51 protein-coding genes, 1 tRNA gene and 5 pseudogenes are annotated in these 51722 nt (G+C 69.8%); 36 read left to right on the forward strand and 21 right to left on the reverse strand.

The window, feature by feature from the left end; translation table 11 throughout:
- Positions 1-589 precede the first annotated feature (589 nt).
- Together AB0I73_RS16265 and AB0I73_RS16270 are read left to right on the forward strand one after the other, a co-directional pair.
- The gene (locus AB0I73_RS16265) at positions 590-976 is read left to right on the forward strand and encodes a type II toxin-antitoxin system RelE/ParE family toxin (protein ID WP_363037796.1); all 387 of its coding nucleotides are present in this window, start codon (positions 590-592) and stop codon (positions 974-976) included.
- Positions 973-1311, forward strand: a complete 339-nt coding sequence (locus AB0I73_RS16270; protein ID WP_363037797.1) for an XRE family transcriptional regulator — start codon at positions 973-975, stop codon at positions 1309-1311. The genes AB0I73_RS16265 and AB0I73_RS16270 overlap by 4 nt, the downstream gene beginning before the upstream one ends.
- A 681-nt stretch (positions 1312-1992) precedes the next feature.
- Here the strand turns inward: AB0I73_RS16270 and AB0I73_RS16275 are convergent.
- The 5 genes and pseudogenes from AB0I73_RS16275 to AB0I73_RS16295 form a co-directional block, all read right to left on the reverse strand.
- A complete protein-coding gene (locus tag AB0I73_RS16275; protein ID WP_363037799.1) occupies positions 1993-2826 on the reverse strand; it encodes a PIG-L family deacetylase in 834 nt (277 codons plus the stop codon).
- Positions 2827-3080: 254 nt separating this feature from the next.
- Entirely contained in the window at positions 3081-3527 is a 447-nt protein-coding gene (locus AB0I73_RS16280; RefSeq protein WP_363037801.1) for a DDE-type integrase/transposase/recombinase, read from the reverse strand.
- A complete protein-coding gene (locus AB0I73_RS16285) occupies positions 3491-3730 on the reverse strand; it encodes a hypothetical protein (protein ID WP_363037894.1) in 240 nt (79 codons plus the stop codon). The genes AB0I73_RS16280 and AB0I73_RS16285 overlap by 37 nt, the downstream gene beginning before the upstream one ends.
- Positions 3720-4013, reverse strand: coding sequence for a hypothetical protein (locus AB0I73_RS16290; RefSeq protein ID WP_363037896.1), 294 nt, complete (start codon positions 4011-4013; stop codon positions 3720-3722). The genes AB0I73_RS16285 and AB0I73_RS16290 overlap by 11 nt, the downstream gene beginning before the upstream one ends.
- 77 nt (positions 4014-4090) lie before the next feature.
- A pseudogene (locus AB0I73_RS16295) lies at positions 4091-4315 on the reverse strand (transposase); the annotation flags it as partial.
- Positions 4316-4665: 350 nt separating this feature from the next.
- Between AB0I73_RS16295 and AB0I73_RS16300 the strand changes: the two are divergent.
- The 3 genes and pseudogenes from AB0I73_RS16300 to AB0I73_RS16310 all read left to right on the forward strand — a co-directional run.
- Positions 4666-5028, forward strand: coding sequence for a type II toxin-antitoxin system RelE/ParE family toxin (locus tag AB0I73_RS16300; RefSeq protein WP_363037803.1), 363 nt, complete (start codon positions 4666-4668; stop codon positions 5026-5028).
- Between the two features lie 11 nt (positions 5029-5039).
- Entirely contained in the window at positions 5040-5390 is a 351-nt protein-coding gene (locus AB0I73_RS16305; RefSeq protein WP_363037805.1) for a helix-turn-helix transcriptional regulator, read from the forward strand.
- Between the two features lie 172 nt (positions 5391-5562).
- Positions 5563-6015: pseudogene (locus tag AB0I73_RS16310) on the forward strand (site-specific integrase); the annotation flags it as partial.
- 49 nt (positions 6016-6064) lie between these two features.
- Here the strand turns inward: AB0I73_RS16310 and AB0I73_RS16315 are convergent.
- Positions 6065-6138, reverse strand: a tRNA-Gly gene (locus AB0I73_RS16315).
- Between the two features lie 527 nt (positions 6139-6665).
- Between AB0I73_RS16315 and dcd the strand changes: the two genes are divergently transcribed.
- Both dcd and AB0I73_RS16325 read left to right on the forward strand, forming a co-directional pair.
- Positions 6666-7241, forward strand: a complete 576-nt coding sequence (gene dcd / locus AB0I73_RS16320) for a dCTP deaminase (protein ID WP_109377139.1) — start codon at positions 6666-6668, stop codon at positions 7239-7241.
- A 2-nt stretch (positions 7242-7243) separates the two neighbouring features.
- Positions 7244-7768: a phosphoribosyltransferase gene (locus AB0I73_RS16325; RefSeq protein WP_363037807.1), complete on the forward strand. Its 525-nt coding sequence runs from the start codon at positions 7244-7246 to the stop codon at positions 7766-7768.
- Positions 7769-7822: 54 nt separating this feature from the next.
- On the opposite strand, the gene AB0I73_RS16330 is transcribed toward AB0I73_RS16325, so the two are convergent.
- From AB0I73_RS16330 to AB0I73_RS16345, 4 genes are all read right to left on the reverse strand, one after another.
- A complete protein-coding gene (locus AB0I73_RS16330; RefSeq protein ID WP_363037809.1) occupies positions 7823-8446 on the reverse strand; it encodes a LysE family translocator in 624 nt (207 codons plus the stop codon).
- Positions 8447-8576: 130 nt separating this feature from the next.
- Positions 8577-9593: a Yip1 family protein gene (locus AB0I73_RS16335; RefSeq protein ID WP_363037811.1), complete on the reverse strand. Its 1017-nt coding sequence runs from the start codon at positions 9591-9593 to the stop codon at positions 8577-8579.
- A 154-nt stretch (positions 9594-9747) separates the two neighbouring features.
- A complete protein-coding gene (locus tag AB0I73_RS16340) occupies positions 9748-11091 on the reverse strand; it encodes an FG-GAP and VCBS repeat-containing protein (protein ID WP_363037812.1) in 1344 nt (447 codons plus the stop codon).
- Between the two features lie 175 nt (positions 11092-11266).
- Entirely contained in the window at positions 11267-13549 is a 2283-nt protein-coding gene (locus AB0I73_RS16345; RefSeq protein ID WP_363037814.1) for a (Fe-S)-binding protein, read from the reverse strand.
- Between the two features lie 476 nt (positions 13550-14025).
- On the opposite strand from AB0I73_RS16345, the gene dnaK reads away from it, so the two are divergent.
- The 6 genes from dnaK (at position 14026) to AB0I73_RS16375 (ending at position 21077) form a co-directional block, all read left to right on the forward strand.
- Positions 14026-15879 (forward strand): molecular chaperone DnaK, encoded by a 1854-nt coding sequence (dnaK, locus tag AB0I73_RS16350; RefSeq protein WP_363037816.1) that lies wholly within the window; start codon positions 14026-14028, stop codon positions 15877-15879.
- Positions 15876-16547 (forward strand): nucleotide exchange factor GrpE, encoded by a 672-nt coding sequence (grpE, locus tag AB0I73_RS16355; RefSeq protein WP_363037818.1) that lies wholly within the window; start codon positions 15876-15878, stop codon positions 16545-16547. Before dnaK ends, grpE begins: the two co-directional genes overlap by 4 nt.
- Before the next feature lie 90 nt (positions 16548-16637).
- Positions 16638-17828, forward strand: coding sequence for a molecular chaperone DnaJ (gene dnaJ, locus AB0I73_RS16360; protein WP_363037820.1), 1191 nt, complete (start codon positions 16638-16640; stop codon positions 17826-17828).
- Positions 17829-17833: 5 nt separating this feature from the next.
- Positions 17834-18286, forward strand: coding sequence for a helix-turn-helix domain-containing protein (locus AB0I73_RS16365; RefSeq protein WP_109377148.1), 453 nt, complete (start codon positions 17834-17836; stop codon positions 18284-18286).
- A gap of 355 nt (positions 18287-18641) precedes the next feature.
- Positions 18642-19748, forward strand: coding sequence for a substrate-binding domain-containing protein (locus tag AB0I73_RS16370; protein WP_363037823.1), 1107 nt, complete (start codon positions 18642-18644; stop codon positions 19746-19748).
- A 297-nt stretch (positions 19749-20045) separates the two neighbouring features.
- Positions 20046-21077, forward strand: coding sequence for a helix-turn-helix transcriptional regulator (locus tag AB0I73_RS16375; protein WP_363037890.1), 1032 nt, complete (start codon positions 20046-20048; stop codon positions 21075-21077).
- Here the strand turns inward: AB0I73_RS16375 and AB0I73_RS16380 are convergent.
- Together AB0I73_RS16380 and AB0I73_RS16385 are read right to left on the reverse strand one after the other, a co-directional pair.
- A complete protein-coding gene (locus AB0I73_RS16380) occupies positions 21040-22017 on the reverse strand; it encodes a helix-turn-helix transcriptional regulator (RefSeq protein ID WP_363037825.1) in 978 nt (325 codons plus the stop codon). The two genes, AB0I73_RS16375 and AB0I73_RS16380, sit on opposite strands and share 38 nt — an antisense overlap.
- The gene (locus AB0I73_RS16385) at positions 22014-23051 is read right to left on the reverse strand and encodes a helix-turn-helix transcriptional regulator (protein WP_363037827.1); all 1038 of its coding nucleotides are present in this window, start codon (positions 23049-23051) and stop codon (positions 22014-22016) included. Before AB0I73_RS16385 ends, AB0I73_RS16380 begins: the two co-directional genes overlap by 4 nt.
- A 253-nt stretch (positions 23052-23304) precedes the next feature.
- On the opposite strand from AB0I73_RS16385, the gene AB0I73_RS16390 reads away from it, so the two are divergent.
- From AB0I73_RS16390 to AB0I73_RS16400, 3 genes are all read left to right on the forward strand, one after another.
- Entirely contained in the window at positions 23305-23640 is a 336-nt protein-coding gene (locus tag AB0I73_RS16390) for a hypothetical protein (RefSeq protein WP_363037829.1), read from the forward strand.
- A 704-nt stretch (positions 23641-24344) separates the two neighbouring features.
- Positions 24345-26942, forward strand: a complete 2598-nt coding sequence (gene clpB, locus AB0I73_RS16395; RefSeq protein WP_363037831.1) for an ATP-dependent chaperone ClpB — start codon at positions 24345-24347, stop codon at positions 26940-26942.
- 174 nt (positions 26943-27116) lie between these two features.
- Entirely contained in the window at positions 27117-27641 is a 525-nt protein-coding gene (locus AB0I73_RS16400) for a YbjN domain-containing protein (protein WP_363037833.1), read from the forward strand.
- Between the two features lie 120 nt (positions 27642-27761).
- Here the strand turns inward: AB0I73_RS16400 and AB0I73_RS16405 are convergent, their stop codons facing one another.
- Positions 27762-28838 (reverse strand): serine hydrolase domain-containing protein, encoded by a 1077-nt coding sequence (locus tag AB0I73_RS16405; RefSeq protein ID WP_363037835.1) that lies wholly within the window; start codon positions 28836-28838, stop codon positions 27762-27764.
- A gap of 615 nt (positions 28839-29453) precedes the next feature.
- Between AB0I73_RS16405 and AB0I73_RS16410 the strand changes: the two genes are divergently transcribed.
- A complete protein-coding gene (locus tag AB0I73_RS16410; RefSeq protein WP_363037837.1) occupies positions 29454-29939 on the forward strand; it encodes a prevent-host-death family protein in 486 nt (161 codons plus the stop codon).
- Entirely contained in the window at positions 29936-30286 is a 351-nt protein-coding gene (locus tag AB0I73_RS16415; protein ID WP_109377158.1) for a hypothetical protein, read from the forward strand. The genes AB0I73_RS16410 and AB0I73_RS16415 overlap by 4 nt, the downstream gene beginning before the upstream one ends.
- Before the next feature lie 99 nt (positions 30287-30385).
- On the opposite strand, the gene AB0I73_RS16420 is transcribed toward AB0I73_RS16415, so the two are convergent.
- Positions 30386-30658, reverse strand: a complete 273-nt coding sequence (locus AB0I73_RS16420) for a hypothetical protein (RefSeq protein WP_363037839.1) — start codon at positions 30656-30658, stop codon at positions 30386-30388.
- A 47-nt stretch (positions 30659-30705) separates the two neighbouring features.
- Positions 30706-30861: pseudogene (locus tag AB0I73_RS16425) on the reverse strand (aminotransferase); the annotation flags it as partial.
- Between the two features lie 100 nt (positions 30862-30961).
- Between AB0I73_RS16425 and AB0I73_RS16430 the strand changes: the two are divergent.
- Both AB0I73_RS16430 and AB0I73_RS16435 read left to right on the forward strand, forming a co-directional pair.
- Positions 30962-31393 (forward strand): GNAT family N-acetyltransferase, encoded by a 432-nt coding sequence (locus tag AB0I73_RS16430; protein ID WP_363037841.1) that lies wholly within the window; start codon positions 30962-30964, stop codon positions 31391-31393.
- 83 nt (positions 31394-31476) lie between these two features.
- A complete protein-coding gene (locus tag AB0I73_RS16435; protein ID WP_363037843.1) occupies positions 31477-32370 on the forward strand; it encodes an IS982 family transposase in 894 nt (297 codons plus the stop codon).
- 86 nt (positions 32371-32456) lie between these two features.
- Here the strand turns inward: AB0I73_RS16435 and AB0I73_RS16440 are convergent, their stop codons facing one another.
- Together AB0I73_RS16440 and AB0I73_RS16445 are read right to left on the reverse strand one after the other, a co-directional pair.
- Positions 32457-33365 (reverse strand): hypothetical protein, encoded by a 909-nt coding sequence (locus AB0I73_RS16440; protein WP_363037845.1) that lies wholly within the window; start codon positions 33363-33365, stop codon positions 32457-32459.
- A complete protein-coding gene (locus AB0I73_RS16445) occupies positions 33362-33505 on the reverse strand; it encodes a hypothetical protein (RefSeq protein ID WP_363037847.1) in 144 nt (47 codons plus the stop codon). Before AB0I73_RS16445 ends, AB0I73_RS16440 begins: the two co-directional genes overlap by 4 nt.
- A gap of 114 nt (positions 33506-33619) precedes the next feature.
- On the opposite strand from AB0I73_RS16445, the pseudogene AB0I73_RS16450 reads away from it, so the two are divergent.
- From AB0I73_RS16450 to AB0I73_RS16470, 5 genes and pseudogenes are all read left to right on the forward strand, one after another.
- Positions 33620-33889, forward strand: a pseudogene (locus AB0I73_RS16450) (transposase); the annotation flags it as partial.
- Between the two features lie 107 nt (positions 33890-33996).
- Positions 33997-34143 (forward strand): annotated as a pseudogene (locus AB0I73_RS16455) (IS3 family transposase); the annotation flags it as partial.
- Between the two features lie 95 nt (positions 34144-34238).
- Positions 34239-34493, forward strand: coding sequence for a DDE-type integrase/transposase/recombinase (locus AB0I73_RS16460; RefSeq protein WP_363037849.1), 255 nt, complete (start codon positions 34239-34241; stop codon positions 34491-34493).
- A 26-nt stretch (positions 34494-34519) separates the two neighbouring features.
- Positions 34520-34765 carry an integrase core domain-containing protein gene (locus AB0I73_RS16465; protein ID WP_363037892.1) on the forward strand — a complete coding sequence of 82 codons (246 nt, stop codon included), beginning with the start codon at positions 34520-34522 and terminating at the stop codon, positions 34763-34765.
- 151 nt (positions 34766-34916) lie between these two features.
- Positions 34917-36767, forward strand: a complete 1851-nt coding sequence (locus AB0I73_RS16470; protein ID WP_363037851.1) for a DUF262 domain-containing protein — start codon at positions 34917-34919, stop codon at positions 36765-36767.
- Positions 36768-36998: 231 nt separating this feature from the next.
- On the opposite strand, the gene AB0I73_RS16475 is transcribed toward AB0I73_RS16470, so the two are convergent.
- Positions 36999-38189 (reverse strand): pyridoxal phosphate-dependent aminotransferase, encoded by a 1191-nt coding sequence (locus AB0I73_RS16475; RefSeq protein WP_363037853.1) that lies wholly within the window; start codon positions 38187-38189, stop codon positions 36999-37001.
- 139 nt (positions 38190-38328) lie between these two features.
- Between AB0I73_RS16475 and AB0I73_RS16480 the strand changes: the two genes are divergently transcribed.
- The 8 genes from AB0I73_RS16480 to AB0I73_RS16515 all read left to right on the forward strand — a co-directional run bounded on the left by AB0I73_RS16480 (position 38329) and on the right by AB0I73_RS16515 (position 46507).
- Complete coding sequence (locus AB0I73_RS16480; protein ID WP_363037855.1) at positions 38329-38583, forward strand: hypothetical protein; 255 nt, start codon at positions 38329-38331, stop codon at positions 38581-38583.
- Positions 38584-38961: 378 nt separating this feature from the next.
- Positions 38962-39480 (forward strand): DUF2617 family protein, encoded by a 519-nt coding sequence (locus AB0I73_RS16485; RefSeq protein ID WP_363037857.1) that lies wholly within the window; start codon positions 38962-38964, stop codon positions 39478-39480.
- Positions 39481-39569: 89 nt separating this feature from the next.
- The gene (locus tag AB0I73_RS16490) at positions 39570-41180 is read left to right on the forward strand and encodes a polyamine aminopropyltransferase (RefSeq protein ID WP_363037859.1); all 1611 of its coding nucleotides are present in this window, start codon (positions 39570-39572) and stop codon (positions 41178-41180) included.
- Positions 41181-41285: 105 nt separating this feature from the next.
- On the forward strand, positions 41286-42188 hold the full coding sequence (locus AB0I73_RS16495) for an SRPBCC domain-containing protein (protein WP_363037861.1): 903 nt from the start codon (positions 41286-41288) through the stop codon (positions 42186-42188).
- Positions 42189-42259: 71 nt separating this feature from the next.
- The gene (locus AB0I73_RS16500; RefSeq protein ID WP_363037863.1) at positions 42260-43075 is read left to right on the forward strand and encodes an aldose 1-epimerase; all 816 of its coding nucleotides are present in this window, start codon (positions 42260-42262) and stop codon (positions 43073-43075) included.
- A gap of 20 nt (positions 43076-43095) precedes the next feature.
- Positions 43096-43644: an orotate phosphoribosyltransferase gene (gene pyrE / locus AB0I73_RS16505; RefSeq protein ID WP_109377166.1), complete on the forward strand. Its 549-nt coding sequence runs from the start codon at positions 43096-43098 to the stop codon at positions 43642-43644.
- A 179-nt stretch (positions 43645-43823) separates the two neighbouring features.
- Entirely contained in the window at positions 43824-44855 is a 1032-nt protein-coding gene (gene fbaA / locus AB0I73_RS16510) for a class II fructose-bisphosphate aldolase (protein WP_363037865.1), read from the forward strand.
- A 113-nt stretch (positions 44856-44968) separates the two neighbouring features.
- A complete protein-coding gene (locus AB0I73_RS16515) occupies positions 44969-46507 on the forward strand; it encodes an MFS transporter (RefSeq protein ID WP_363037867.1) in 1539 nt (512 codons plus the stop codon).
- On the opposite strand, the gene AB0I73_RS16520 is transcribed toward AB0I73_RS16515, so the two are convergent.
- The 3 genes from AB0I73_RS16520 to AB0I73_RS16530 all read right to left on the reverse strand — a co-directional run bounded on the left by AB0I73_RS16520 (position 46504) and on the right by AB0I73_RS16530 (position 48419).
- Positions 46504-46926: a DUF3151 domain-containing protein gene (locus AB0I73_RS16520; RefSeq protein ID WP_109377169.1), complete on the reverse strand. Its 423-nt coding sequence runs from the start codon at positions 46924-46926 to the stop codon at positions 46504-46506. The two genes, AB0I73_RS16515 and AB0I73_RS16520, sit on opposite strands and share 4 nt — an antisense overlap.
- A gap of 16 nt (positions 46927-46942) precedes the next feature.
- Positions 46943-47068 carry a hypothetical protein gene (locus tag AB0I73_RS16525; protein ID WP_363037870.1) on the reverse strand — a complete coding sequence of 42 codons (126 nt, stop codon included), beginning with the start codon at positions 47066-47068 and terminating at the stop codon, positions 46943-46945.
- 103 nt (positions 47069-47171) lie between these two features.
- Entirely contained in the window at positions 47172-48419 is a 1248-nt protein-coding gene (locus tag AB0I73_RS16530) for an FUSC family protein (protein WP_363037872.1), read from the reverse strand.
- A gap of 98 nt (positions 48420-48517) precedes the next feature.
- Between AB0I73_RS16530 and AB0I73_RS16535 the strand changes: the two genes are divergently transcribed.
- From AB0I73_RS16535 to AB0I73_RS16545, 3 genes are all read left to right on the forward strand, one after another.
- Entirely contained in the window at positions 48518-49378 is an 861-nt protein-coding gene (locus tag AB0I73_RS16535) for an SMP-30/gluconolactonase/LRE family protein (protein WP_363037874.1), read from the forward strand.
- A complete protein-coding gene (locus AB0I73_RS16540) occupies positions 49375-50853 on the forward strand; it encodes a glucose-6-phosphate dehydrogenase (protein ID WP_363037876.1) in 1479 nt (492 codons plus the stop codon). The genes AB0I73_RS16535 and AB0I73_RS16540 overlap by 4 nt, the downstream gene beginning before the upstream one ends.
- The coding region (locus tag AB0I73_RS16545; RefSeq protein WP_363037878.1) for an MFS transporter at positions 50850-51722 on the forward strand (873 nt) is incomplete at its 3' end. The genes AB0I73_RS16540 and AB0I73_RS16545, both read left to right, overlap by 4 nt.

Consider the following 51722-nt stretch of genomic DNA (forward strand, 5'->3'; position numbering starts at 1 on the left):
GTGACGTAGCGGACGGTCTCCGGGGCGAGTGCCGGTGGACGTTGTAGGGCGGCCGGGTCTCGGGATCGGCGTACTGGCCGGGGAAGCACAGCGGCGTTTAGGCGTCGGCGTCCCGGTTCCAGGCCGTCAAGAAGGCAACCGAGAAGTCTTCTGGCACGGATCTGGCACGTGGTGAGTGATCGCCGCGGACAGCAGAAAGGCCCGGGTCTCTGACCTGGGCCTTCTTCGTGGAGCGGGTGACGGGAATCGAACTCGCGCTCTCAGCTTGGAAAGCGACGGCACTTGTCAAGCCATGTGGTCTCTGACCTGGTCATACGCGGCTGATGCTGGGCCGTTGGCGTGCTGGATCACACTGGTGTTTACCGTGACTGTCCGCTCTTACGGGCACGCTATGGGCATGTGTCAGGGGCACCGAGCCGCAAGCGGCGCTCGGCGGATCGCGGCGAATTCGGTGCCCTGTCGCGGGGAGCGACCCGGGGATGGTCATTGCAACCGCACCGGGTGGGTACTTTCACTCGCCGTACGGGTCGAGACGAGGTTTGCAGCCGTCGGCCGCTTCAGCACGGCTCGTGTTAACGCTTGCATTAACATGGGGCTCGTGGCTCAATGGGAAGTGGTCCTCGTCGCGGAGGTTGCGGCGTGGTTCGAGGCGCTGGCCGAGGAGGACTGGGGCAGCGCCGAACAGGTGGAAGACGCCATCGACATGCTGGCGGCCACGGGCCCGACGCTCGGTCGTCCGCTGGTCGACCGGCTCAAGGGTGCCGATAACCATCACTTGAAGGAGCTGAGACCGGGTTCGTCCGGGAGCAGCGAGATCCGGATTCTCTTCGCTTTCGATCCGGTGCGCCGGGCGGTGCTGCTGGTGGCCGGCGACAAGGCCGGAAACTGGCAGCGTTGGTACGACGTCAACGTCCCGATCGCCGGGGAGCGCTACCGGGCGCATGTGTCTGATCTTGAGACCAGGGAGTACGAATGAGCACGGTCGGCTGGGAGGAGACCAGGCGCAAGGCGCGCGAGCGGCGCGAGGCCGCCGGGCTGCCGGTGCGTTCGGCTCAGGAGAAGCAGGCAGCCATGGACAGGCTGACCGCGGAGGTGCGCGCTCACAAGCTTGCGGAGGTCCGACGTGAGCAGGCGTTGACCCAGCGCCAGGTCGCCGCGTCCATGGGGGTCTCGGCACCGCGCGTCTCCGCGATCGAGCACGGCGAGCTGGACCGGGCCGAGGTGGCCACGCTCAGGGCCTATGTGGAAGCGCTGGGTGGTCGGCTGCGCGTGGTCGCGGACTTCGGAGACGCGGAGTACACCGTCGCCTGAGCCGGCTGCCACTCTTGCTGCCTGGCACGGGCAGCTCTTCGGCGCGCTCCAGAATCCGTGGAAGCATCCGCGCGGGTAGGGGAAGCCCTTGGCAACGAACAAGACCCAGGTCGATGACCTGGGCCTTCTTCGTGGAGCGGGTGACGGGAATCGAACTCGCGCTCTCAGCTTGGGAAGCGACGGCGCCTGGGCGGGCTCCATGGCTCTGGCCAGCGCATATACCAGGTCCTTGGAGCGGTCCTGTGGGTCGGATTGCACCCCTGTCGACCGTGGCTTTCCGTCCTCACGGGCACGCGGAGGGCACGGAACCTCGGCAGGGGAGAGGCCGGCGTCGCTGACGGTGCAACCGCGCAGGGGCTGCCTCGTACGGAGAGCAGCTGCTGGTGTGACGTTGCGGCTGCATACGAGTGGTCCAGCTGGGGTATCGCGGAGGCACCGTCGGAGAAGCGCGTCCACGTCTCACGACGCTCGAAGCGGCCGCGCAGAGTCACGACGACCGCGTAGTTCGGCGAGGAGCCGTACGGGGCGCTGCTCGTCGCCGAGGTCGTGTGTGACAGCTCGGTCGCCGAGACTGACCGCGCTGGAAAGCTCGCGACGGACGGCGACTCTGTGTCCCGCTCGACTGCGCCGTGCGGTGTCGGCGGCCGATGAGTCTTCCCGGCCGTCGGTCGGACGGGTGGATCAGCGCAGTCCGGCGAAAAGATCGTTCTCGGGTACGGCGGCGCCGGTGGTGTCCTGGACACGTACGAAGGTCTCCGTGCCCATCAACTCGCCGAACTTCTCCTTGCCCATCTTGAGGAAGAAGATGTTCTCGCCCTGACTGGCGTGCGCGGCCAGCGCATCGAACTTCTGGCCGCTGAACGCGGTGGTGTCCACCCAGGTGGTGATCTCCTCGTCAGGGAGGCCGATCTCGGCCATCGCGGCGGCCTCGGCAGGATCCGGCTCCGGCATGTCCTCATGGAACTCGCGCATGATCTCGCCGAACCGCTGCATCCCCGAGCGGGGCACCGTGGTCCAGTACACCTTCGGTGTCAGCGCGGTCATCTCCAGCGCCGCCATCGTGATGCGGTGGGCCTGGATGTGGTCGGGGTGGCCGTAGAAGCCGTTCTCGTCGTAGGTGACGACCACATCGGGTCGGTAGCGCCGCATGAGTTCCGCGAGTCGGGCGGCGCCTTCCTCGACGGGGGTCTGCCAGAAGGATCCGGGGGCGTCGTTGCTCGGCCAGCCCATCATCCCGGAGTCGGCGTAGTCCAGCATCTCCAGCTCGCTGACCTTCAGGACATCACAGCTCGCCTCGAGTTCGCGACGGCGCATCAAGGCGACCGCCGCCGGATCATGCCCGGGATCACCCGGCTTGACGCCCCCCGGTCCGTCACCGCAACCGCCGTCGGTACACGTCACGAGAACGGTGCGGATGCCTTCCGCCGCGTACCGCGCGAGGACCCCTCCGGTTCCGGTGGCCTCGTCGTCGGGGTGGGCGTGTACTGCCATGAGCGTCAAGGGCTGGTCGGTCATGAAACAGTCCTCCTGCAGAGATACGTCTTGGTCCCAGTGGCGTGGCGGGCGTACCGCGATTCCGGGGCCCGGATCCCGGTGGGGCGGACGACCTTGTGGTCTCCGTGTCCCCCGCCCGCGGTGCCGGTGCCTCGGTCGATGCAACAGCACCGCCCGGACCGGCTGTTCCCGGCACGGCCGCATGGCCCACACGTCGGCGTTTCAACGCGAACGGGATACTGAAGTTCCCCCCCCGGGTCCTGGACAGCGGGTGTTTACGCTGCGGAGGTGAGGTCCTGCCTGAGCAAGGTTCTCGTTTCGAGCGGGGTGACGTACCCGTACTCGGGATGCCTGCGGAGTCGGTTGCGGTTGTATTCGATCTCGATGTAGCGGAAGACGTCGGACCGGGCGGCCTCGCGGGTCTCCCAGACGGTGGTTTCGATCTCTGCTTCGAGGACGGCGAACCAACTTTCCACAGTAGCGTTATCGTGGCAAGAGCGGGCACGTCCCACCGACCGTCTCATGCGCAACTTGCGTCTTTCGGTGCAGAGTTCATCACTCATGTATTCGCTGCCGCGGTCGGTGTGCATGATGCAGCCGTCCTCCAGGCCACCGCGTCCGACCGCCATCCGCAGGGCGGCGACCGGCAGTGCGGCACGGTGGTGGTCGGCCATCGCCCGGCCGATCACCTCCCGCTTCGCGAGATCGATGCAGGTCGCCACAACAACTTCCGTTCCAGCGTGATGAGTTCGGTCATGTCGCCGACCAGCCGCATCCCGGGGCGGAAGGCGGTGGAGTCCCAGTTGATCAGGTCGGCGGCGAACACCGCACGCCTCGCCTGCCGGGTCAGGCCCCGACGCCGGCGGCGGGTGATCCCGACGACCCGGTGCTTGCGCATCAGCCGCTCGACCTTCTTACCGTTCACCGCCCGCCCGCCCGCCCGCCCGCCCGGCCCGCCGCAGAGCGGCGTGGATCCGCGGGGCTCCGTAGGCGCCGCGCGACCCGGCGTGGAGCACTCGGGTCTCGTCCACCGGGCGTTCCTCCGCGCGCCGCGCGACCCGGCGCGCAAAGGCGGCCACCCGGGGCGCGTAGCAGGTCGTGCGCGGCACTCCCCGCGCACGGCGCAGCAGCGCCACGCTGTGACCTGCAAGACTGTCGTCCGATGCCTTCTCCGCGTCGATGAAGCGGCACCGCGCGGCGGTGTCCACCTCATCTTGTCCTGCGCGAAGAAGGCGGTCGCTTTTCCCAGGACGCCGACTGTCTTCTCCAGCTCGCGGACCTTGCGCCGCAGCTGGGCGAGTTCTTCCCGCTCGGCACTGGTCAGAGCCTCGGCAGGCCCCTCGCCCCGGTCGACCTTGGCCTGCTTCACCCGGCCACGCAGACCCTCCGGGCGCACCCCCAGGTCCCGGGCGACCTCGGTGACCGCCTTGTCCGACGACAGCGCCAGCGCGACGGTATCCCGCTCGAACTCCGCCGTGTACCGCCTGCTGCGGTCGCTCTTGTTTCCCACCTGGCACTACTTCCTCTGGGACCTCACGTCCCAGTCGCCAGGTGTCCACCATCGAGGGGAAGCTTCATATATGGAGCGGGGCGGTGACCTGCGGAGATGCACACTGTCACACCAGTCGCGGAGGTGGTGAGACACCGTTGGGTACCGCTGTTCCCCTCTGAAGGGCATGTGGTGGGCAATGTAGCGCAGGCGCGGGCTCCGGCGGGGCTACGTGACTCCTGGGCCGCCCGGAAGTTGTGCTTCCGGGCAAGGTCTTCGATGGCTGGTTGCGGCAATGTACGTGGACCGGCGGCTTGCTGGTGCTTAAGGAATTTCTTAACTTTGTGGTGTGGGTGTCGAGGGGAGCCGTCTTGGGCTGGGCGATCAAGGTCACCGATGAGTACGCGGAGTGGTTCAGGTTCCTGATCAAGGAGGATCTGGGTTCGGCCTCCCAGGTCGCGCAGGCTGTGGCGGCCCTGCGTGAGGCAGGGCCGACCTTGGGGCGCCCCCTTGTGGACCGGCTGAAGGGCTCGGAACTGCATCATCTGAAGGAGTTGAGGCCGGGGTCGGGTGGGCGCTCCGAGATCCGGATCGTCTTCGCCTTCGATCCGACTCGCTCGGCCCTGCTGCTCCTCGGCGGTGACAAGGCCGGAAACTGGGAGCGCTGGTACCGCGACAACATCCCGCTGGCCGAGCAGCTCTACCACGAGTACACCAGCGACGACGAGAACTGAGGAGGAGGCACATGCCCAAGAAGGCTGCGCAGGACTGGGAGGCTCTGGAACAGGAGCTGTACGCGGCAGGTGTGGAGCCCGCCGAGGTGGAAGCGGGATCTCGCCGGCTCCTCGCCGAGGCGCGTGGCCACCAGCTCGCCGAGGCACGCAAGCAGTCGGGGGCGACCCAACGGGATGTGGCAGCCCGGATGGGCGTCAGCGTCGCCCGGGTCTCCCAGATCGAGCACGGCGAGGGGGCCACCCTGGACGTTATCGCTCGCTACGTGGAGGCACTTGGCGGGAGGCTGGATCTGGTCGCGGACTTCGGTGACCACACCCTGCGCATGCCGGCCAGTGGCAATCAGAGCAGTGCGGCGTCGTAGCCGTCATCGAGAGCTGTAGGGCTGCGGCTCGTCAGTTCTGTAAGTGGCTCGCCCACGCGGCCTTGGCCTGCTCCCTTTACTCAACACTGATGACGCCGGCCTCCACCGCCATGGCCACGGGTACGCCGCCCGTTCAGCCGCTCCGCCTCGCCGAGCCGGAGCGGCTGAACGGCGGCGCGTCCGGGGCGATATCGAGGCGGAGGCCGGGGCCCGGACTGTGATTCCTCCCGCGTTCCTCCGCCGGGAGCTCCGCTGGCATCTGGAGTCGTAAGCTGAGCCGGGGCCGGACGGGTTGGCCTTTCTCGGGGAGAAGGGGGTGCCCTTTCGGCGCAGCGCCTTCGGACGGAAGTGGCGGCGGGCGCGGGAGATCGTCGGCATGTCCAAGGGCTTCCGGTTCTACGATCTCCGGCACACCGGGCGCACGCTCTCCACGCGGTCCGGCGCCACGCTGAAGGGTGCCGGGCAGTCGTCCGAGAAGGCCGCGCTGATCTGTCGGCACTCCGACCAGGAGCGTCAGGAAGAGGTCGCAGCCGACCTCGACACGACCGTCCGGAAGGTTCGGGCCGCCGCTGCCCGGGAGGCCGACGAGAAGCGTTCTGGCACGGATCTGGCACGCGAAGAGTGATCACGGCGGACAGTGGAAAGGCCCGGGTCTTTGACCTGGGCCTTCTTCGTGGAGCGGGTGACGAGAATCGAACTCGCGCTCTCAGCTTGGGAAGCTGATGTTCTACCATTAAACTACACCCGCGTGTGATCCAGGCCACCAGAACCGACCGGTGACCGGATGCTCGGTCACTCTACCCCATGGCAGGCCCCCGGTGTTTCAGGTCCCGGGGGCCTGGTGGCGTTCAAGGTGCGGAAGTGGGTACGGGGGGCTGGAGTTGGGGCGTACGGTGGGGTGTCGGTGTGGGGCTGGGCGGGGCCGGGGTGCCGCCTGGAGGGTTGTCTCTTTGATCCCGTAATGTGCCGTTCGGCGTCAGGGCAGGAAGCCAGGCGCGGCTCTTGGGGAAGGGACTCTTGGACTTGATGGAGCGCACCGTCGTCCGCTGTGCCGATGGGCACGTGTTTACCGCCGCCTCGTTCCCGATGCAGCAGGCCGAGCGACTCGGCCCCGGTCGGCTCTTGCGGTGTCCGCGCTGTGCGCGGCTTCGCAGCGTCGTGCCGGTCGCTCACCAGAAGCGTTAGCGAGGGCACGGGGCCCGGCAGGGGTAGCAGGGCGTGGGCGCGTGGGACGGCGATTGTGGCCGGTCCGCGCGCCTTGCGTATCCTCGGGGCGTGCTTCTCTCAGACAGGGACATCCGGGCCGAGATCGATGCCGGGCGGGTACGGATCGATCCCTACGACGAATCCATGGTGCAGCCGTCCAGTGTCGACGTGCGCCTCGACCGCTTCTTCCGGGTGTTCGAGAACCACCGCTACCCGCACATCGACCCGTCCGTCGAGCAGGCGGAGCTGACCCGGCTCGTGGAGCCGGAAGGGGACGAACCGTTCATCCTGCATCCGGGCGAGTTCGTACTGGCCAGTACGTACGAGGTCATCTCGTTGCCCGACGATCTCGCGTCGCGGTTGGAGGGGAAGAGTTCGCTGGGGCGGCTCGGGCTGGTCACGCACTCGACCGCCGGGTTCATCGACCCCGGGTTCTCCGGGCACGTGACCCTGGAGCTGTCGAACCTCGCGACGCTTCCGATCAAGCTGTGGCCCGGGATGAAGATCGGCCAGCTGTGCCTGTTCCGGCTCAGCTCGCCGGCCGAGGCCCCGTACGGCAGTGAGCGGTACGGCTCCCGGTACCAGGGGCAGCGCGGGCCCACGGCCTCGCGGGCCTTCCTCAACTTCCACCGCACCCAGGTATAGGCATGAGCGAGCAGGAGAGCCGTCCGCAGCGGGAGAACCTCAGTTACGAGCAGTTCGGGGTGGCCGTGCGTGAGCTCGCGCAGGCCGTCGCCGACGACGGGTACCGGCCGGACGTCGTGCTCAGCATCGCGCGCGGCGGTGTCTTCGTCGCCGGCGGGCTCGCCTACGCCCTGGACTGCAAGAACATCCACCTGGTGAACGTCGAGTTCTACACCGGGGTGGGGACCACGCTCGAGATGCCGGTCATGCTCGCGCCCGTGCCCGACGTCATCGACTTCACCGACAAGAAGGTGCTGATCGCCGACGACGTCGCCGACACCGGCAAGACGCTCAAGCTCGTCCGCGACTTCTGCCTCGACGCCGTCGCCGAGGTGCGCAGCGCCGTGATCTACGAGAAGTCGCAGTCGCTGGTGAAGTGCGAGTACGTCTGGAAGCGGACCGACGACTGGATCAACTTCCCGTGGAGTGTCCTGCCTCCGGTGCGCAAGGCGGGCGAGCCGGTCGCGCCTTCGAAAGAGGCGCTGTAGGCCGTCTGACGGATTGCTTGCCGGCGCCGGGGCCGCCCCCCGGGCGGCGACCGGTCAGGGCTGCGCCGTGGCGACCCTGACGCCGAAACCGATCAGGACGACGCCGGTCACGCGGTCCATGGCCCGCCGCACCACGGGCCGCTCGAAGAGCGCGCGGGCCTTCGCCAGCACCATCACGTAGCCGCCGAGCCGGACGAGGGTGAGCGCGACGTGCAGGAGAACGAGGACGGCCATCCCCGTGTGGGGTGACGTGCCGGAGGGCGCGAGCGTCGGCAGCAGACCGGTGTAGAAGACGGCGACCTTCGGATTGAAGACGTTGCTGACCAGGCCGGTGCGCCACGGGTTCCGCTTCGGCGCGGGCTCGGCGGTGGCGGTCGGCGTACCCGTACGGGCCCGCCGGGCGGCCAGCAGCGACTGCGCGCCGAGGAAGATCAGGTAGGCGGCTCCGGCCAGTTTGACGGCCGTGTAGGCCGTGGCGGACGCGGCCAGCACGGCCGCCGGACCCGCCACGGTGAGGACGCCCCAGGTGAGCAGACCGGCGCTGATGCCGCCGACCGTCCGCAGTCCGTCCCGCCGGCCGCACGCCACGGCGCGCCTCGTCACGACGGCCATGTCCGGGCCGGGAACCATGGTCAGGACGGCGAGCACACCCGCTGCGGCGAGGAGCTGTACGAGCATGGGCGCATCGTTCCATGTGACCGGCCGGCCCGCCCGGACACGCCCTGTGCTCGGGCCGGGGCGAAGAAGGTCGGGCCGAAGAAGGGGGCTCCCGGATCGGGAGCCCCCTTCACGTGTGCCGTTCCGTGGCTCAGAACGTGCCCAGCTTCACGATCGACAGCAGGGCGATCAGCTGGATCGCGGACGCGCCCAGGGCCTTCGGCCAGGGCAGGTCGTGGGAGCGGCGGACCATCAGGGTGAGCAGCGCGCCGGCCGCGATCCAGGTGGCCCAGCCGAGGATCTGGACGAACGTGGCGTCGCCGCTCGCGAACATCGCGAAGACCAGCCGGGGGGCGTCCGTGATGCACGCGATCAGCATGGACAGGCCGACCGTGGGCTGCCAGGCGCCGTTGCCGCCGAGCTGGCGGGCCAGGCTGTGGGTGACCACGCCCAGGACGAAGAAGCTGATCACCATCGCCACGGCCGTCGTCAGCACGATCGGTATGGCGTTGGTCAGGGTGGCGCCGATCGCCTCCTCGCGGGCGCCCTCGAAGCCGAAGACCGCGAGCAGGCCGTAGAGGAACGTGACGACGAGGGCGGGGACCCACATCGTGTAGTCGCGCATCCGCAGGAACGTCTGGTCGGGGGCGGTGACGATGCCCTTCAGCAGGGCCTTCCAGGGCAGGGGCGGGCCGACCGGGCCGGGCACGGGCTCGGGGGCACCGCCGTGGTGTGTCCCGCCGCCCTGCAGGTAGGGGTCCTCGCTGACCGAGAAGGCCTGGGTGTGGCCCGGGTTGTTGGCCGCGTACGGGTCGTACCCGGCCTGCGGGCCGCCCGGGTACGCGCCGCCGCCGCCGTCGCCGAAGTACTCCGGCTCGCCGTGGCCGCCGCCGTGGCCGTGCCGGCCGCCGTAGCCGCCGCCGGGGTGGCCGGGGCCGCCGTGTCCGCCGGGGCCGCGGTTCACCTGCGGCCACGGGCTGCCGCCGCCGTTGCCGCCCCCGCCGTGGCCGCCGCTGCCGTACGGCGGCTGCTGCGGGTACGGCTGCGGCGCCTGCGGGGAGCCGTACGACGGTCCCTGCGGCGTCTGCTGCCCGTACGGAGGGTGTTGCGGTCGCGCGTGAGGAGCGCCGTTGTTGTCCCGGCCGCGTCCGATCCTGAATCCAGCCACTCATCGAACGTACCTGGTCCGGGGGAGTGGTGGGCCGGGCCCGGGGTTCCGGGGCCGCCTTTGCGGCCGAGCTGTGACATCCCCTAAGGGGCAGTCAGCTCGGCTCTCCGCCCCGCGGAGGGGTGCGGTCCTCCGCAGGACGGACCGGCCGGCGTCAGTCGGGGAAGCCGCCGGCGAACTCGGGGAGGACCACCGCGGCGTTGGTCGTCGGCACGGTGCTCGTGCCGCGCAGCAGGATCCCGCGGTCCTGCGCGCCCAGCGCCAGGTCCGCACGGCCGTCGGCCGTGAGGTCGCGCAGGCGCACGGAGCCTCCGAAGGAGGAGTACGCCTCGGCCGGGCCCAGGACCGTCTGGGGGATCCACGACGAACGGGAACCGCTGAGGCCGCCCGATCCGCCACGGAAGAAGTGGACGCCCCCCTGGTCCACCCGGCCGTCGACGTCCTCGTGCGGGACGCCGACCGCGAGGTCCGCGTAGCCGTCACCGTTCGCATCGGCGGCGGACACGGCGTAGCCGAAGTTGTCGTCCGCCTCGGGAGAACCGGAGACGCCGGAGGTGGCCTGGGTGAACGTGACGGAGCCGCTCGGGCCGGCGGAGGTGCCGCGCCAGACGGTGACCGCGCCTCGGCCGTTGTTCTGGTCGGGCAGGCCGACGGCGATGTCGCCGTAGCTGTTCTTGTCGTAGTCGCCGATCGCCGCGCCCCAGGGTTCGCTGGTGAAGGTCTTGTACGGACCGGAGGTCAGACCGGAGGACGAGCCCTTGAGGAACCAGATCCGGTGGAGGGGCTTGTCGCTGCCGGAGGCGAACTGGGTGCCGAGGAGCACCAGGTCCGTCCGGCCGTCGCCGTTGACCTTGCCCGCGGCGAGGCCGTGCGAGTACCAGCCCCCTCCCGTCTTGTCGACCTTGCTCACGCTGCCGGTCCTGCCGGACTTGGTGAACGGGCCGCGGTACAGCCATGCCTCCTCGCCGCCGATCAGCGCGAGGTCGGGGGACCCGTCGCCGGTGAAGTCGCCGGTGGCCACGTCGCGGCCGAAGTGGCCGGCCGCCCCTGACTTGGGGGTGACGTTGGTGCCGCCGGACAGGCCGGACTTCGAGCCCCAGACGATGGTGACCGTGCCCCGGTACCTGGTGCTGCCGACGTGCTCGTTGGAGTTGCCGACGACGAGGTCCGCGTAGCCGTCCTTGTTGAGGTCTGCGCTCGCGAGGGACTCGCCGAACGAGTCGTCCTCCTCGCTCGCCCCCGGGATGCCCGGGCTGTCCTGGTGGATCAGCTGGGGACGGGCGGTGTCGAGGCCGTTCTTGGTGCCGTACACCACGGTGACGGTGCCGCCCGTGCGGTCCACGCCGTTGTCGCCGCGGTAGGCGAGGTCGCGGTGGCCGTCGCCGTTGAAGTCGTCGTAGTGCTTGGCGACGGCGGCGGAGGCGGGGGTGGCGAGGACGGCGGGGGTGAGGCCGCTCACCAGAAGAACGGCGGCCAGGGCGGCGGTGCGTCTGCGCATGGGGGTCTCCGGGGGACGGGGCGGCCGGGTGGGTGGACGGCCTGTGAATCACGGGTGATCGCCGACGAGGAGACCCGCGAAGGGCGCGGATGGTTGCACGTGGACATGACGAAGGGGCCGCCCACTCGGACGACCCCTTCGTGCCTGCGCGCTGTTGCGCGTCCGTACCTCGCGCCTACTTCACCGGCTCCGGCTCCGGGGCGTTCTCCGCCTCCGACTCGTCCGTCGGGTCGAGCGGCGTCTTGACCGACTCCAGCAGCAGCTGGGCGACGTCGACGACCTGGATGGACTCCTTGGCCTTGCCATCGTTCTTCTTGCCGTTGACCGAGTCGGTCAGCATGACCAGGCAGAACGGGCAGGCGGTGGAGACGATGTCCGGGTTCAGGGCGAGGGCCTCGTCGACGCGCTCGTCGTTGACGCGCTTGCCGATCCGCTCCTCCATCCACATCCGCGCGCCGCCGGCGCCGCAGCAGAAGCCGCGCTCCTTGTGGCGGTGCATCTCCTCGTTCCTGAGGCCCGGGACGTTGGCGATGATCTCGCGCGGGGGCGTGTAGATCTTGTTGTGCCGGCCCAGGTAGCACGGGTCGTGGTAGGTGATCAGGCCCTCGACCGGGGTCACCGGGATCAGCTTGCCCTCGTCGATGAGGTGCTGGAGCAGCTGGGTGTGGTGGATGACCTCGTAGTCGCCGCCGAGCTGCGGGTACTCGTTGCCGAGGGTGTTGAGGCAGTGCGGGCAGGTGGCGACGATCTTCTTCGCCGACCTGGGCTTCTTCGACTCCTCGGTGACGTTGCCCTCGTCGTCCGTCTCCTCGCCGAAGGCCGTGTTCAGCGACATGACGTTCTCCATGCCGAGCTCCTGGAACAGGGGCTCGTTGCCCAGGCGGCGGGCGGAGTCGCCGGTGCACTTCTCGTCGCCGCCCATGATCGCGAACTTGACGCCCGCGATGTGCAGCAGCTCGGCGAAGGCCTTGGTGGTCTTCTTGGCGCGGTCCTCGAGGGCGCCGGCGCAGCCGACCCAGTACAGGTACTCGACCTCGGACAGGTCCTCGATGTCCTTGCCGACGACCGGGACCTCGAAGTCGACCTCCTTGGTCCACTCCAGGCGCTGCTTCTTGGCCAGGCCCCAGGGGTTGCCCTTCTTCTCCAGGTTCTTGAGCATCGTGCCCGCCTCGGACGGGAACGCGGACTCGATCATGACCTGGTAGCGGCGCATGTCGACGATGTGGTCGACGTGCTCGATGTCGACGGGGCACTGCTCGACGCAGGCGCCGCAGGTGGTGCAGGACCACAGGACGTCGGGGTCGATGACGCCGTTCTCCTCCAGCGTGCCCACGAGAGGCCGTTCGGCCTCGGCCAGCGCCGCCGCGGGCACGTCGGCCAGCTGCTCGGCGGAGGCCTTCTCCTCGCCCTCCATGGTCTTGCCGCCGCCGGCCAGCAGGTACGGCGCCTTGGCGTGCGCGTGGTCCCGCAGGCTCATGATCAGCAGCTTGGGGGAGAGCGGCTTGCCGGTGTTCCAGGCGGGGCACTGCGACTGGCAGCGGCCGCACTCGGTGCAGGTGGAGAAGTCCAGCAGGCCCTTCCAGGAGAACTGCTCGACCTGGGAGACGCCGAAGACGTCGTCGTCACCGGGGTCGGTGAAGTCGATCGGCTTGCCGCCCGAGGTCATCGGCTGCAGGGCGCCCAGCGCGACCTCGCCGGTGGCCTCGCGCTTGAACCAGATGTTCGGGAAGGCGAGGAAGCGGTGCCAGGCCACACCCATGTTCGTGTTGAGGCTGACCGTGATCATCCAGATCATGGTCGTGCTCAGCTTGATCATGGCGAAGAGGTAGACGAGGTTCTGCAGCACCGTCAGGCTCAGGCCCTTGAAGGCCAGGACCAGCGGGTACGAGGCGAAGTACGCGGCCTGGTAGCCGTCCACGTGGTGCAGGGCGCCCTCGAGGCCGCGCAGCACGTAGATGGCGAGGCCGATGGTGAGGATGACGTACTCGACGAAGTAGGCCTGGCCCATCTTCGAGCCGGTGAACCGGGACTTGCGGCCGGGCCGCGAGGGCAGGTTCAGCAGGCGGATGACGATCAGCACGGCGATGCCGAGGGTCGTCATGGCGCTGATGAACTCGATGTACATCTCGTACGGCAGGAAGCCGCCGATCACCGGGAGCGTCCAGTCGGCCCGGAACAGCTGGCCGTAGGCGGTGATGATGGTCGGCGGCAGCGTCAGGAAGCCGATGGCCACGAACCAGTGGGCGATGCCGACGACGCCCCACCGGTTCATGCGCGTGTGGCCGAGGAACTCCCGCACCAGGGTCACGCTGCGCTGGTAGGGGTTGTCGGTCCGGGTGCCGGCCGGGACCGGCTGGCCCAGCTTGAAGTACCGGACGAACTGGCCGATCGCGCGTGCGAGCAGGGCGACGCCGACCACGGTCAGGACCAGCGACACGATGATCGCGGCGAGTTGCATAGGGGCTCCTCGGGCCTGCGAGGGTTTGGTCGGGGGGCTCCTGCCACGGAATTCCCGACATTACTAAGCGGTAACTTATACAGTCCGTCTGAGACTACCCCTATCTTCGGCCGTACTGCAGCCGGGCGCGGAGTGATCTGAGTCGCTGAGGGTTGCCTTCGGGGGCACCCTGGAGGTGACTGCGTCACGCCCCATGAATCTGGGCATACGCCACTAATTTATATCCGTGCCGCACACTTGTGTCCGTAGGCCGTTGGCTTGAGGCCCGGCATGGCCGCCCGCCTCGGAGCCGCTCCTGGGGGCGGCTGCCGCCCCGCTCCTGCGCCGGCGCTGACGCCCCGAATCCGCAGGTCGGGCCCTCCTTGCGCGTAAGGAGCGGATAAGAGTTGAGTCTGATCGACTCAGCTCTGTTGACCCCGCGCCGGACCTCAGGCATGCTTGAGTCTGTTCCACTCAAGTCAGCTGGAGGAATCGAAATGGCACGTGCGGTCGGCATCGACCTGGGCACGACTAACTCCGTCGTCAGCGTTCTGGAGGGCGGTGAGCCCACCGTCATCACCAACGCTGAGGGCGCCAGGACCACGCCTTCCGTCGTCGCCTTCGCGAAGAACGGCGAGGTGCTGGTCGGTGAGGTGGCCAAGCGCCAGGCCGTGACCAACGTCGACAGGACCATCCGGTCGGTCAAGCGCCACATGGGCACCGACTGGAAGATCAACCTGGACGGCAAGGACTTCAACCCGCAGCAGATGAGCGCCTTCGTGCTCCAGAAGCTGAAGCGGGACGCCGAGGCCTACCTGGGCGAGAAGGTGACCGACGCGGTCATCACCGTCCCGGCGTACTTCAACGACGCGGAGCGCCAGGCGACCAAGGAGGCCGGCGAGATCGCCGGTCTGAACGTGCTGCGCATCGTCAACGAGCCGACGGCCGCCGCCCTGGCGTACGGCCTCGACAAGGACGAGCAGGTCATCCTGGTCTTCGACCTCGGTGGCGGTACGTTCGACGTCTCGCTCCTGGAGATCGGCGACGGCGTCGTCGAGGTGAAGGCCACCAACGGTGACAACAACCTCGGTGGTGACGACTGGGACCAGCGCGTCGTCGACTACCTGGTCAAGCAGTTCCAGGCCGGGCACGGCGTGGACCTGGGCAAGGACAAGATGGCGCTCCAGCGCCTGCGTGAGGCCGCCGAGAAGGCCAAGATCGAGCTGTCCGCGTCCACCGAGACCACGATCAACCTCCCCTACATCACCGCCTCCGCCGAGGGTCCCCTGCACCTCGACGAGAAGCTGACCCGCGCCCAGTTCCAGCAGCTGACCGCGGACCTGCTGGAGCGCTGCAAGACGCCGTTCAACAACGTCGTCAAGGACGCCGGCATCGCGCTGTCCGAGATCGACCACGTCGTTCTCGTCGGTGGTTCCACCCGTATGCCCGCCGTCGCCGAGCTCGTCAAGGAGATGACCGGCGGCAAGGAGGCCAACAAGGGCGTCAACCCGGACGAGGTCGTCTCGATCGGTGCCGCGCTCCAGGCCGGTGTCCTCAAGGGCGAGGTCAAGGACGTCCTGCTGCTCGACGTCACCCCGCTGTCCCTCGGCATCGAGACCAAGGGCGGCATCATGACCAAGCTGATCGAGCGCAACACCACGATCCCGACCAAGCGCTCCGAGATCTTCACGACGGCCGAGGACAACCAGCCGTCGGTGCAGATCCAGGTCTACCAGGGCGAGCGCGAGATCGCGGCGTACAACAAGAAGCTCGGCATGTTCGAGCTGACCGGTCTGCCCCCGGCGCCGCGCGGCGTCCCGCAGATCGAGGTCTCCTTCGACATCGACGCCAACGGCATCATGCACGTCACGGCGAAGGACCTCGGCACCGGCAAGGAGCAGAAGATGACCGTCACCGGCGGCTCCTCGCTCCCGAAGGACGAGGTCGACCGCATGCGTGAGGAGGCCGAGCGGTACGCGGAGGAGGACCACCAGCGCCGCGAGGCCGCCGAGTCCCGCAACCAGGGCGAGCAGCTCGTCTACCAGACCGAGAAGTTCCTCGCGGACAACGAGGACAAGGTCCCCGGCGAGATCAAGACCGAGGTCGAGGGCGCCCTCGCCGAGCTGAAGGAGAAGCTCAAGGGCGAGGACACCGCCGAGATCCGCACCGCCACGGAGAAGGTCGCCGCCGTCTCCCAGAAGCTGGGCCAGGCCATGTACGCCGACGCCCAGGCGGCCCAGGCCGCGGGCGGCGCCGCCGGAGCCGACGCGGGTGCCGGTGGGGCCAGGGCGGACGACGACGTGGTCGACGCCGAGATCGTGGACGACGAACGTAAGGACGGTGCGGCGTGACCGAGGAGACCCCGGGCTTCGACGAAAAGTCGCAGCAGCCCGACGTCCCCTCAGGCGTTCCGGCCGACGACGCCGAGCCGAAGGCCGCCACCCCCTCCGCGGAGGAGGCGGCGGCCCCGGCCGGGGACTCGGGTCCCGATGCCGGGCTGGTGGCCCAGCTGGACCAGGCCCGTACGGCGCTCACCGAGCGCACGGCGGACCTCCAGCGGCTCCAGGCCGAGTACCAGAACTACCGCCGCCGGGTCGAGCGCGACCGGATCGCGGTCAAGGAGGTCGCCGTGGTGAACCTCATGACCGAGCTCCTGCCCGTGCTCGACGACGTCGGCCGCGCGCGGGAGCACGGCGAACTGGTCGGCGGGTTCAAGTCCGTCGCCGAGTCGCTGGAGTCGACCGTGGCGAAGATGGGCCTGCAGCAGTTCGGCAAGGAGGGCGAACCCTTCGACCCGACGATCCACGAGGCCCTGATGCACTCCTACGCCCCGGACGTCACCGAGACGACGTGCGTGGCGATTCTGCAGCCCGGGTACCGCATCGGTGAGCGCACCATCCGCCCCGCGCGGGTGGCCGTGGCCGAGCCGCAGCCGGGCGCTCAGCCGGGCAAGCCGGCCGAGGAGGAGACCGAGGCGGCGGCGGACGAAAAGGAGACCGGTGGCCCTCAGGAGGGCTGACGCCTCGACGGGCGTGAGGAAGCCGGGGCGGGCCGGGCAGGCAGTACCTGCCGGGCCGCCCCGGCGGGCAAGGAAGGAGGGGCGTCGGGGATGAGCACCAAGGACTTCATCGAGAAGGACTACTACAAGGTCCTCGGCGTGCCTCAGGACGCCACCGAGGCGGAGATCAAGAAGGCGTACCGGAAGCTCGCCCGCGAGTACCACCCGGACGCCAACAAGGGCAATGCCAGGGCGGAGGAGCGGTTCAAGGAGATCTCCGAGGCGAACGACGTCCTCGGCGACCCCAAGAAGCGCAAGGAGTACGACGAGGCCCGGTCGCTCTTCGGCGGCGGCGGCTTCCGGCCGGGGCCGGGGGCGGGCGGCGCCGGGTCGTTCAACTTCGACCTGGGTGACCTCTTCGGAGGCGGCCAGGGCGGCCAGGGCGGCCAGGGCGGCGCCGGAGGGTTCGGCGGCGGGATCGGTGACGTCTTCGGCGGGCTGTTCAACCGCGGCGGCACCGGCACCACCCGTACCCAGCCCCGACGCGGCCAGGACATCGAGTCCGAGGTCACCCTGAGCTTCACCGAGGCCATCGAGGGGGCGACGGTCCCGCTGCGGATGTCCTCCCAGCAGGCCTGCAAGGGCTGTTCGGGCACCGGCGACAAGAACGGGACACCGCGGGTGTGCCCGACCTGCGTCGGCACCGGGCAGGTCGCCCGGGGCAGCGGCGGGGGCTTCTCGCTCACCGACCCGTGCCCGGACTGCAAGGGCCGCGGCCTGATCGCGGAGAACCCCTGCGACATCTGCAAGGGCAGCGGCCGGGCCAAGTCCTCGCGGACGATGCAGGTGCGCATCCCGGCGGGCGTCAGCGACGGCCAGCGGATCCGGCTGCGCGGCAAGGGCGCACCGGGCGAGCGCGGCGGCCCGGCGGGCGACCTCTACGTCGTCGTGCACGTCGACAGCCACCCGGTGTTCGGCCGCCGGGACGACAATCTCACCGTCACCGTCCCGGTCACCTATCCGGAGGCGGCCCTCGGCGGGGAGATCCGCGTCCCGACGCTCGGCGGTCCGCCAGTCACGCTGAAGCTGCCCCCGGGCACGCCCAACGGGCGGACCATGCGGGCCCGCGGCAAGGGAGCGGTCCGCAAGGACGGCTCGCGCGGCGATCTGCTGGTCACCGTCGAGGTGAGTGTTCCCAAGGACCTGCCGGGGAAGGCTCGTGACGCACTGGAGGCGTATCGCGAGGCGACCGCGGGTGAGGATCCGCGGGCGGAGCTGTTCCAGGCAGCGAAGGGAGCTTGAGGGAGATGGACGGTCGTCGACGCAACCCGTACGAACTGACGCAGGACACGCCGGTCTACGTCATCTCGGTGGCGGCCCAGCTCTCCGGCCTGCATCCGCAGACCCTGCGCCAGTACGACCGTCTGGGGCTGGTCTCGCCGGACCGGGCCGCCGGCCGGGGCCGCCGCTACTCGGCCCGTGACATCGAGCTGCTCCGTCAGGTGCAGCAGCTGTCGCAGGCGGAGGGCATCAACCTGGCCGGCATCAAGCGCATCATCGAACTGGAGAACCAGGTCGCCGCGCTGCAGGCCCGGGTGGCGGAGCTGGAGGGCGCGCTGGACGGCGCGGCGGCGACCATGCGGCAGCGCGAGGCCGCGGTGCACGCGTCGTACCGCCGGGACCTGGTGCCGTATCAGGAGGTGCAGCAGACCAGCGCGCTGGTGGTGTGGCGGCCGAAGCGTCAGCAGCAGGCCGACTGACCCGACTGGGCGGTCCGGCTGACGGGAAAGTTCCGTTTGGCTGAAAAGTGAAGTGCCCTGAAGGGCCCGGAGGTTCGTCCGAACCTCCGGGCCCTTCGCGTGTGTGCACCCGGCTGACGCTCCCTCACTCACCGTCCCGTGCGCCCGGCGCACGCCTGTGATCAGCGGATGTGTGCGTCTTCAGGGGATCTGTGCGAGTCTTTCGCCGGCCCCTCACGACTTCAGCGCACCGTGTTGTGTTCATCTCGTTAAGTAGTTGGTCTTGACGCCAGTGGTAGCTGAAGCGTTGGCTTTTCAGTCACATGGGCCGCAATGTTGTGCCCACGTCCAAAACGCACCTGAAGTGAGCCCTCGCATGCGTCGTATCGCCATATCAGTGGCCGCCACCTCGATGTCCGTCATGCTTGCCGGTTGCGGCGTAATCAACGCGACAGGGAGCAGCGACGACGCGAGCCCCACGAAGGGGAACGACATCACGATCGGACTGCTGCTCCCGGAGAAGGCCAACACCCGGTACGAGCAGTTCGACTACCCCATCTTCAAGAAGAAGGTGGAGTCGCTCACCAACGACAAGGGGAAGGTCGCCTACGCCAACGCCGAGGCGGACGCCGGCAAGCAGTCGAGCCAGATGCAGCAGATGATCGACGACAGGGTCGACGTCATCGTGCTGGACGCGGTCGACTCGAAGGCCATCGCCGAGGACGTGAGGAAGGCCAAGGACGCGGGCATCCCGGTCATCGCCTACGACCGGCTGGCCGAGGGCCCGATCGACGCGTACATCTCCTTCGACAACGAGCTGGTCGGCGAGGTCCAGGGCCGTTCCCTGCTGGAGAAGCTCGGCGGCGACGACGCGGCCACCAGCAAGATCGTCATGATGAACGGCTCCCCGACCGACCCGAACGCCAAGCAGTTCAAGGCCGGCGCGCTGTCGGAGCTCAAGGGCAAGGTCACCATCGCCAAGTCCTACGACACCAAGGACTGGGCGCCGGAGAACGCCGAGGCCAACATGGTCGAGGCGATCAACGCGATCGGCAAGGACAACATCGCCGCCGTCTACTCGGCCAACGACACCATGGCGGGCGCCATCGTCAAGGCGCTCGAGGCCGCCGGTGTGACCGAGCTGCCCCCGATCACCGGCCAGGACGCCGAACTGGCGGGAGTGCAGCGGATCATCTCGGGCGAGCAGTTCATGAGCGTCTACAAGTCCTACCCGCTGGAGGCCGACAACGCCGCGGAGATCGCCGTGGCGCGGGTCCAGGGCAAGGACATCCAGTTCGACGCGCTGACCCGCGAGCGGGTCGACAGCCCCACGGACAAGGACATCCCGGCGCAGCTCGTGCCCGTGGTCGCCCTGACGAAGAGCAACATCAAGGACACGGTCGTCGCCGACGGGATCTACAAGGTGGCGGACATCTGCACGGCGGAGTACAAGGAGGCCTGCGCCGCGGTCGGCCTGAAGTAGCCGACGGCCGCCGGGCTTTCCGCCCGGGGTGCGTGGACGTTCCGCCGGGGAGCACGGATCACCGTGCTCCCCGGCGGTGTTGTCCCGCCACCACCCCAAGTCCCTGGTTCTTCCGGTGTTCCGGGCTGTCCGCAGCCGTCCGTCCGGTGGTTGTGGTGCGACCGCGCGAGGCGGGGAGACAGCGGGGCGTACCGACGCGTATCGGCTGCCGCGCCGACGGGAGCCGTGTTGCGGAGCCGGGTGCGGCCGCGCATAGTGGCGCATCGGAAAGTGGCGGAACCGGGGGTGGGACGGGCGATGGCCGGGCGCGGGACGGACGAGCATCCACATGGTGCTGACCGGCTGTGCGACTCCGGGGACCGCGTGTACTCCCGGGCCGTACGGCGCGGACGGGTGCCGCGCCGGGACGCGGAGCCGGTGCCCTGTCTGCTGGACCTGGCCCTGCTGCACCCGGACCCCGACGACATGGACTGGCTGGTGCCGACCGCCCCGCAGGAGGTCATGACCCGGCTGCTGCGCGGGATGTACGAGGAGGTCGACGCGAGCCGGCGCCGGGTCGGCTCGGTCGTCGCGGCGTTCGAGTGGTACGCCGGCCTGGGCCACCGGGTGCCCGCCTCCCCCTCGGCCGCGGAGGGCCCGGCGATCAGGGTGCTGGACGGACTGGCCCGTATCCAGGCCGCGATGGACGAGGCGACGCAGGCGTGCACCACCGAGGTGCTCACCGTCCAGCCGGGCGGTATCCGGCGCGAGGCGGAGCTGTCGGAGGGGCTGCACCGGGCGACGGCGCTGCGCGGGCGCGGGGTGCGGATGCGGGACCTCTACACGCATGTGGCCCGGCACGGCCAGGGCCTGCACACCTACCTGGAGCTGATGGGCGACGCGGTGGAGGCGCGGACGCTGGACGAGGTGGTCGAGCGGCTGATCCTCTTCGACCGCACGGTCGCCTTCATCCCCGCCAACGCCGAGCGCACGATGGCGCTGGAGCTGCGGCACCCGGCGCTGGTGCTGTACCTGGGCACGGTCTTCGAGCGCCTGTGGCGCCTCGCCATCCCGCTGACCGCCCCGCTGCCCGACACCGGCATCGAGGGCATCTCGCACCGGGAGCGGTCCATCGCGGCGCTGCTGGCGGAGGGGCACCAGGACGCGGTGATCGCGGAACGCCTCGGCATCAGCGTGCGCACCTGCCGGGCGCACATCGCCCGCCTCTCGGAAACCCTGGGCGCGGCCAGCCGCACCCAACTGGGCGTCCGCATCGCACAGGTCGGCCTGGACGACGCGCGCCGGACGGTGGTCACCCCTCCCGGTCGAGGATCCCCGAGCGTGCGATGAGATACCCGAGCTGAGCACGGCTGCCGCTGCCCAGCGTCGTCGCGAGCTTGGCGATGTGCTCGCGGGCGGTGCGGACGTTCATGCCGAGGCGGTCGGCGACGACGGCGTCGGTGTGGCCTTCGACGAGGAGCGCGGCGATGGCGCGCTGACGGGGCGTCACGCCGTTCAGCGTGGGCTGCCTGACCGCCCGGGGGTGCATCGGTGTGGCGAGGCGCCAGAGCCGGTCGAAGGTGGTGGCGAGGTACCCCACGAGCGCCGGGTGACGGACCTCCAGGGCCGAGGTGCGGTCGGCGTCGGCGGGGACGAACACGACGGCGCGGTCGACGACGATGAGGCGTTCGGTGATCTCGTCCAGCGTCCGGGCCTCGACGTCACCCGTCAGCCGTTCGTAGCGGGCGGCGAGCGAGGGCAAGTGGCGCAGGGTGTGCTGGTAGAGGGCGCGGATGCGGCCACCGCGGTCGAGCAGGGCCTGGTCGCGCCGGATCGCGGCCTCGTGGAAGTCCGGCTTGGGGTGTGCGTAGCTCTTGTGCGGTTGGATGGCCAGGAGTTCAGCGGCGTCGGTCATCGCCTCGTCGATGACCCGGCTGATGCGTTCCTTGCCGCTGTGGAGCGTGAGCGGGGGCCTCGTCGGGACACCCTCGTGCCGGCCCGCCCGCAGCAGCGGCTCGAACGCCTCGGCCAGCCGCTCCTCCCGCCGCCGTTCCCCGGCGATCCGGTCCGCCGAGGCCCGCAGGAGCCGGCGCAGGACGATGTGCGGCGCGACGGGCTCCCACCGGCTCGGGTCGTCGAGGGCGGGGTCCAGGAGGCCGAGGGCGACGAGGCGCGCCGCCTCGTCGGTCCTGTCGGCGGGTAAGCGCCCCTGACGCAGTGCGCGGGCGTACAGGTCCAGGTCCCCCTCGCACGGCTCCGCCGGTGCGTCGTCGTGCGCGTTCCCGTTCATGCGTGGCCCGCTCCCCGGCTCGGCTTCTCCTGCTGGAGGATCCCCGACTGGGCGATGAGGTAGCCCAGCTGGGCGCGGCTGCCGCTGCCGAGGGTGGCGGCGAGTTTGGCGATGTGGGCGCGGCAGGTGCGGACGTTCATGCCGAGACGCCGGGCGATGGCCTCGTCGACATGGCCCTCGATGAGGAGCTTGGCGATGGAGTGCTGGATGTCGGTGATGCCGCCGGGAGCGGTCTCGTAGGGCGCTCCGGCGGTCAGCGGCACCGACCGGCTCCACATGAACTCGAACATCTTGATGAGGTACCGGACGAGCCCCGGCTGGCGGAGTTCCAGCGCGACCTGCTGGTCGTCGCGGGCGGGGATGAAGGCCACGGACTCGTCGCACACGATGAGGCGCTCGACCACCTCGTCGATCGTGCGGTACTCCACCCTGCCGTTGGCGAGCTGCTCCACGTAGGCCCGCTTCTCCGGGCTGTAGCGGGCGGTGTGCTGGTACAGCGTCCGGATCCGCACGCCCCGCTCGATGAGGGGCTTGTCCCGCTCCAGGCCCTGGATGAGGCTCCGCTCGGAGAAGCGGTCGTCGCTCGGCTGGATGGTGATCATCTCGGTCCGGCACTGCGAGGTCGCCAGGTTGAGGGCGTCGTTGATCCGCCCGCTCCCCTCGAGCACGGTGATCGAGCGGTCGGTGGTCACCACCTGGGTGCCCAGGGCCATGAACGGCTCGAACACGTCCGTGAGCCGGATCGAGAGCCGTCGGCGTTCGGCGATGTCACGCTCGATGGGATGCAGTCGTTGGGCCAGGGCGATCGCCGGCGGCACGGGGCGCAGCCAGCCCTTGTCGTCCGGATCGGGGTGGAGAAGGGCGAGTTCCATCAGGCAGGGGGCGGCCTCCGCCTCCTCGCGCGAGACTCTCCCCCCACGCAGGGCGTTGGCATAAAGTCGGCTGCCTGGCTCACACAGTTCGGTCACCGCATGGGGATGCGCCGCATCTGTCTGATTTGCCACTGAATATCCACCCCTCAGGGTCCTGAACATGCAGGAACATGATGCACCGATTGTGTGGCCATGATGTGTTCGAATGAGCCATCGTCTTACTTGACGGGGGACTGAGGAGACTTACACGTGAGGACGAAGCCGACTATGCGCAAGAGACTGCTTCGCTCGGTGCTCGCTGCCGCCCTCTCAGCCGTTGCGGCCTTCGGAGCGCTGAGCGGTTATTCCGACGCAAAGGGTGACACGACTGCCGACAGTCACTGGCCGTCGATCGTCGTGGACTCGGGGCGCTGAAGTGACCACTCCACCCGACGACCGGTCTTTTCGCAGGGAGATGGCGACCGCCTACCGATCCGGTTGGCACTTCATCGACCTGGTCACCGCCATCCCCCACAGCGGTGATTCGCTGATGGTGACCGTGTTCGGTGAACCGGTCGTCGTCACGCGGGACGAGGACGGAGACGTACGGGCGTACCGGTGCCTGCGGCGCCCTCGGGGGGCGCCGCAGCCCGTGCGGTGTGCCATCCGGTACGGAATGATCTTTGTGAACCTGGACCAGCGGGACCATGAGCAGGTGGAGTCCGACTCCTCTGCCCGCCGGACCATCTCGGCCACCCCCCGCAGTGCCTGACGCGATTCCCCCGTCGTAAAAGATCGCGCAGGTGCTTCCCCCCGCAGTGGCGTCACCGTGACCTGAACACGGTGACGCCACTGCAGTTTTCGGGGATTTCTCCGGATGTGGGCGGGATCGAGCGATGGCCGAAACCGGCCGTCCGACCGTACCGACTCCCACCACGGCCTCACCCCTGCCTTCTCGCGCGTGTGAGCGTGCCCTCCATGATCCCCCGCACCGCCGGTTCGGGCGAGGGTGGCGTCCCGCCCGGATCGAGCGACGGTGGCGTTCCGTCCGCGGCGCTCCGGTCCCGCCGCGCGCCCCCGGGCCCCCGGCCCGTGTCGCCCCGTCGTCGGCCACCGGCCGTCCTCCTGTTCCCGGGGCCCGTTCTGTTCCCCGGGCCCCTCTCGGCCCGGGTGGTCACGTCCGGCCGGCGCCCCGCGCCTCCCGTCCCACGCTTCTCGCCTCTCCTCTCGCGCCGCTGCCCCAGCGGTCCCCCCGTCCGTCGACGGCGTGCACGGGGGCGTGGCCGTGCCGGAAGGCGGGAGGTCGGGGAGGTCTGAGGGATCAGGGAAGCGGGAACAGGGACCCGTCGACCCTCCCGTCACCACCTTGAGTGGAATAGACTCAAGTTTGTGTACGCTGACCGAGTCAGCCAGGCCGGGCTGCCGAGCCGGCCATGAGGGCCGCTGTACGGTCGTCGCAAGGAGGAGAACGCGAACGTGGACGCCGAGCTGACCAACCGGAGCCGGGACGCGATCAACGCCGCCGGAAACCGGGCCGTAACCGAGGGGCACCCCGACCTCACCCCCGCCCATCTGCTCCTCGCCCTGCTGCAGGGCCAGGACAACGAGAACATCACGGACCTGCTCGCCGCGGTCGACGCCGACCAGGCGGCCGTACGGGCCGGAGCCGAGCGCGTCCTCGCCGGCCTGCCGAGCGTCACCGGGTCCACCGTCGCGCCGCCCCAGCCGAACCGCGAACTGCTCGCCGTCATCGCCGACGCCCAGTCCCGCGCGCGGGACCTGGGGGACGAGTACCTCTCCACCGAGCACCTGCTCCTGGGCGTCGCCGCGAAGGGCGGCGCCGCCGGCGAGGTGCTGACGGGGCAGGGCGCCACCGCGAAGAAGTTGCAGGATGCCTTTCAGCAGGCGAGAGGAGCGCGCCGGGTGACGACAGCCGACCCGGAGGGCCAGTACAAGGCCCTGGAGAAGTTCGGGACCGACCTCACGGAATCCGCCCGCGAGGGCCGGCTCGACCCGGTCATCGGGCGGGACCAGGAGATCCGGCGGGTCGTGCAGGTGCTGTCCCGCCGCACCAAGAACAACCCCGTCCTCATCGGTGAGCCCGGCGTCGGCAAGACCGCCGTCGTCGAGGGGCTCGCCCAGCGGATCGTCAAGGGCGACGTGCCCGAGTCGCTGAAGGACAAGCGGCTCGTCGCGCTCGACCTGGGGGCGATGGTCGCCGGGGCCAAGTACCGCGGCGAGTTCGAGGAGCGGCTGAAGACCGTCCTCGCGGAGATCAAGGAATCCGACGGGCAGATCATCACCTTCATCGACGAGCTGCACACGGTGGTCGGCGCCGGGGCCGGCGGCGACTCCGCCATGGACGCCGGCAACATGCTCAAGCCGATGCTCGCCCGCGGTGAGCTGCGCATGGTCGGCGCCACCACCCTCGACGAGTACCGCGAGCGGATCGAGAAGGACCCGGCGCTCGAGCGGCGCTTCCAGCAGGTGCTGGTCGCCGAACCGTCCGTCGAGGACTCCATCGCCATCCTGCGCGGCCTGAAGGGCCGCTACGAGGCCCACCACAAGGTGCAGATCGCCGACAGCGCCCTGGTCGCGGCGGCGACCCTCTCCGACCGCTACATCACCTCCCGCTTCCTGCCCGACAAGGCCATCGACCTCGTCGACGAGGCGGCTTCCCGGCTCCGGATGGAGATCGACTCCTCGCCCGTCGAGATCGACGAACTCCAGCGCGCCGTCGACCGGTTGAGGATGGAGGAGCTGGCGATCGGCAAGGAGACCGACGCCGCCTCCCGAGAGCGCCTGGAGAAGCTGCGCCGCGACCTCGCCGACAAGGAGGAGGAACTGCGCCACCTCACCGCCCGCTGGGAGAAGGAGAAGCAGTCCCTCAACCGCGTCGGCGAGCTGAAGGAGAAGCTGGACGACCTGCGCGGCCAGGCCGAACGGGCCCAGCGCGAAGGCGACTTCGACACCGCCTCCAAGCTCCTCTACGGCGAGATCCCGGCCCTGGAACGCGACCTGGAGGCCGCTTCCGAGGCCGAGGAGGAGGTCACCAAGGACACCATGGTCAAGGAGGAGGTCGGCTCCGACGACATCGCCGACGTCGTCGCCTCCTGGACCGGCATTCCCGCCGGCCGCCTGCTGGAGGGCGAGACGCAGAAGCTGCTGCGCATGGAGGAGGAGCTGGGCAAGCGGCTCATCGGCCAGCTCGAGGCCGTACGGGCGGTGTCCGACGCCGTGCGCCGCAGCCGCGCCGGAATCGCCGACCCGGACCGGCCCACCGGCTCCTTCCTCTTCCTCGGCCCCACCGGCGTCGGCAAGACCGAACTGGCCAAGGCGCTCGCCGACTTCCTCTTCGACGACGAGCGGGCGATGGTCCGCATCGACATGTCGGAGTACAGCGAGAAGCACAGCGTGGCCCGCCTGGTCGGCGCCCCGCCCGGTTACGTCGGCTACGAGGAGGGCGGCCAGCTCACCGAGGCCGTGCGCCGCCGCCCGTACAGCGTGGTGCTGCTGGACGAGGTGGAGAAGGCCCACCACGAGGTCTTCGACATCCTGCTCCAGGTCCTCGACGACGGACGGCTCACCGACGGCCAGGGCCGCACGGTCGACTTCCGCAACACGATCCTGGTGCTCACGTCCAACCTGGGCAGCCAGTTCCTGGTCGACCCGATCAGCACCGAGGAGCAGAAGAAGGAACAGGTCCTGGAAGTGGTCCGGTCCTCCTTCAAGCCGGAGTTCCTCAACCGGCTCGACGACCTGGTCGTCTTCTCCGCGCTGACCAAGGCCGAGCTGGAGCGCATCGCCGCACTGCAGCTCGACCGGCTGGGCCGACGCCTCGCCGAACGCCGGCTCACCCTGGACATCACCCCCGAAGCGCTGGCCTGGCTGGCGGAGGAGGGCATGGATCCGGCCTACGGCGCCCGTCCGCTGCGCCGACTGGTGCAGACCGCCATCGGGGACCGGCTCGCCAAGGAGATCCTCTCCGGCGAGATCAAGGACGGCGACACGGTCCGCGTGGACCGCTTCGGCGAGGGCCTCCTGGTGGGCCCGGCCACGGGCAAGACGCTGTAGTACCCCCGGGCGACGGTCTCCGTGGTCGACGAGATGTGATCACGGAGACCGGATCATGGCCGAAGCCCATCGGCCAGGCAGGTTGCCCGGCACGGGCCAAGAGAGAGAGGGTGGGGAGTACGTCTGGTCCCACATCCACGGCCGGACGCCAGACGACCGCAGGAGTGTCCCAGCATGTCCATCGACCCGTCCTCGATTCCCAATTTCGGGGGCCAGCCCGAGCCGCAGCCCCAAGGACCGGCGGGCCCCGTCGTCCCGGATCAGGACCTCGTGAAGCAGCTCCTCGACCAGATGGAGCTCAAGTACGTCGTCGACGACGAGGGTGACCTCGCGGCGCCGTGGGAGCAGTTCCGCACCTACTTCATGTTCCGTGGGGAGGGCGACCAGCAGATCTTCTCCGTGCGGACCTTCTACGACCGCCCGCACCAGATCGAGGAGAAGCAGCATCTGCTCGAGTCGATCGACGACTGGAACCGCCGCACTCTGTGGCCCAAGGTCTACACCCACACCCACGACGACGGCACCGTCCGTCTCATCGGTGAGGCCCAGATGTTGATCGGCATGGGCGTCAGCCTGGAGCACTTCGTCTCCTCGACGGTCAGCTGGGTGCGGGCCGCGATCGAGTTCGACAAGTGGCTCGTCGAGCAGCTGGGCCTGGAGCAGGAGATCAACGACGCGGAGAAGCCCGACGACGAGTAGGGAGCCCTTTTCCCGCTCTTCCCGCGCGTACGCGTGAAGGAGCCCGGCTCCGGAGCGACCCCACGGTCACCCGGGGCCGGGCTCCTCCGTTTCCCCCACGGACCCGCCGTCCGGTGCTTCTCACCCGGAGCCGCAGAGGGCGCGGTCGACGAGGTCACGCAGGATGTCCTCCTGGCGGGCCGCCGTGTCCGGGTCTCCCGGGCGGCTGTGCGTGGAGACGGTGATGCTGCGACGGCCGTCCGTCGTGGTGGCGGCCCGGACGAGGTAGCCGAATCCGCTTCCCCCGTGACCGAGGTGACCGCCGCCGCAGGACAAGGGCGTGAAGAACAGCCCCAGGCCGCTTCGGGTGCCCGCGGGGTGACCGCTGTCCCGAGGCACCGGGACGGTGGTCCGCATGGCGGAGAGGGTGGCGGGTCCCAGCAGCCGTCCGCGGGTCAGGGCGGTGAAGAAGCGGTTGAGGTCGCGGGCCGTGCCGGTCATCGCTCCGTCGGCCCCGAGGTCGAAGGGCCGGTAGGGGATCGTGGTGTCGACCATCGGACCGTCCGGGGTGAACTGCTGGTGGTTGGCCGCGTGCGGCTGCGGCAGGAAGGGCCGGGTGCCGGGGATGTCCGTGTGCCGCAGCCCGAGGGGGCGCAGGACGCGGTCGCGGACCTCCTGCTCCCAGGAGCGGCCGGTGACCTTCTCGATGATCATCCCGGCGAGGACGTAGTTCGTGTTGGAGTACCCCCAGCCCGTCCCCGGTGGGAAGGCGGGCTCGTGGCGCACGGCCAGGGCGACCAGCTGGGCGGGCCGGTAGGCGTGCCACCGACGGGCGTAGTACGTCTCGGCGCTCGGGTCGGGGTACACGTCGGCCGTGTAGTCGTGCAGTCCGCTGGTGTGCTGCAGCAGGTCGCGGAGCGTGATCGTACGACCGTCGTTGCCGGCGCCGGTCACCACTCCGGGCAGTAATCGCTCCACCGTCCGGTCGAGCGACAGTCGCCCCTCGTCCACCAGCTGCAGCACGACGGTCGCGACGAACGTCTTGGTGACACTGCCCAGACGCAGATGGCCGTCCTCGGGAACCGGGCGGCCGCTGACCAGGTCCCCCACACCGGAGCGGGCGGTGACGGTCCCCCGGGGTGTCTCCAGGCGGACCGAGACCCCCGTGACCCCGGCATCGCGCAGCGCGTCGGCGTCCTGCTGCACGGACCGGTCCACGGCGGAAGGGCCCGGCGCGGGTGGCGAGGCCGCGGCGGACGGAACGGCCGACACGGCAGCGCCAGAACGGCGGCGGACAACGACGATCGACGAAGAACCATGCCCCGAGGCTAGGAACAGCCCGCCCCGCCGCCTATCCGGCCGGCCCCCCGCCGCATCGGATGCCACCGGGATGGACAGTGCCCGGAAGAAACCAGAACCGTGCTCGCCCGGTTCCCGGGGACATCGAAAAGTGTCCGGCAACGCACCCCCTACGGGCTTCGCCCAGCGCTGCCCCACCGCCTGCAGCCGGGAGGCCGCCTCTTCCCACACGCTCTTCTGCTTGCAGAAGGCGAAGCGGATGTACGGGGCGCCTGCCTTCCGATGGTCGTAGAAGACCGAGGTGGGGATGGCGACGACGCCGGCGCGTTCCGGGAGAACGAGGCAGAAGGCTTCGCCCTCGGTCTCGCCCAGGGGGCGGATGTCGGTTCAGGCGCCGGTGCCCCTGGCGGGAGAGCACCACGGGGGAGCAGCGGCGTCGGAGGAACGGGGCCTGTCCCCAGCAGCAGGGTATCCGTCCGTGCTTCCGCATCTTTCGCGGTGGAAGTCAGATTGCACTCAGAGTATGGTCTGAGTATGGCTATCGCGCACCTGTCGTCCGAATCAGAAGCCGTCACGTTCACAGACCTGTCCCGGAACCCGAAGGCCGTGGCAGCCAGGGCTGCTGCTCTGGGATGTCTGCGTGTCACGCACCGGGACGCGCCCGACATGGTGCTGACCACGGCCATACACGCGGAGCGCACCGAGGAGAACCTGACAACTGCGTCCCGACTGTTCCTGGCTCTGATGAAACAGGCGGACGGCGCCAGGTCGCTTCTGCTTGCGCTGCCCGAGGTGTTCCCGTGGGTGCGTCACCTGGACGACGAAGAGGTCCGGGAATTCACCATTGAGCTCATGGACGCGCTGTCCGATGCCGCTGAACTGGGTGCCAGGGAGGCTGTGCACCGAGCAATCGTCTCGTGGCGGGCAACTGCCCGTATCAACGCCGATCCTGACCAGCTCAGGGCAGCACTCCGCCCGCTCGGTGACGTGGACTTGGGCCCGGTCGAGGTGCACGAGTGAGCCCCAAGAAGGGCGACCGGGTGAGCGTCCCACCGCTGAGTGGCTGGAACGTCATCCATGGAACGACGGAGGCGGCAACCGGTTGGGAGGAGCTGTGCCGGGTGGCGCTGCCGAACGCGCATCGCTGTCTGGAAGCCCTTCGCGCAGACCCGTTGTCGCGTGCCAACTGGAACCGTCAACACCAGCTTCGCGGCAGACATGCGACCAAGGAATGGAAGGGCTCCGAACTGGAGCAGTGGGAGTACGAGATCACCAGCGGCGGCCGGGTCCGCTATCTGGTCAGCCCGGAGACCTCGACCGTGATCCTGGTGTACGCCTCCACGCGACACCCGAAGGACACTGAATAGCCTCCAGTGCTTCGCGCTTGCCGGAAGGCGGAGTGATACCGGGCGGCCCTGCCTGACGCCCACCGACGACGGGCTCTGCACCGTAAAGCCCCAACGTGCTCAACCCCGGCCCGTATCCGGCAGCATCGCGTCCGCGATGCCGAGCGGAACCGACTCCAGCCCGGTGGTCTCGGCGAGAGCTGAACGGAGCGCCGCTCGGAAATGGTCGACGCCAAGTGCCCGCGCGGCGATCAAGGCCAGAGTTGTAATGTCCACGTCGCACACGTCCGCGGACGCGGCACCGTTGAACCACAGCCGCTTGTTCGCCATCGCCAAGTCGACCGCCGTGCTGTACCGCTGCGCCATCGTGCGGAGATGACCGATGACGATCACTGCTGCTCCGATCCTCGGCCATGCGCGCCGCGTAATCAGCCGAGAGCCCGCATGTCCTCGCGGAAGGCGGCGAAGTACGACTCCGGCAGCGCCAGCGCCTCGGCGACCGCGTACTGGAAGGGGCCCGCGGAGACGTAGGTCAGGAACTGCTTGGCCGAGCGGACCGCCGTCACCAGCGCGGGCGTGCCCGTCACCCAGCCGACTCCTAGACGAGTCATTCCGAAGTGATCGTGATGAGTCTTGTCGATGCCCCAAGGAGCTAATCGATGGCCCCGGGGCGTCCTGGTCTGCTTATATGCGGCTATGGCTACTGATCTTTCAGCTTCCTACGACATATCCACTGACTCAACTCGTCTCGACCGTGCAGTCATTCACCGGTGGCTTTCAGAAGATTCGTACTGGGCCCTGGGCCGGTCCCGGGAGAAGCAAGACGTGGCCATGGCCAACTCGTTGAACTTTGGGGTCTATGACAGCGCCACCGGCGTTCAGCTCGGTTACGCCCGTGTGGTTACCGACAAGGCCACGTTCGCGTGGCTGTGTGACGTCTACATTGCTCGTGGCAGCCGGGGTAAAGGTCTGGGGCATGCTCTGGTTGCTGCTGCCTGCGAGCATCTCGAGCCCTATGGGCTGCGCCGTGTGATGCTGGCCACTGCTGACGCACACGCGATCTACGCCAAGGTGGGCTTCGCGTCACTCGAGAAGCCGGAGACGTGGATGACACTCGGCGCACAGTAAGGGGCGTAGCTGGTGCTGCCTGTCTGATGCCTTTCGTCATGCAGGCGGCGCGGCGATGCAGGCAGGGCGCCCAAGATCGTTGTGTGACGAACAACCTGGACACCTTGCTGACCGCGCTGTACGTGAAGATCGACGACGAGATCGGAGATACCCGATGGCTGGGCCGGTCGCCCCGGCTGACGGACTCCGAGCTTGTGTGCCTCGCCCTCGCGCAGGCACTGCTGGGCTTCACCTCGGAGTCGCGGTGGTTGCGGTTCGTGGACTCACGGCTGGGTGTGATGTTCCCGTACGTGCCCAGGCAGCCGGGTTGGAACAAGCGACTGAGGGCCGCGTTGCCACTGGTCAAGAAGGCAATACGGCTGCTGGCCGTCGATACGGACTTCTGGTTCGACAACCACTGGATCGTCGACTCCACACCGGTGGAGTGCGGTCGCTCGCGTCCGACGGTGAAGCGGTCGGACATGGCCGGCTGGGCCGGATACGGGTACTGCGCCAGCCACAGCCGGTTCTTCTGGGGGCTGCGTCTGTTCCTGGTGTGTACCCCGGCCGGGGTGCCGATCCTGTGGGCGCTGGCGAACCCGAAGATCGACGAGCGCGAGGTGCTGACCGCGATGCTGGACCGCGAGCCGGAAGCGGTTACGGACCGGCCAGGGCTGCTGGTGATATCGGACAAGGGCTTCGCCTCCAAGGAGTTCGAGGCCGATCTGGCCTTCCGTGGAGCCGAGTTGCTGCGACCAACGTTCAAACGCGAGAAGAGGCGCGAGGGCGAAAGCCTCCTCAAGACGGTGCGGCAGCTGATCGAGTCGGTCAACGACACCCTCAAGGGCCAGCTCGACCTGGAACAGCATGGCGGCCGCACCTTCGAAGGTGTCGCCGTTCGCGTCGCTCAGCGCATCCTCGCGATGGCCGCCGCGATCTGGCACAACCACAAGACCAGCCAGCCCGTCACGCGATCCTTGATCGTTTACGACCACTGATCACATCGGAATGACTCGTCTAGTTCGCACACTCATTTGCATGTCGCGCAACAGGCCCACCAGGGGTAATTCCAGCAGGCGATCGCTCAATTCTGTGGGACTTCCTCGATCACGGTCTCTCCGAAGCGCCACGAGCCCCGATTGCCGACCGCCTCTGCGCGCAGGCCCATCTCCCAGGCGATCCGGGCTGCCTGCTGCTGCGTCACGTCGGGGTACTCCCCGGGGTGCACCTTGATGTAATCGCGGCGGTCGGCGGGGTACGTGCGCAGGGCCTCGCGCAGCTTCTCCTCCTGCTCCTCCTGCGTGGAGTGGTCGCCGGTGACGGTCTTGTACGCCTTCCGTGCGCCGCCCGGTCGTTTCTGCGCGTCCCGGCGTCTCGCGGCGTCCGACCCGCGCCAAGTCATCCAGCCGACGGAGCCGAGCGCGGCGAGGGCAAGCGCCCCCGCGCCGAGCTGCTCAGCAGTGGCGTCCGCCTGGCCCGGGGTCCGGGGGCGGAGTTCACCCTCGGGATCCTCGATCACCGTCAGCACCTGGCCGACGTCGTAGAGGTCGGACGTCGTTTCCATCTCGGGCCCTGGGACGCGTGTGCCGTCCTGCCGCTCCAGCGTGTAGTAGGAGTGGCGGCCCTTGCGTCCCTGGGCCGGGTCGAGTCGTTCCTTCACCACCGTGGCTGTGACTTTCTCGCCGCGCTGCTGCAGGGCGAGGTCGTCGCGCGCCATGCCGATGACGTACACGGACATCGCAGACGTGATCACGATGAACAGTGCCGCGTACGTGCTCGACTCCCTGGCCCCCAGTTTCCGGATGAGCACGATGAGCAGCGTTCCGTGCACAATCCACAGGGAAACCTGGAGGGCCGGCCCGAAGCCGTCCGACAGGAGGAACATCCCTGCGGTCACGGCGAACACGTAGCAGCCGATGCCGCCGGCCAGCAGGGCGGGATATCGGGTGCGCCTCTTGCGCGCCTCGTCCTCTGCCTGGGCACCGCCGCTCATGCTGGTTTCTCCGTTCCTACGGCATCCGGACCCTCGGTCTCTGGGGTGTTCTCCCCGTGCGGTTCGTCCGTCGAGACCGACTTCATGATGCCGCTGAGCACATCGAGGTATTCACTCCGGTGTTCGATGTCCTCGGTCATGAAGGCGAAGAGGGCTGGGCTTGATCCGCTTTGACGGACATCCGAGATCAGGGGGCTGAGCCCCCGGAAGGATGATGTCCATCATGGAGAGCATGGGGGAAGAAGTCTCGCCGTGCGTTCACGCCGGAGTTCAAGGCCGAGATCGTCGAGCTGTGCCGGCGAGGTGACCGCTCGATAGGCCAGGTCGCCAAGGGCTTCGACCTGACCGAGACCGCGGTGCGGGACCGGGTGAAGCAGGCCGAGGTCGATGCCGGCGAGCGGGATGGCCTGACCAGCGACGAGCGCGAGGAACTCGCGCGGCTACGCAGGGAGAACCGCCGTCCGCGCGAGGACGTCGACAACCTCAAGCGGGCCACGGCTTCCTTCGCGAAGGAGACCCGGTGACGGTGCGTCCGCTCATCGAGGCGGAGAAGCAGGGCGGCCACAACGTCAAACGGGCGTGTGAGCTGCTGAAGGTCTCCCGTGCCGCCTTCTACGCCCGCCGCACTGCCGTGCCCGGCCCTCGCGCAGCGCGCGACGCGGAGCTGACCGAGAAGATCACCGAGGTCCACACGCGCTCGCGCGGCAGCTACGGAGCCCCCCGTCTCCACGCCGCGCTCCACAAGGACGGTGAGCAGTGCGGCCATCGCCGGGTCGCACGGCTATGCGCCAGGCCGACCTCGAAGGCCGACACCGCAGACGACGCCGGCGCACCACGGCCCCTGACCCACAGGCCGCTACACGGCCCGGCCTGGTGGTACGGAACTTCCAGCCCGACCCGACAGCCCGCGACGTGCGCTGGTGCGGCGACATCACCTTCATGCCGCCCGAGGAGGGCTGGCTCTACCTGGCCACCGTCATCGACATCGCCTCCCGTCGCGTCGTCGGCTGGGCCCCTGCGGACCACTTGCGGACCGAACTGGTCGCCGACGCGCTGCGGGCCGCCTGCAAGACCCGACGTCCGGACGGGCCCGGTGATCTTCCACTCCGACCGCAGCTGTCAACCTGAGTTCAACCAGTCGTGAATTCGCCGACCTGGCACAGGAGTTCGACGTCAGACTATCGGTCGGCCGGACCGGGCAGTGCTGGGACAACGCCCTTGTCGGATCGTTCTTCGCCACGTTGAAACGGGAACTGAGCGAGGAGCGGTCGTGGCCGAACCGGTCCGCTGTCCGCACTGCGATCTCCGAGTGGATCGAGAGCTGGCACAACATACGAAGGCTGCGCAGCAGCCTCGGCTACCGCCGTCCCGCCGAGTACGAAACCATCCTCGCGGCCTGACCACCACACCAAGGGCGTCTGTCAAGGCGGAATCCCACCATCCGCCAGTGTTCCGCGCTGTCTCCCTGCTGAATTTCACGGATCAGGCCAATGAGCTGTAGGGAAGATCGCTACGGTAATAACCTGGGCGTGAGGGAGGAGACCTCAATCCATGAGAGCGGACACGGTCGACCTGCGGCGGATCTTCGGCAGGGATGTTCGTTACACGGTGCCGCTGTTCCAGAGGCCGTACGTCTGGAACCGGGACGACAACTGGTCGGCCCTGTGGGAGGACATCCGCCGCACCGTCGAGCGGGCCGAGCAAGCGGCTCTGACCGGGGAGACGGTGGCGCCGCACTTTCTCGGCGCGGTTGTCTTCGATGAGACCCCGTACCTTTCGTCGAGCCTGGAGACTCGGCAGGTCATCGACGGTCAGCAGCGTTTGACAACACTGCAGTTGTTCCTGTTCGCGGCCCGCCTGTCGGCGGCGGCTCTCAACCACGAGCGTTCCGTACGACTGCTGAGTAAGTTCCTGGAGAACGACGAGGACCTGTTCGACCGCGCTCAGCACCCCGACCACCTCTACAAGGTCTGGCCGACCAACGCGGACCGTGACGAGTTCCGCACGGTCATGCTCGGCCAGGGAGGGACAGGACGGCTCGCCGAAGCCGTCACCTACTTTCAGCAGGAGATCAACACATGGCTGGCCGAAGCTGCTGAGCCGCACGAGCGGCTGGGGATGCTGGTGCAGGCGCTTCGGGAACAGCTACGTTTGGTCATCATCGACTTGGAAGAGCACGACGACGCGCAGGTCGTCTTCGAAACGCTGAACAGTCGCGGTACACCGCTGGAGCACGCGGACCTGATCAAGAACCTGCTGTTCCGCAACGCCGAACGTGCCGGCGCGGACGTCGACCGGCTCTACAAAACGTACTGGGCGCCCTTCGACCAGGACGAATGGCGCATGGAACAGACGACCGGCCGCATTACGCGAAGCCGCCTCGACGTGTTCCTGACGTACTGGCTCACGATGCGTACGCAGCGCGAGTTCACCGCCTCCTCCCTGTTCAAGGAGTTCGAGCGCTGGCTGCTCTCGTCCGCCGTCCCTACGGAGGATGTCTTTGCCGAGCTGGCGCGATACGCCGAGATCTATGACCTCATCGACGACCATCCGCTGCACGGAGTCGAGGGTCGGTTCCTGTATCGGATGAAGGTCCTTCAGACCTCCACTCCGATGCCCCTGCTCCTCTTCCTCTATGGCCTGGACGAGTCTGTGCTGCCGCTGGAGCGTCGTCGACAGGCGATCCGCGCCATCGACAGCTACCTCGTTCGCCGGGCGCTGCTGAATCTCAGCAACCGCGACTACAACAACGTGTTCCGTGACCTGGTCACGGCCGCAGCCCGGCAACCCGACCACGCGGACGAAGCCGTCATCAAGGCTCTCTCCGCAATGCAGGGCGCCCACCGTCATTGGCCAAGCGACTCCGAGTTCCGTGGCTCGTTGGAACAGGACCCCATCTACTCCCGCCTGTATCGCCGCGGCGTACGCATCCTCCTGGAAGCGCTGGAGGACGAGCTGCGCACCGACCACACTGAACAGCTCACCGTCCCCGTCGGGGAGCAGGCCGGTGCGAAGTTGACCATCGAGCACGTCATGCCGCAGAGCTGGCGCGACAACTGGCCACCCCTCGAGGACGATCCATCCGAAGGAGCCGACCGCGACGAACTGGTTCACACACTCGGCAACCTGACCCTGGTCACCGCCCGTCTGAACCCCACTCTGGGCAACATGGCCTGGGAGGACAAGCGGCAGTGGCTCAGCAAGCACAGTTTGCTCCGGCTCACCCACGGCACCCTGCTCAGTGCTCCACCGAACACTGACATCAGCGACTGGGCCACCATCTGGGACGAGCATCGAATCCGCACGCGGGGCATGTACCTCGCCTCACTGTCCTTGGGTATCTGGCCGCATGCCGACGATCTGCGTGCCGGCTCGTTGTCTTCCGAGCACAACGACGAGTGACACTCACGATCAGCATTTTCATGCGAATTTGCTGATGCGATACATGTGTGCGGGTGCAGCCACCGCGCTGCCGGTTCACCGCTTGGGAGAAATCTGGGAGAAGTTCTTCTCCCAGAGCCCCCGTCGGGCCATTCCAGACCACCCGAGACCAACCCGTTGACCTGTGCAAACATCACCCGGAGCAGGTCAGGATGTCGCCCGAACCTCATTCGGGACGAAGGGGACGTGATTTCAGAGCGAGAGGTGTCGCAGGCGGCCGGCGGCCTCGGTGAGGACGTCGTCCTTCTTGCAGAAGGCGAAGCGGACCTGGCTGCGGCCGGCTTCCGGGTCGTCGTAGAAGACGGAGTTGGGGACGGCGACGACGCCGCAGCGTTCGGGGAGGGCGCGGCAGAAGGCGTAGGCGTCCTTCTCGCCGAAGGGGGCGATGTCGGTGGTGATGAAGTACGTGCCCCGGGGTTGGTGGACCTCGAAGCCGGCGGCGCGCAGGCCGTCGCCGAGCAGGTCGCGCTTGCGCTGGTGGTCGGCGCGGAAGGCGTCGAAGTACGCCTCCGGCAGGGCGAGGGCCTCGGCGACCGCGTACTGGAAGGGGCCCGCGCTGACATAGGTCAGGTACTGCTTGGCCGAGCGGACCGCCGTGACGAGCGCGGGCGTGCCCGTCACCCAGCCGACCTTCCAGCCGGTGAACGAGAACGTCTTGCCCGCGCTGGAGATGGTCACCGTGCGCTCCCGCATGCCCGGGAAGGTCGCCAGCGGTACGTGTGCGGCGTCGTCGAAGACCAGGTGCTCGTACACCTCGTCGGTGACCACCAGCAGGTCGCGCTCCACCGCCAGCGCGGCGATCGCGGACAGCTCCTCGCGGGTGAGGACGGTGCCGGTCGGGTTGTGCGGGGTGTTGATCAGCAGCAGGCGGGTGCGGTCGGTGACGGCGTCGCGCAGCTCGTCGAGGTCGAGGCGGAAGCGGCCCTCGCGCGGGCGCAGGGTGACCGGCACGCGCAGGGCGCCCGCCATGGCGACGCAGGCCGCGTAGGAGTCGTAGTACGGCTCCAGGGCGATCACCTCGTCGCCGGGTTCCAGCAGCGCGAGCAGCGCGGCGGCGATCGCCTCGGTGGCGCCCGCGGTGACCAGGACCTCCGTGTCGGGGTCGAGGGACAGGCCGTAGCGGCGCCGCTGGTGCGCGGCGATCGCGGTGCGCAGCTCGGGGACGCCGGGGCCGGGCGGGTACTGGTTGCCCCGGCCGTCCCGCAGCGCCCGCACCGCCGCCTCCCTGATCTCCTCGGGGCCGTCGGTGTCGGGGAAGCCCTGGCCGAGGTTGATGGAACCGGTCCGCAGGGCCAGGGCGGACATCTCCGCGAAGATCGTGGTTCCGAACTCGGCGAGCCGGCGGTTCAGGAGGGGGCGCGCGCTGGAGGTCATGCCGGTCATCCTGCGCCGAACCTCTGGAGTTCCTCAAGTCTGCTTTGGCCCGCGCGGGCAGCGGGCATCTCCCGTCCACACGCGTGAGCGAGGCACCCACGGGGGGCTGCTTCGGGGGATTCACGGGGGACGAAAGGACGGTGGCGCCATGGTCATCGGCATCACCTTGGTTCTGCTCTTCGCGCTGCTCTTCGTGCTGTACAAGGCGTTCGCGGTGGCACCGGCGCGCCCTCCCGGCCGCCGGGCGGGGGCGTCCGGGCGGCGGCGCGGCAGTTGGTGGGCCGGCGAGGGAGGGGGGAGTTCCGGCGGGGCGTCCTGCGGGAGCGACTCGTCCTCCGGCGGTTCGTCCTGCGGGGGCGGGTCGTCGTGCGGGGGCGGCGGCGGATGCGGTGGAGGCAGCTGACGGGGGGCGGCTCGCCTCTGTACGGGGATGACGCGTCCGCGACGGTGGGGTCCGCGCCTGGGGCGGGCCCCACCGTGCTGTGCACCCGCGTGTACGCCCGCGTGTGCGCCAGGTGTGTGTCAGGAGTGCGCTGGGTTGAACAGGTGATCTGGAGGGCCCCCGAGGGGATGTAAAGCCCACGAAGTTGGGTAAAAAAGCTGTGGCAGCACCACAGTTCGTGATTCCCTCTAAATCACCGACACAGCCCTCGGACTTCCTGCGGATCCCCTTTCCGACCGGCCGACCGGGCTGACGGGCCGAACTCCCCGGCGTGATCGGGGTGCGACGGTTCCCCATCTCCCTCTCCTGCCCCTCCTTGTCCGCTTGCGGAGCCGATTCATGCTCACGACTCTGACCACCTCCTACACCGACACGCGCGCGGCCGACCTCGCCTGGGCCCTGGGGCGCGAGCCGCTTCCCGCGCTGGCCACGCTCGACCTCGAACTGACCGGGGCCAAGGTCCAGTTGAGGCTTCTCGGCGCGTCCCACCAGGTGCTGCTGGAAGAGGATCGGGGGATCTGCTCGGAGACGGTGGCCTGCCTTCCGGGCAGCAGTACGCCCCTTCCGCTGGGCGTCGCCGAACAGGTGGGCGACTGGGAGTACGAGTTCGCCGCCCATGTGGAGATGCTCTCCCCCGGCTCCTTCGGGGGGCGCGCACAGGAGTTGCTCGCCCTGGTCTCCGACCATCCGCACGGTCTCGCCGGGGTGTTCCCCGGGAGTCCGCACGCGTTCACCGCGATGCTCGCCCAGCGCCACGAGAACCATGTCCACTGGCGGACCTGGCACGCCTATCCCCAGGACGGCCAGTTGGTGACGACCCGGACGAGGGTGGGCGTACGGGTGAGGGAAACCGTGTGAGGACCACGGGGCGGGCACCGCCAGCGGTAAACAAACACCACACGTGTGGGTGACGGTCCGCACCGGAGGCGTAACGTAACGTCGCAGGGGTGATCGAACCGCAGGCCCCCGCCCCGCCCCGCCCCGCGCAACCCCGGGGCAGGCCGGGAGGCAACGGCGGCAGCCCCTCGGACAGCATGCTGAAGCTGCCGGTGCGACAGGGCACCGGCCGGTTCCTGGTCCTCGCCGGTGTGTTCGTCTGCGCGGCCTGCGGGCTCGTGTACGAGCTCGAACTCGTGGCGCTCGCCTCGTACCTGATGGGCGACTCGGTGACCCAGGCCTCCGTCGTGCTGTCCGTCATGGTCTTCGCCATGGGGATCGGCTCGCTGGCCGCCAAGCGGCTGCGCCGGCACGCGGCGGCCGGTTTCGGCGCCGTCGAGGCCGCGCTCGCCCTGGTCGGCGGATGCAGCGCGATGGCCCTGTACGCCGTCTTCGCCTGGACCGGGTCCTGGGGCGGTCCGTGGGCCCACGGACCGCACGTCCTGCTGGTCGCCTTCTCCCTCGCCGTCGGCCTGCTGATCGGGGCCGAGGTGCCGCTGCTGATGGAGCTGATCCAGCGGATCCGCCGCCAGGACGCGGGCGGCGCGGTGGCCGACCTGTTCGCCGCGGACTACGTCGGCGCTCTCGTCGGCGGGCTCGCCTTCCCCTTCCTCCTCCTGCCGTTCCTGGGCCAGTTGACGGGGACGCTGATCACCGGCGCGGTCAACACGGTGGTCGGCGGCGCGCTGGTGCTCGGACTCTTCCGGCAGGATCTGACCCGCCGTGCCCGGCGGCTGCTGCTGATCGCCAACCTCTGCGTGCTGGCCGTCCTCGCATCGGCGGTTCTCCTCGTCGACGACTTCGAACGGGCCGCCCGCCACGCCATGTACGGCTCGGACGTCCGGGTCGCCCTGCAGACCGACGTGCAGGAAGTGGTGCTCACCGGCGGCCTCGACGGCCGACCCCTGGACCTGTTCCTCGACGGTCGGCTGCGGACCGGCAGCCGGGACGAACTCCGCTACCACGAGGCGCTCACGCACCCCGCGATGACCGGTCCGCACGCGCGCGTGCTCGTTCTCGGCGGCGGCGACGGACTGGCCGCCCGTGAGGTGCTGCGCCACCGCGACGTGCGGCGGGTCGACGTCGTCGCACTCGACGCGGGCGTCGTACGACTGGCCCGCCGCGACCCGGCCCTGTCCGCGCTGAACGACCACGCCCTCGACGACCCGCGCGTACGGGTCAGCACCGCGGACGCCTTCGCCTGGCTGCGCCGGGCGTCCCCGGCGGCGTACGACGCGGTGGTCTGCGACCTGCCGCGCCCGGAGGCCACCGAGAGCACCAAGCTGTACTCGCAGGAGTTCTACGGCCTGGCCCGGCGCGTCCTGGCGCCCGGCGGGCGGCTCGTGGTGCACACCGGGTCGGTGGTGTCCCGGCCCCGGACGTTCTGGACGGTGGAGTCGACGGTCCGCTCGGCCGGCTTCCGCACCAGCCCGTACAGCAGGGGAGACCAAGGCTTCGTCCTGGCCGCCCGCACCGTCCCGGAGCTGCGCCTGGACCCCTCCGGCCCCCGTCCGCGCACCCTTACCGACGGCTCCCTCGCGGCCGGCGCGCGATCCGCCGCACGCACCCGTGTCCCCGGCCTGCCCCCGTCGACGCTGCTGCACCCCAGGTACGCCCGCTGAGCCGGCTCGCCCCCTGATGTACCGCTGTACCGCATGTACCGCTGTACCGCCCTTTCGCACCGACGGGGATACAGCCCGGCGTCGCCATGGGTAGGCTCCGCAGTCATGGAGCACGAGGTGTTCGTTCCGGTTCCGGTGGAGCGGCTCAGGGAGGCGCTGGACGACCCCGCGCGGGTCGCCCGCGCGGTGCCGGGGCTCCAGCACGACGCCGGTGTGGATCCGGTCGCAGGCAGGCTGAAGTTCCGTGTGGGCAGCCACTCCGTCACCTACCGGGGCTCCGTACGGGTGTCCCGGCGCGAGGACGGTTCCTACGCCGTCGAGGGCGACGCCGTCGAGACGCGCGGCACCGGCACGGTGAGACTGGCGCTGCGGCTGCGTCCGCTGGCCGCGGAGGGCGGCGCCACGCTCACCGTCGACGGCACGGCGACGGCCGACGGCCGGGTCACGGAGCTTCCGGCGGACGCGGTGGCGTCGGCGGTGGCCCGCCTGCTGAACCGTTTCGCGGAGAACCTGGGCACGGCGGCGGGGGAGCCTCCCAGGCCCGAGTCGCCCACGGACGAGCCCCCGGCCCCCGCACCGGCCCCCGGCTTCGACACGGAGGCCCCCCTGCCGGCCCTCGACCCCGAGGCCCGGGACGAGGCCGGGGACGACGTCGGGGATGGCGTGAACGACATGGGCGACATGGGCGATGTGGGCGATGTGGACGACACGGATCTCGCAGACGACGTGGACGAGGTCGTCGGTATTGACGGTGTCGACGCCATCGACGCCATCGACGCCATCGACGACGCCGACGACACCGTCGCCGAGGCGGCGCACGCGCGGCGCACGATGATCGGCCGCAGCGCCGAGGAAGTGGACCACGCCCCGCCCCGGGGCCGTTACGCCCCCGTCCCCGCCCCGCAGACCGTCTCCCCGGCCACCCCCCTGCGCTGGGCCGCCCCGGCGGCCGCCCTGGCGGTGGCCTCGGCGGTCGTCGCCGTGCGGGCACTGCGCAGACGCCGCTGACCCCGCCCCGGGGCACGCGGGCCCGGCCGGACCTCGGGAGGTCCTTTTGATCACCCCAGTAGGGTCGTCCCGTGAGCAACGAGGACATCACTCTGACCGCGGGCGACGCGGAGGTCACCGTGCGGCCGGAAAACGGCGGGCGGGTCTCGGGACTGCGGATCGGGGGCGTCGAGCTGCTGCGCCAGGGCGACCGCTACGGGTGCTTCCCGATGGTCCCCTGGTGCGGGCGGATCCGGGACGGCCGGTTCCGGAACGGCGCCACCGTCCACCAGATGCCGCTGAGCGCCCCGCCGAACGCCATCCACGGCACCGCCCGTGACACCGCCTGGCGTACCGCCCGCGCGAGCGGGAACGAGGCCGTGATCACGTACGACCTCGGGGAGCCGTGGCCGTACCCCGGGCGGGTGACGCAGGTGATCACGCTCGGCGCGGACTCCCTGACCCTGGCCATGGCAGTCGAGACGTACGAGTCCTCCTTCCCGGCGCAGATCGGCTGGCACCCCTGGTTCAACCGCGCCCTCGGCGGCACGGACGCAGCGGGCACGGCGGGCACGGCGGACGTAAGCATCGACTTCACCCCCGCGTGGCAGGAGGAGCGCGGCGACGACCACCTGCCCACCGGCCACCGGATCGACCCGAAGCCCGGCCCCTGGGACGACTGCTTCGGCATGCCGGGCGGCGTCGACGTCACCCTCACCTGGCCGGGGCGGCTGGAGCTGAAGGTGACCAGCCGCGAGGAGTGGGTGGTGGTCTACGACGAGCAGCGCGAGGCCGTCTGCGTGGAGCCGCAGACCGGCCCGCCCGACGGGCTGAACACCCACCCGCGCCTGGTCACCCCACTGGAGCCGCTGGAGGCCACGACCACCTGGACCTGGCGCAGGCTCTGAAGCCGTCTACCCTGGCTGCCATGAGCGAGGTACGTAGCGCACTGCTGCAGCAGATCAAGGACAAGGCCGTGGTGCACGGCAAGGTGACCCTCTCCTCGGGTCTCGAGGCCGACTACTACGTCGATCTGCGCCGCGTCACCCTGGACGGCGAGGCCGCCCCACTGGTCGGCCAGGTGCTGCTGGACCTCACCGAGGGGCTGGAGTTCGACGCGGTCGGCGGGCTGACCATGGGCGCCGACCCGGTGGCCGCCGCCATGCTGCACGCCGCCGCCGCGCGCGGCCGGAGGCTGGACGCCTTCGTGGTCCGCAAGGCGGCCAAGGCGCACGGCCTGCAGCGGCGCGTGGAGGGCCCGGACATCAGGGGCCGCCGGGTCCTGGTCGTCGAGGACACCTCCACCACCGGCGGCTCCCCGCTCACCGCCGTCGAGGCCGTGCGCGAGGCCGGCGCCGAGGTGGTGGCCGTCGCGACCATCGTCGACCGGGCGACCGGCGCCGCCGAGAAGATCCAGGAGGGCGCCGGGGTGCCGTACCTGTTCGCCTTCGGCAAGGACCAGCTCGGCCTGGACTGAGGTCGCGACCGGTCGGCCGGTCCTCCGTCCGACATCATCCGACATAACGACTTGACCTGCGCCGTCGACCAGCCGGGCAAGTCTGGGAGGATGGGGCCGACAATGACGTCGCATCCAAGGTTCCAGGTCAGGGCCGACAGCACCCAGTACGCCACACCGCACGCATAAGGAGCGGACAGATGCCCATCGCAACTCCCGAGGTCTACAACGAGATGCTGGACCGGGCGAAGGCAGGAAAGTTCGCCTACCCGGCCATCAACGTCACCTCGTCCCAGACCCTGCACGCGGCACTGCGCGGCTTCGCCGAGGCGGAGAGCGACGGCATCGTCCAGATCTCCACGGGCGGCGCCGAGTTCCTGGGCGGCCAGCACAAGAAGGAGATGGTGACCGGCGCGGTCGCCCTGGCCGAGTTCGCGCACATCGTCGCCGAGAAGTACGACGTCAACATCGCCCTGCACACGGACCACTGCCCGAAGGACAAGCTCGACGGGTACGTCCGTCCGCTGCTCGCCGTCTCGGAGGAGCGGGTCAAGGCCGGCCGCAACCCGCTGTTCCAGTCCCACATGTGGGACGGCTCCGCCGAGACGCTCGCCGACAACCTGAGCATCGCCCAGGAGCTGCTGGAGCGCGCCCGCGCCGCGAAGATCATCCTCGAGGTCGAGATCACCCCGACCGGCGGCGAGGAGGACGGTGTCTCGCACGAGATCAACGACTCCCTCTACACCACGGTCGAGGACGCGATCCGTACGGCGGAGGCGCTCGGCCTCGGTGAGAAGGGCCGCTACCTGCTGGCCGCGTCCTTCGGCAACGTGCACGGCGTGTACAAGCCGGGCAACGTGGTCCTCCGTCCCGAGCTGCTGAAGGAGCTCAACGAGGGCACCGCCGCCAAGTACGGCAAGCCGGCCGACTCGCAGCCGTTCGACTTCGTCTTCCACGGCGGCTCGGGCTCCAGCGAGCAGGAGATCCTGACCGCCCTGGAGAACGGCGTGGTCAAGATGAACATCGACACGGACACGCAGTACGCCTTCACGCGTCCGGTCGCCGACCACATGTTCAAGAACTACGACGGTGTCCTGAAGGTCGACGGCGAGGTCGGCTCCAAGAAGACCTACGACCCGCGTACCTGGGGCAAGCTGGCCGAGGCGTCGATGTCCGCCCGCATCGTCGAGGCCTGCCGGAACCTGCGCTCCACGGGCACCCGGATCAAGTAGGCCGCACGTACGCGTCCGTACGCGTTCGCACGTCTCTCGTACGTCGCTCGTACGCGTTCGTCGGGCCCGGCACACATGGTGCCGGGCCCGACCCGTTTCCGTATGCTCCCTGCATGCCCGATGTCCGGCTGGCCTCCCCGCAGGGCAAGTGGATTCTGCTGACCACGGTGCTCGGTTCCAGCATGGCCCTGCTGGACTCCACCGTCGTCAACGTCGCCCTTCCGCGCATCGGCCGCGACCTCGACGCGAGCCTCGCCGCCCTGCAGTGGACGGTCAACGCGTACCTGGTCACGCTGGCCGGGCTGATCCTGCTGGGTGGTGCGCTGGGTGACCGGTTCGGCCGCCGGAAGGTGTTCGTCGTCGGGGTGCTGTGGTTCGCGACGGCCTCCCTGCTGTGCGGTATCGCCCCGAACACCGGTGTGCTGATCGCCTCCCGCGCACTGCAGGGCGTCGGCGGCGCGCTGCTCACGCCCGGCTCGCTCGCCCTGATCCAGGCGTCCTTCCACCCCGACGACCGGGGCCGGGCGGTGGGCCTGTGGTCCGGCTTCGGCGGGATCGGCGCGGCGGTCGGCCCGTTCCTCGGCGGCTGGCTGGTGGACGGGCCGGGCTGGCGCTGGGTGTTCCTGATCAACGTGCCGCTGGCCGTGGTGTGCGCCCCGATCGCCGTACGCCACGTACCGGAGTCGGACAGCGGACAGCAGGCCACCGGCCGTTTCGACGTGCTCGGCGCGGTCCTCGGCGCGCTCGCCCTCGCCCTGGTGACGTACGCGCTGATCGAGGCCGGCGGGGGCTCCCTCGTGGTCGCGGTCGCCGCCGTCGCCGGACTGGCCGCCGCCGTCGCCTTCGTGGCCGTCGAGAAGCACCGCGAGCATCCGATGGTGCCGCTGGACATCTTCGCCTCCCGCCAGTTCACGGCGGTCAACCTCGTCACGCTGTGCGTGTACGCGGCCTTCGGCGGCTTCTTCTTCCTCGCCGCGCTCCAGCTCCAGGTCGCCGTCGGCTGGTCCGCGCTCGCCGCCGGTACGGCCCTGCTCCCCACGACCGCGCTGATGCTGCTGCTCTCCGCCCGCTCCGGCGAACTCGGCGAGCGCATCGGGCCGCGCATCCCGCTCACCGTCGGACCGCTGCTGTGTGCCGCCGGGATGCTGCTGATGACACGGGTGGGGCCGGGTGCCTCGTACCTCACCGATGTGCTGCCGGCGCTGCTGGTGCTGGGCCTCGGCATGGTCACCCTGGTGGCGCCGCTGACCGCGACCGTCCTCGCCGCCGTGGACACCGCCCGGGCGGGCCTGGCCAGCGGCATCAACAACGCGGCGGCCCGCGCGGCCGGCCTGGTGGCGGTGGCCGCGCTGCCGCTGCTGGTCGGGATGGGGCCGGAGGCGTACCGGGAGCCGGACGCCTTCGACGACGCGTTCCGGCGGGCGATGGTGCTGTGCGCCGGCGTCCTGGTGGTCGGCTCGGCCCTCGCCTTCGCGACCGTACGACGTCCCGCGCCGGGCTGTCGGCGCCCGGAATGCCACACCCACGGCAGCGTGGCCGTACCCCCGCTGGAGCCCGAGACCGAGACCGAACTCGAGCCCGAGATGGGGCGGAAAGGTGGTGTTTCACGTGAAACACCACCGCCGCCCGGGTCCCGGGAGTCCGGGACCTAAGCCCGCCTCAGCTCCTCGTACGCCTCGGCGCTGCTGTCCTGGAGGAACTGGCGGCACCGCTCCGCCTCGTCCTTCTCGTCGATCGCCTCGGCGGCGCGGGCGAGGGCGGCGAGGCAGCGCAGGAAGCCGCGGTTGGCACGGTGGCTCCACGGAATGGGGCCGTGGCCCTTCCAGCCGGACCGGCGCAGCGCGTCGAGCCCCCGGTGGTAACCCGTTCGGGCGTACGCGTACGACTCCACCACTCGCCCCGCCTCGAAGGCGTCGTCGGCGAGCATGGCCCAGGCCAGCGAGAACGTGGGGAACTTCGCCACCACCTCGGCCGGCGGCAGGGAGTCCTCGGCGAGCAGGCGGTACGCCTCCTCGTTCTCCGGCAGATGCGTGGGGTCAGGGCCGCCGAGCAGGTTCTTCTGAGTGGTCATGCCGCCAGTCTGCCATCTACGGCGAGGCGTCCTTCCGGGGCCGTGCGGTGGAGATGCGGGCGGTCAGGGCGCGGGCGAGCATCGGACCGAGGGCGGTCCCGCGCCGGCCGCAGACCGTGCCCTGCCGCCTGCGGTCACCCACGGGCGCCACTCTCCCGGACGGAGTTGCCATGCCCAGGAACAGTGGGGGACAGCCTGGCCTCAAGGCCCGACGACCGCCCGCACGACCGCCCGCACGACCGCCCTCACGACCGCCCTTTCGAGGCCCCGCTCCGGGAGGACGACCGGCGGGCCCTGCCCCAGACCCGTCTCGACCGCCCGATGAGCCGATCGGTCCAGCGGTGCAGTCGGCCGGGTGGCATCTTGGCGGGGTGTACGCGCCGGTCCAGCGCGCCCGTGCGGATCGCCTCGCGCGCGTCGGCGAGGCCGACTCCCGCGAACGTGATGACGTCGGTCGCGACCGTGCGGAGGCTGTGGGACAGGAAGGCGAGGTCCGCGTCGGCGGGCCCGGCCGCCTCCGCGGTGATCCGCGTCGCGAGTTCCAGCGAGCGGTCCGCGGCGCGCTGGCGCGTGTCGCGGTCGTCGAGCCCGTCGGCCAGCGAGGTGATGACGGCCGTCAGGTCGCGCACCGGCTCCTGGAGCCGGCCGCGGGTGTCGGAGTCGGCCGACGCGACGAGGCGGGCGAGCATGAGGCAGCTGGCACCCAGCAGATCGAGGTGCTCCGCGTTCTCCTTCTCGCGCACGACGACCTTCGCCCGCCAGGTCAGCACACGACGTGTGACACGCGTGTCGGTCCGCCCGACCCGGCGCAGCTCCAGAAGGTGGTCCAGCACCTCGCGGAGTTCCCCGACCGCTTGTCGGGCGAGCCCGTCGTCGTCCTGGTCGATGGCGTCGGCCAGGGTGGTCAGGCCGTCGGCGATCGCGTTGAGCGCGGCTGTCTCGGCGCGACGCAGCAGCGCCAGGGGCTCGGGCGGGAAGAGGAGCTGCGAGAACACGAGAGCGATGCCCGCGCCGGTCAGTGCGTCCACCAGGCGCTGGACACCGTTCGCCTGGTTGCCCAGTGCCACCACCAGGATGGAGCTCACCGCGGCCTGGACGACGACGACCTGTGCGCTCCGCAGTGCGCGGGCGGTCGCGAGCGAGACGAAGACGGCGAGTGCCATCGCGCCCGGCCCCTTTCCCAGGACGGCGAGCACGAGTTGGCCGACCAGCAGGCCGAGGAGCACACCCTGGAGGAGCCGGATCGCGTGCAGGCCGCGTTCGCCGAGGTTCGCGGTCAGCGCGACCACCGCCGTGATGGGCGCGAAGTACGGGGCGGGGTGGTCGAACACGTAGCGGGCCACCAGCCACGCCGCCGTGGCGCCGGCGGTGGCCTGAAGGAGCAGCCACACGTCCAGGGCGACCCGGCGGCCGCCGACCGAGAGCCCCGACACCGCCCGACGTGCCACCGCGCCGGCTCCGCGGGCTGTTCTGCGGGACCGCGGCGCGCTCACCCGGCTCATCATGCCAGCAGGCCACCCCGCCCGCCGGGCGGCGACCGCCCCCGGCGGGCCACGCCTGCGCCTGTGTTCATGCCCGCGCCGGAAGGGAGGTGGCGACGGTGAAGGTCGAGCAGGTGACCGAATCGATCGCGTACCACGGTGAGGGACCGGTCTGGTCCGAGGCGTGGGGCGGCCTTCGGTGGCTGGACATGCTGGCGGGGGACGTGCTGTCGCTCGCCGCGGACGGGACCGTGACGCGGCGGCACATCGACACCGTGGTGGCCGCGGTCCGGCCCAGACGGCGAGGTGGCGCCGTCATCGGTGTCACCCGTGGGTTCGCCCTCGAAGACACGGACGGAAAGGTGACTCTCTTGGACTCCCTGTGGAGTGATGAGCGTGTCCGCATGAACGAGGGCGGATGCGACCCGGACGGGCGGTTCTACTGCGGTTCCATGGCATACGACAACCGGCGGGGAGCCGGATCGGTCCACCGCCTGGACCCCGACGGCTCGACGACGACCGTCCTCGACGGAGTGACGATCTCCAACGGTCTCGAGTGGAGCCCCGACGGCGACCGCGCCTACTACGCCGACACCGCGACGGACCGCGTCGACGTCTTCGACTACGACCGTGAGCGCGGACTGAGCGGACGGCGCCCGTTCGCCGCCGCACCGGGCGGTCCGGGCGGCAGCCCGGACGGACTGACGGTCGACGCGGAGGGCGGCGTGTGGGTCGCCCTGTACGGCGGCGGCTCGGTGCGCCGGTACGCGCCGGACGGCACCCTCGACGAGATCGTGACGCTCCCGGTCACCAAGGTCACGGCGTGCACCTTCGGGGGGCCGGAACTCGACCGGCTGTTCATCACGACCTCCCGCGAGCACCTCGAACCCGGTGCCGAGCCGGAGGCGGGCGCGTTGTTCACCTGCACACCCGGTGTCCGGGGTGTGCCCGTCCGGGAGTACGCCGGATGAGCGGCGCCGACGCCCCCCGGGGCGGCTCGAAGGGTGAGCGGGCCGGGCAGGCCGGGAAGCAGGCCGAGCCCGAGGCCAAGTCCGAGGCCAGGTCCGGGTCCGGGCAGACGCAGACCCTGCTCATCCTCGGCGCGCGCGGCGACCTGACGGCAAGGCTGCTCCTCCCGGGACTGGGCGGCCTGGTCGCCTCGTCCTCGCTGACCGACCTCTTCCTCGTCGGCAGCGACCGGGGCGAGGAAGACGACGAGGCGTGGCAAGCGGTCGTCGCGCAGGCGTTCGCGGCCGGTGAGGCGAGCGGGCCGGCCGTCGACACCGTCGTCCGCAACGCGCGCTATGTGGCCGCGGACGCCACCGACGAGGGCGACCTGCGCCGCCTGCTGGAGTGCCGCCGCGGTCGCCTCACGCTGTACTTCGCGCTGCCGGCGGCCGTGACGGTCGAGGCCTGCCGGGCATTGGCCCGGATCGGCGTGCCGGACGGTACGCGCCTGGTGCTGGAGAAGCCCTTCGGCACCGACGCGGCCAGCGCGACCGCGCTGAACGAGCTGCTGCACGGCTTCGTGCCGGAGGACCACGTGCACCGCGTCGACCACTTCCTCGGCATGTCGACGGTGCTCAACATCCTCGGCGTCCGGTTCGCCAACCGGGTGGTCGAACCGCTGCTCTCCGCGGAGCACGTCGAGGCGGTCGACATCGTGTTCGACGAGACGCTCGGCCTCGAGGGCCGGGCCGGCTTCTACGACGTGACGGGTGCTCTGCGCGACATGATCCAGAGCCATCTGCTCCAGGTGCTGGCGATCGCGGCGATGCCCCCGCCGAGCACGCTGGAGCAGCTCGAGGTGCGGGACTCCAAGGCGCACATCCTCCGGGCGACCCGGGTCTGGGACGACCGTCCCGAGCGGTTCAGCCGCCGCGCCCGCTACACCGCCGGCACGATCGACGGCCGTTCACTCCCGTCGTACGTCGACGAGGAGGGCATCGACCCCGCCCGGGGGACGGAGACCCTGGCCGAGGTGGTGTTCGCCGTCGACACCTGGCGGTGGGCCGGTGTGCCGTTCCGCGTCCGCTCGGGCAAGGCGATCGGCTCGCCCCGGCAGGAGGTCACGTTCTGGTTCAAGGCCCCCCAGCACGTCCCGGACGGGCTCACCGGCGAGGCCCGCGCCAACAGGCTGCACATCGGCCTCGGCCCGCGTCGCCTCCAGATGGACATCAACATCAACGGGCCGGGCGACCCGTCCACCATCTCCCCGGTCACGCTCGACACGCGTTTCGGGCCCGGCGAGCTGTTCGAGTACGGCGAGGTGCTGCGGGGCGTCCTGGAGGACGAGAAGCCCCTGTCGGTGCGCGACGACATGTCGGTCGAGTCGTGGCGCATCGTCCAGCCGGTGCTGGACGCGTGGCGCGACGGCCGGGTCCCGCTCGAGGAGTACCCGGCCGGGAGCGCCGGTCCGGCGGCATGGGAGGCCAGGACGCCATGAGCGAAGCGCTGAACACGCGACCCGGAGAGGAGAGCCACTTCGTCCACCTCACCCCGCAGGGGGTGCACCGTGTCCGACGCTGGGCGATGTCCATCACCCTCGGCAGCTTCCTGTTCGGCTTCGACACCGGGATCATCTCGGGCGCGCTGCTGTTCATCCGGGAGGACTTCGACCTCAACTCCTTCGAGCAGAGCTCGGTGGTGAGCGTCCTGCTGCTCGGCGCGGTCGTCGGCGCGCTGACCAGCGGGAGGATCGCGGACCGCTACGGACGGCGTCCGCTCCTCGCCGGCCTCGGTGGCCTGTTCTTCCTCGGGATCGCCGCCGCCGCCCTCGCAGGCGGCTACGGGGTGCTGCTGCTCGGCCGCGTCATCATGGGCCTCGCCGTCGGCGGTGTGTCGGCCACGGTGCCGACCTACCTCGGTGAGATGGCACCGGCTCAGGTCCGGGGCCGCGTCCTCAGCCTCAACCAGCTGCTCATCAGCACCGGTCTGCTCGCCTCCTACCTGGTGAACTGGGCCTTCTCCGGGTCCGAGAACTGGCGCGGGATGTTCTGGGTCGGTGGCATCCCGTCCGCGCTCCTCGTCCTGGTGTGCCTGTGGCTGCCCGAATCCCCGGTGTGGTCGCTCACCCACGGCAGGACGGACCAAGCCCGAAGGACGCTCGACAAGGTCACCGAGCCTGGCGGTACGGACCTGGTCGTCGCGCGCTTCGGCAGCACCGGGCAGGAGGGCGAGCAGCGTCGTGAGAGGACCGGAAGCGGCTCCGGCAACCTGCGGGCGCTGTTGGCCCCGGCGGTCCGCCCCGCGCTCCTGGTCGGCGTGATCCTCGCCGCCCTTCAGCAGTTCTCCGGGATCAACACGATCCTCTAC

Origin of the sequence: Streptomyces sp. NPDC050388 (assembly GCF_040655635.1) — a bacterium.
In the GTDB taxonomy this organism is placed as follows: Bacteria; Actinomycetota; Actinomycetes; order Streptomycetales; family Streptomycetaceae; genus Streptomyces.

What these genes read in the sequence shown, in the direction of transcription:
- AB0I73_RS16265 (WP_363037796.1), top strand. Translation starts at nt 590, where the DNA reads ATGGGGCTCGTGGCTCAATGGGAAGTGGTCCTCGTCGCGGAGGTTGCG.
- AB0I73_RS16270 (WP_363037797.1), top strand. Translation starts at nt 973, where the DNA reads ATGAGCACGGTCGGCTGGGAGGAGACCAGGCGCAAGGCGCGCGAGCGG.
- AB0I73_RS16275 (WP_363037799.1), bottom strand. Translation starts at nt 2,826, where the DNA reads ATGACCGACCAGCCCTTGACGCTCATGGCAGTACACGCCCACCCCGAC.
- AB0I73_RS16305 (WP_363037805.1), top strand. Translation starts at nt 5,040, where the DNA reads ATGCCCAAGAAGGCTGCGCAGGACTGGGAGGCTCTGGAACAGGAGCTG.
- AB0I73_RS16325 (WP_363037807.1), top strand. Translation starts at nt 7,244, where the DNA reads ATGAGCGAGCAGGAGAGCCGTCCGCAGCGGGAGAACCTCAGTTACGAG.
- AB0I73_RS16330 (WP_363037809.1), bottom strand. Translation starts at nt 8,446, where the DNA reads ATGCTCGTACAGCTCCTCGCCGCAGCGGGTGTGCTCGCCGTCCTGACC.
- AB0I73_RS16340 (WP_363037812.1), bottom strand. Translation starts at nt 11,091, where the DNA reads ATGCGCAGACGCACCGCCGCCCTGGCCGCCGTTCTTCTGGTGAGCGGC.
- AB0I73_RS16345 (WP_363037814.1), bottom strand. Translation starts at nt 13,549, where the DNA reads ATGCAACTCGCCGCGATCATCGTGTCGCTGGTCCTGACCGTGGTCGGC.
- dnaK (WP_363037816.1), top strand. Translation starts at nt 14,026, where the DNA reads ATGGCACGTGCGGTCGGCATCGACCTGGGCACGACTAACTCCGTCGTC.
- dnaJ (WP_363037820.1), top strand. Translation starts at nt 16,638, where the DNA reads ATGAGCACCAAGGACTTCATCGAGAAGGACTACTACAAGGTCCTCGGC.
- AB0I73_RS16365 (WP_109377148.1), top strand. Translation starts at nt 17,834, where the DNA reads ATGGACGGTCGTCGACGCAACCCGTACGAACTGACGCAGGACACGCCG.
- AB0I73_RS16370 (WP_363037823.1), top strand. Translation starts at nt 18,642, where the DNA reads ATGCGTCGTATCGCCATATCAGTGGCCGCCACCTCGATGTCCGTCATG.
- AB0I73_RS16375 (WP_363037890.1), top strand. Translation starts at nt 20,046, where the DNA reads ATGGCCGGGCGCGGGACGGACGAGCATCCACATGGTGCTGACCGGCTG.
- AB0I73_RS16380 (WP_363037825.1), bottom strand. Translation starts at nt 22,017, where the DNA reads ATGAACGGGAACGCGCACGACGACGCACCGGCGGAGCCGTGCGAGGGG.
- AB0I73_RS16385 (WP_363037827.1), bottom strand. Translation starts at nt 23,051, where the DNA reads ATGTTCAGGACCCTGAGGGGTGGATATTCAGTGGCAAATCAGACAGAT.
- AB0I73_RS16400 (WP_363037833.1), top strand. Translation starts at nt 27,117, where the DNA reads ATGTCCATCGACCCGTCCTCGATTCCCAATTTCGGGGGCCAGCCCGAG.
- AB0I73_RS16410 (WP_363037837.1), top strand. Translation starts at nt 29,454, where the DNA reads ATGGCTATCGCGCACCTGTCGTCCGAATCAGAAGCCGTCACGTTCACA.
- AB0I73_RS16430 (WP_363037841.1), top strand. Translation starts at nt 30,962, where the DNA reads ATGGCTACTGATCTTTCAGCTTCCTACGACATATCCACTGACTCAACT.
- AB0I73_RS16440 (WP_363037845.1), bottom strand. Translation starts at nt 33,365, where the DNA reads ATGAGCGGCGGTGCCCAGGCAGAGGACGAGGCGCGCAAGAGGCGCACC.
- AB0I73_RS16445 (WP_363037847.1), bottom strand. Translation starts at nt 33,505, where the DNA reads ATGACCGAGGACATCGAACACCGGAGTGAATACCTCGATGTGCTCAGC.
- AB0I73_RS16470 (WP_363037851.1), top strand. Translation starts at nt 34,917, where the DNA reads ATGAGAGCGGACACGGTCGACCTGCGGCGGATCTTCGGCAGGGATGTT.
- AB0I73_RS16475 (WP_363037853.1), bottom strand. Translation starts at nt 38,189, where the DNA reads ATGACCGGCATGACCTCCAGCGCGCGCCCCCTCCTGAACCGCCGGCTC.
- AB0I73_RS16480 (WP_363037855.1), top strand. Translation starts at nt 38,329, where the DNA reads ATGGTCATCGGCATCACCTTGGTTCTGCTCTTCGCGCTGCTCTTCGTG.
- AB0I73_RS16485 (WP_363037857.1), top strand. Translation starts at nt 38,962, where the DNA reads ATGCTCACGACTCTGACCACCTCCTACACCGACACGCGCGCGGCCGAC.
- AB0I73_RS16495 (WP_363037861.1), top strand. Translation starts at nt 41,286, where the DNA reads ATGGAGCACGAGGTGTTCGTTCCGGTTCCGGTGGAGCGGCTCAGGGAG.
- pyrE (WP_109377166.1), top strand. Translation starts at nt 43,096, where the DNA reads ATGAGCGAGGTACGTAGCGCACTGCTGCAGCAGATCAAGGACAAGGCC.
- fbaA (WP_363037865.1), top strand. Translation starts at nt 43,824, where the DNA reads ATGCCCATCGCAACTCCCGAGGTCTACAACGAGATGCTGGACCGGGCG.
- AB0I73_RS16515 (WP_363037867.1), top strand. Translation starts at nt 44,969, where the DNA reads ATGCCCGATGTCCGGCTGGCCTCCCCGCAGGGCAAGTGGATTCTGCTG.
- AB0I73_RS16520 (WP_109377169.1), bottom strand. Translation starts at nt 46,926, where the DNA reads ATGACCACTCAGAAGAACCTGCTCGGCGGCCCTGACCCCACGCATCTG.
- AB0I73_RS16540 (WP_363037876.1), top strand. Translation starts at nt 49,375, where the DNA reads ATGAGCGGCGCCGACGCCCCCCGGGGCGGCTCGAAGGGTGAGCGGGCC.